Source organism: Streptomyces sp. NPDC052701 (assembly GCF_040678355.1).
Taxonomy (GTDB): domain Bacteria; phylum Actinomycetota; class Actinomycetes; order Streptomycetales; family Streptomycetaceae; genus Streptomyces.
In genome coordinates this window covers 1-57671 of sequence record NZ_JBFATO010000019.1, presented here as the reverse complement: position 1 = coordinate 57671, position 57671 = coordinate 1, and the positions used below count along the sequence as shown (strand labels likewise).

Genomic DNA, 57671 nt, shown 5'->3' with positions numbered 1-57671 from the left:
CGGCATCGCTGTCCGGGCCACGACGCCCGGTACCGGCGCCGATCCCGTGAGGCCCGCTCCCGCCGTTCACGCCCCGGTCCGGCCCGGCACCGTCCGTGACGTGTTCCTGATCGAACTTATCCACAGGGCAAAGCGGAATTTTGTGATCCGCGAGATCGTCTCCGCATGACGAATCACAGCGAAACGACCGGATCCGCCGAGAACAGCGACATCGCCGGAGGCGACAGGCACGAAGACCACGACGGACACCCCGTCGACGGCGGACCCACAGGACGCGGCGGGCCCGGCGGGCGGGCCGAGCGGGAGGCGAACGGCGGGCACGAGAAGCGCGACCCGAGGCCGGAAGAGCTCGCGTGCACCGCGTACGAGCGTCGCGGTGGCGAGCACCAGGTCACCCTGCGCACCCCTGGCGAACTGGCCGACGCCCTGCCGTACCTGCTCGGATACCGCCCGGAGGACAGCATCGTCCTGGTCGCCCTGCACGACAGGGACGGGCGTGGCAGGTTCGGCGGCCGGGCCCGGCTCGGTATCCCCGCGAACCCGGACGACTGGCCGTCCGCCTCCCGGCAGCTGGCCCATGGCCTGGTGACGAGCAGCGAGCGCCGAGGAGCCAAACCCGAACAGATGGTCGCCTTCCTCTGTCAGGAACCCAGGACCGGCGAGTCCGGCAGGCAGGTCATGGAGCGGCTGCGTCCGCTGGCGCAGAAGCTGCGCCTCGAGTGCGGTGCCCTGGACGTCCCGGTGGTCGAGGCCCTGTGCATCTCGGACGGCCGCTTCTGGTCGTACTGCTGCGGGAACGAGGTGTGCTGTCCCGCGGAGGGAACCCCGATGGGCCTGCCCGGTACCTCGGTGCTGGCCGCCGCTGCGACCTATGCGGGGATCCAGGTGCGCGGCACGCTGCGCGAGCTGCGGGCCAGGCTGCTGCCCTGGGAAACGTCCGCCACCCTGGAGCAGGAGATCGCCCTGGACTCGGCCGGCATGACCCTGGTCCCCAGGATGCTCGACGACGCGGGCCGTACGGAGGTGGCCGAGCAGACGCTGCGGCTGGCCGGACAGATCATGGGCCGCCTCGCCGAGGCTCCGCCCGCGTCCGGCCCCCTCACGGCGGATCTGCAGGACGACAAACTGGTCGGACACGACGAGGCCGCAGCTTTGATCCTCGGCCTGCAGGACCGCACGACCCGTGACCGCGCGGCCGAGTGGATGGAGGGCGACGAGGCCGGACCCGCTCTCCGTCTCTGGCGGGCACTGGCCCGCCGCTGCGTCGGACCCTACGGCGAGCACGCCGCGGCGCCCCTCACCCTCGTCGGCTGGGTCGCCTGGTCCGCGGGCGACGAACTGGAGGCCCGGGAAGCCCTTGCCATGGCGTTGGGCGCGGACCCCGACTACCTCTTCGCCCGCCTCTTGCACCAGGCCTGCAACGAGGGCCTCGACCCGGAGTCGATCCGCCGCTGCCTGCGCACCGAGCGCGAGGACCGCAAGCGTACGGGAACCGGCGGGCCGGCCGGCCGGGACGACGCCGCGACGCCGGAGGCACTCCGGGCGGCCGGGTCCGCCGCCGACACGTCGCCCGCACGCCACCGGCGCCGCACCCGTCCGGCCGGTGCCGCCCACGGCGTTTCCCGGCGCTTGCGGGCCGGGAGGAGCGAACCGGGCACACGGATCCCGCATCCGCGCACACCGGCGGCCGGGACGCGCCCCGGCAGCTCGGCGACGGGGAGCAAGCGTTCCGGTGGGGCAGCGGGAGGCGGTACGCGCCCCGGCGGCCCTCGGCGGCCCGCGCCGGAGAAGGGAGTCACGCGCCGCCGGGCTGCGGGCAAGGGGAGCGTCGACCCCCGTGCCCGCGGTGCGGAGGGGGAGGAGTGAGCGGTCGTCCCAAGAGCGGTGACCGACGCGCCGGAGAGCGTCGGCGCGACCGGACCCGAGGTGGGCACGAGGCGGGCAACGGGCCTCGGGGCAGCAGCGGATGCCGGGCGGGGGCCGGCGCCGACGACGGTTCGTCCCACCGTCGTGCGAACGTGCCGTCCGGCCGGGTACGCCTGCCCGGCGGGCGGAAGAACCGCTCGCGCCCGTGCCGGTTCCAGGCCGGGCTTGCCGGCCGTCGGCGGCTGCGGTGTGACGCACCGGGCGCCCCGCCCCCGGACACGCCGCTGACGGAGTCATCCGGCCGCGGGCGTGACCCGGAGGAGGTCCGCACCGTTCACCTGAGTGGCGGAACGTCTGGACCGGCCGTGACGCCGCACCGTCCCTGCCCCGCTGAAGCTCGCCACCGCCGGCGCCGAATCCGTCCGAGGCGCACAGAGCGCAGAGGAAGCCCTCCCATGCATCAGCCGACTCCGCCCTCCGCCGCCGACGACGACCGCTCCACCAGGAGCGGGACTCCCACCGCGGCGGACGGGCCCACACCCCCGGCCGGTCCGGACCCCGGCCTGCCCCGGCCGGGAGACCGTGCCGGCCTGTCGCAGCCGGCCGGCCGCGTCGGCCCGCCGCAAACGGCGGACGTGATCGGGCCGACCCGGTCGGCCGACTCCGCCGATCTCCTGCTGCCGGACCGGGAAGGCCCGTCGCGGCCGGCGGTCCGCGACGGGCTGCCACGCCCGGCCGGCCAGGGCGGCCGGCACGGTGCCGGCGCCGGCGAGGCGCACCCCGCCTCCTGGCCGGCGGGGCGCGACTGGTACGCGCCGGCCCGGCCGGACCGGGGCCGCACCTCTTTGCGGCCTACGGACCAGGGCCCGCCCCCCGGCGCGTCGACGGAGCCTGACCGGTTCCTCTCCCCGGGTCTCGGAGAGGAGCGGACCTCTTCGTCCACCGAGCAGAGGCAATCCCCGTCCCCCACCGCGCAGGAGCGGCGCTCCGCCCCCGTCCCTTCTCGCGGCGGCCCGTTTCCGGCGCCCCACCGGTCCGCCGACCTGCCGCCCGTCCACACCGTCATGATCTGCGTCGCCCTTCCCGGCCTCGCCATCTCGACGGAACAGGGGCAGATGACCGGCCGTGGACTGGAAGGGTTCTACCGCGCGGGCCGGCGCGTCCTCTCCCGGTGCCACGTCCGCGTGGCCGGGCGGGAACCGCTCGCTGTGCAGGCCCGGATGACCGCCGCCGGCCGCGCGCGCTTCGTGGCGACGCTTCGCGTGTCCCCGCGACCAGGCCCGGACCCGGAGGTGATCGTCGAGCGGAACCGCTCCGCGGACGGCACGGAGCGCATCACCCTGCACAGCGCCGCCCACCGCCCACTGCGCCTGCCGGTCGAAGTGGCCCTCGGCACGGACCTGGCCGACCTCAAAGCCATCGCGTCCGGCACCGCGGGACCCGAACTGCCCGCCAGCGTCCACGATTCCGGCCTGCGCTGGTCCTGCGCCACGGCGAACGCGTCGGTCACGGCCGAGCCGCCGCCCGCCGACGCGCTGGCCTCGGCCGGACTGCTCCGGTGGGAGCTCGACCTGCCCCCGGGCGGCAGCACGAGCCTGGAACTGCGGGTGCGGCCGGAGGGGGCAGGCCCGCTGCGCGCCGCGGGCCACGCGGCGACCAGCCCTGTCGCCCCCGCACGCGCGGAGGGCGACGACCCCAGGGTCCCCGCGCTGCTGCGAGCCAGCATCGAGGACCTCCAGGCCCTCCTGATGCGCGACCCCGCCAACCCTTCCGACATCCATCTCGCGGCCGGGGCGCCCTGGCGCTGCGGCCTGGCCCCCGCCGACGCGCTCGCCGCGGCCCGGATGGCACTGCCCCTCGGTACCGGCCTGGCCGCGGGCACGCTGCGCATCCTCGCCCGTGGTCAGGTCCCCGGCACCGGAGCACGATCCGGCATGATCCCCGGGCCGAGACGGGACACCGGCCCGCACCTGCCGCCGGGGTGCACGGGTACGGAGGCCACGCTGCTCTTCCCCGCGCTCCTCGCGGAGGCCCGCCGCTGGGGGCTTCCCGAACACGAGACGGAGGAACTGCTGCCGGCTGCCGAGCGGTGCCTGACCTGGCTGCGGACCACCGTCGGCGACGGCATCTACCTGCGCGACGCCGGGCCCGGCGGTCTCGTCCGCTGCGAGACGCAGGCCCACGCCCACCGTGCCGCCCTCCTCGGCGCCGATCTGCTCGACGCCTGCGGCAGGCCGGGCGGTGCCGGGCTGCGGCAGTGGGCGCAGGCACTGCGCACAGCGTTCCGGGAGGACTTCTGGGCCGACGACCCGGGCGGCGGCCGGCCGGCGGCGGCCCGTGCCCCGGACGGCCGGCTCGTTCCGCACCTGGGCGCGGGCGCCGTCCACCTCCTCGACACCGGACTGCTGGGCGGGGGTGCGCAGGCGCCGGGACTGCTCGACAAGGTGCAGACCGAGCATCTGGCCCGGCTGCTCGACGGTCCGGCCATGAACTCGGGCTGGGGTCTGCGAGGGCTGGGCGCGAAGGAACCGGGTTACAACCCCTTCGGCCACCGCGCCGGTGCCGTACGGGTCCACGAGACCGCGCTCGCCGTCGCCGGTCTGGCCGCCGCCGGCTACGAGGAGGAGGCGACCTCCCTGCTGCGGGGCGTGCTGGCGGCGGCCGAGTCGTTCGGCCACCGGTTGCCCGAGATGTACGCGGGGGAGCAGCGTACGGAGGGGAGCGCCCCCCTGCCGCACCCGGCCGCCTGCCGTCCCGCGGCGACGGCGGCGGCCTCCGCGGTCCTGCTGCTGACCACGCTCGCGGGCATCCGCCCGGACGTCCCGGCCGGGACGGTCGTCCTGCGCCCGGTACGCAGCGCGCCCCTGGGCGAGATCGGCCTCACGGGGTTGCGGGTCGCGGGCGCCCCCTTCTCCGTACGGGTCGGCCGGCTCGGCCTGGCCATGGTCGAGGAGGCTGCCGGCGGACTGCAGCTGGGAGGGTGACCTGGGCCGACGTGCCGTCCCGTGACCACCGGGAACAGCCGGTGACGCATACCGGATGGAAGGGGATCAACGATCGAAGCGCCCGATGGAGGGAGTGCTTATCGTCAGGCAGACGACTATGATCGCGGCATGCCCTACGACCCGTCAGCCTTTCCGCCCTTCGCCGTCACCGTGGACCTGGTCGTGCTGACCGTGCGCCGCCACTCCCTGTGCGCGCTGGCGGTACGCAGGGGCGAACCACCGTTCCAGGGGCACTGGGCGCTCCCCGGTGGCTTCGTGCGGGCCGACGAGGATCTGGCGCAGGCCGCGGCGCGCGAGCTGGCCGAGGAGACCGGGCTGAGCGTCCACGACCCGGCCGTCCCCGCCCAGGACAACGGCGCACACCTGGAGCAGCTCGCCACGTACGGCGCCCCCAAGCGTGACCCCCGCATGCGCGTCGTCAGCGTCGCTCACCTCGCCCTCGCCCCCGACCTGCCGGCGCCCCGCGCGGGTGGCGACGCCAGCAACGCGCGCTGGGCGCCGGTCGAGGAGTTGCTGCAGCAGGGCGGTTACGGCCGCGACGGCGAGCCGGTGGCGCCGCTCGCCTTCGATCACGCCCAGATCCTGGCCGACGGGGTGGAACGCGCGCGCTCGAAGATCGAGTACTCGTCGTTGGCCACGGCCTTCTGCCCGCCCGAGTTCACCGTCGGCGAGCTGCGCCGTGTCTACGAGGCGGTGTGGGGCGTGGCACTCGACCCGCGCAACTTCCACCGCAAGGTGACGGGCACCCCCGGCTTCCTGGTGCCCACCGGTGGGACGACCACGCGCCAGGGCGGTCGCCCGGCACAGCTCTTCCGCGCCGGGGGCGCCACGCTGCTCAATCCCCCGATGCTGCGCCCCGAGGTGTGACACCCGGGCCCGGCTCAAAACCGTCGGGCCCCGCTGATCACGGATGGGACGGCTGCCACCGGCCGGGCGGGGAGGCGGCGGCCTTCGCCCCGGGAGCGGCTGGCGAACACGGGCCCGGCGAGCCGGCCGCTCTGCGCGGAGCGATCCCGCGGTGCCCGAAAAAACGGACATAGCACGCTATCTTGCTGCGAGTGATCGAGGCCTTCGGACTGACCAGCAACCCTCGCAAAGAGCTTCCGCCCGCCGTGGACGACGTCTCCTTCGAGGCGCGCGCGGGCCGCGTCACCGCGCTGCTCGGAGCACCGGGCGCGGGCAAGACGACAGCGCTCAGACTCATGCTCCAACTCCAACAGGGGCGCGGGATCACCTACTTCAGAGGGCGCCCCCTGGACCGCATCGCCCATCCCTCGCGCGAAGTCGGGGTACTGCTGGGCGACGTACCGGGGCATCCGGCCCGCACGGTCCGCGGTCACCTGCACATGCTGTGCGCCGCCGTCGGCGTCCCGGTCCGGCGTGCCGACGAAGTCCTCGAAGCGGCCGGTCTCGTGAGTCTGCGCGAGGTACGTCTCGCCACCCTCTCGCGCGGCATGGACCGCCGTCTCGGGCTGGCCTGTGCCCTGCTGGCCGACCCGCACACCCTCGTCCTCGACGACCCCGCCGGCGGGCTCTCGGTCCGTGAGAGCCGCTGGCTGCACGACGCGCTGCGGGCACACGCGGCCCACGGCGGTACGGTCCTGTTCACCACGGCCGACCCGAAGGAGGCCGCACGCACCGCAGACCGCGTCGTCACCCTGGAGAACGGCCGGCTCGTCGCGGACCAGGAGGGCGCGGAGTTCGCACGCACCCGACTGCGTCCTCGCGTCGCAGTCCGCAGTCCGCACGCCGCCCGCCTCGAAGTCCTCCTCGCCAAGGAGGCCCGCACCGGGCGGCGCTCCGTCGAGGTCGTGCGGGAGGGCGGCAACCGCCTCTGCGTCTACGGCAGTACCTGCGCCGAGATCGGTGAGACGGCGTTCCGCCACGGCATCCTCGTACACCAACTCGCCGACGAAGTAGGGGACATGGGTCCCGGTGCGGGAGCGGTGGCCCCCGCAGGAGAGCCGGCCGTCGTCTTCGGCGGGCACCCCACCGAGGACGGGCGCGGGGCGGCCGTGCGGCAACCGGCCGACGCGGCAAGGGTCCCCGGCGGAGCGTCGGTGCGGGTGGCCGACGTGTGGCCCGGCGGCCCGGCGGCTTCCGGGAGCGATCCGGGGTCCTCCGTGGGGGACCCAGGGTCCGTCGCCGGTGCGCAGAGGCTGACGACCGGCGAGCAAGCAATCACAATCGATCAGCAGGCAATCACAACCGGTGGGCAAAGGTGTGCAGTCGGCGGTCCAGGGCCCTCCGCGGCGAAGCCGGAAGCTTCGGTCGAGGAACCGCAGCCGCCCCTCGCCGGCGGAGCACGCCCCTCCGGTGGTCAACCGCGATCCCGGACCAAGACGCCCGCGCGCGGTGACGCTCCCGCTCCTGGCGACGCCACGGCTCCCGCCGCACGACCCGATGAGAAACCGGCACCCTCCCCACGACAGCCGGGCCGCCCACCCCAGTCTGCCGATGCCGAAGCCGGAACCGATGCCGAAGCCGGGACTCCGCACGCACTCTCCGCCGCTCTCCCACCCCCCATCTCCGTGCGCCCCGCCCCCTGTCCCCTCAGCCCGCTCCGCTACGAGGTCCGCCGTGCTTTCGGAGTCGGGACGGGGTTCGTCACGGGGGCCGTCGTGCTCGTCGTGTCCGCCCTCGTCGCCGTCCTGCTGGCCCGTATCGGTCACACTCCGCAGTCGCGCCTGCTCGCCGCGTGGCCGCGGGAGCTGCCCCTGCCGCCCGCGGCGCTCGGCGCGGGACTGCTCGGCGCGCTGGCCTTCGGTGACGAGTTCCGCCACCCTGCTTTGGCGGCGGACCGCGGCACCGTCCCCCGCCGACTGGGACTGCTGGCCGCCAAACTCCTCGTCGCCTCGGTGACCGCCCTGGTGCTGGCCCTGCTCACCGTGGGCTGCGACGCCGGAGTGCTGTATCTCGTCTACGGACGGGAGCTCGTACAGGTTCCCGCCGACTGGTTCTCGCTCGGCGCGAGTTGGACCGGGCTCGTGGCCGGGTGCGCCTGGGCCGGCGTGCTGGCCGCGGGCGTCTTCCGGTCCACCTCGGCGGGGCTCGCCGCGGTGGTCGCCGTGCCCCTCCTCGTCGTGCCCCTCGTACACAAGGTCTGGGGGGGATCGTCCGTACGGTCCGCGGCCGGCGTCCCCACGCGGCTGCGGGAGGTGTTCCTGCCGCGGTGGCCCTTCGGGGGAGAGCGCTATCTGGACGGTGCGCTGCGGATGATCACCCAACCCGTGGGAGGGGCGCTGGCGTTGTCGGTGACCGCGTTGCTCTGCGCGTATCTGCTCACGACCCTGCGGAGCCGGGCCCGCTGACCACCCTCCGCGACCTTCCGGTCCGGCCCTGTGCGCAACTCCTCGGAGCACGCCCATTTCTTTCCGATAAGGCGTCAATTGCGACGGGGTGAGCGATCACCCTTTCGTGTGCTTTTCACCAAAGACCTCAAGGGAGTTGGAGGCAGCGCCGACAAAGGATGCGTGAGTACCCTTGCGCACACCATGATGACCGCCGCCCGCTCCGCAGACTCCGGCCTCGCGAACCAGGGCGAACTCGACCGCCACCCCTACGCCGAGGCGCCCGCCGTCGACCGTGTCGGAGTTCCAGCCTGGGACAACGCGGACCCCGAGCTGGGCCGTGTGGGCCGGCGTGCCACGAGCAGCCGCGGACGCGGCCTGCACGGCCAACTCGTTCAGCAGCTGGGTCAGATGATCGTTTCCGGCGATCTGGGGGCCGACCGCCCCCTGGTGCCCGAGGAGATCGGCCAGCGCTTCGAGGTCTCCCGCACCGTCGTGCGCGAGTCGCTCCGCGTCCTGGAGGCCAAGGGCCTGGTCAGCGCCCGCCCGAACGTCGGCACACGGGTGCGTCCCGTCAGCGACTGGAATCTCCTCGACCCGGACATCATCGAGTGGCGGGCCTTCGGGCCGCAGCGCGACGACCAGCGCCGGGAGCTGAGCGAGCTGCGCTGGACGATCGAGCCGCTCGCCGCGCGCCTCGCCGCCGGCCACGGGCGCGAGGACGTCCAGCAGCGACTGTCCGACATGGTCGAGATCATGGGGCACGCCCTGAGTCAGGGTGACGCCCTCACCTTCTCCCGCGCCGACTCCGAGTTCCACTCGCTGCTGATCCAGATCGCGGGCAACCGCATGCTGGAGCACCTCTCCGGGATCGTGTCCGCGGCCCTCCAGGTGTCGGGCGGCCCGCTCACGGGCTGCGAGCGGCCGAACGACGCGTCGCTGGCCCACCACGGCCGGATCGTCGAGGCCCTCGCCGCCGGTGACGGCGCGGCGTCCGAGGCGGCCATGCGCCAACTGCTCACGGTCCACCCCGAGGTGGAGCGCGTGGTGCCCGCTCCGCGCGAGCACTGACGCGTTCCGCGGGCGGCGCGGCCGGTCCTGCCACCCCCTCCTGTGGCGGCGCCCGGCCGGTGAGCCGCCTCCCGTCGGACCTCGCGGGATCCCAGGGATCCCGCGAGGTCCGACGGCGCGAAGCGGCCCCGCTCCTGCCGAAGGGGTCCGGCCGGAATCGCGGGCGATCTCGTATGCCCGGATCTGGCCGTTTTAAATGCTTACGGGGTGTGACTCGGGCCACGCAGATTGGGCGTAACGCTCGTGGAAAGAACGCGATGACCTAAGAGGTGACAGCCGCGGAGGGAATACGGACGCCGGTCACGGCGCTGTGCATCTTCCCGGCCCCCGCCCGCGCCGTCGGCCCATCCCCAAGCCGGCGGTCGGCTCCTGTCCACTGTGGACGGGGCCGGAAGCCGTTTTCCAACGTTCCGAGAGGTTGTTCGTGTCGGCCAGCACATCCCGTACGCTCCCGCCGGAGATCGCCGAGTCCGTCTCTGTCATGGCGCTCATTGAGCGGGGAAAGGCTGAGGGGCAGATCGCCGGCGATGACGTGCGTCGGGCCTTCGAAGCTGACCAGATTCCGGCCACTCAGTGGAAGAACGTACTGCGCAGCCTCAACCAGATCCTCGAGGAAGAGGGTGTGACGCTGATGGTCAGTGCCGCAGAGCCCAAGCGCACCCGCAAGAGCGTCGCAGCGAAGAGCCCCGCCAAGCGCACCACCACCAAGACGGTCGCGGCGAAGACGGTGACCACCAGGAAGGCCACCGCCACCGCCACCCCGGCGGCGCCCGCCGCCGACCCCGCCGCCGAGGAAGAGGCGCCCGCCAAGAAGGCCGCGGCCAAGAAGACGACCGCCAAGAAGGCCACGGCGAAGAAGACGACCGCCGCAGCCAAGAAGACGGCCGCCAAGAAGACCAGCGCCAAGAAGGACGACGTCGAACTGCTCGACGACGAGGTCCTCGAGGACACCAAGGTCGCCGACGAGCCCGAGGGCGCCGAGAGCGCCGGCTTCGTGCTCTCCGACGAGGACGAGGACGACGCGCCCGCGCAGCAGGTCGCCGCGGCCGGAGCCACCGCCGACCCGGTCAAGGACTACCTCAAGCAGATCGGCAAGGTGCCCCTGCTCAACGCCGAGCAGGAGGTCGAGCTCGCCAAGCGCATCGAGGCGGGTCTGTTCGCCGAGGACAAGCTGGCCAACTCCGACAAGCTGGCGCCGAAGCTCAAGCGCGAGCTGGAGATCATCGCCGAGGACGGCCGCCGCGCCAAGAACCACCTCCTGGAGGCCAACCTCCGTCTGGTGGTCTCCCTGGCCAAGCGCTACACCGGCCGCGGCATGCTCTTCCTGGACCTCATCCAGGAGGGCAACCTCGGCCTGATCCGTGCGGTGGAGAAGTTCGACTACACCAAGGGCTACAAGTTCTCCACGTACGCAACGTGGTGGATCCGCCAGGCGATCACCCGCGCCATGGCCGACCAGGCGCGCACCATCCGTATCCCGGTGCACATGGTCGAGGTCATCAACAAGCTCGCGCGCGTGCAGCGCCAGATGCTCCAGGACCTGGGCCGCGAGCCCACTCCGGAGGAGCTGGCCAAGGAACTCGACATGACCCCGGAGAAGGTCATCGAGGTCCAGAAGTACGGCCGCGAGCCCATCTCGCTGCACACCCCGCTGGGCGAGGACGGCGACAGCGAGTTCGGCGACCTCATCGAGGACTCCGAGGCCGTCGTCCCGGCCGACGCGGTCAGCTTCACGCTGCTGCAGGAGCAGCTGCACTCCGTCCTGGACACCCTGTCCGAGCGCGAGGCGGGCGTCGTCTCCATGCGCTTCGGTCTCACCGACGGCCAGCCGAAGACCCTCGACGAGATCGGCAAGGTGTACGGCGTCACGCGTGAGCGGATCCGCCAGATCGAGTCCAAGACCATGTCGAAGCTGCGCCACCCCTCGCGGTCGCAGGTGCTGCGCGACTACCTCGACTAGGTCTCGGCCGTACGACACGGAAGGCCCGGCCCCCGAGAGGGGCCGGGCCTTCGCGCTGTCTGCGGGTGCGAGGGGAGGCGGGCTGGATCACTCTGAGTGTCCCGTGACCATCCGAGAGTGAGGAGTGCGCATGCGTCGTCGCTTTGCCCGGGCCCTGCCCGGGCCGCTGGTCCTGGCGGCCGCAGCGGCCGCGATACCGCTGGCGTCCGCCGTCCCCGCAGCAGCCGACCACGTGGTCGTCGGCGGTTTCCCCATAGATGTGGCGCAGAGTCCGTGGACGGTGGCGCTCTCCAGTCGTGACCGGTTCGGGGGTATCCGGGCGGGGCAGTTCTGCGGGGGAGTGGCGGTCGGCCGCACGACCGTGCTCACCGCGGCCCACTGCCTCGACGAGGAGGTCCTGGGAGCCCCGCCGGACCGGGTGTCCGACCTGCGGGTCATCGCGGGGCGTACGGACCTTCTCTCGGACCGGGGGCAGGAGATCGCCGTGAGCGACACCTGGGTGAACCCGGACTACGACGACGTCAGCAACTCCGGTGACTTCGCGGTGGTCACCCTGGCGGACCCCCTTCCGGCCGACTCGGTGATCGGCATGGCGGCCGCCGGTGACCACGCGTATGAGACGGGCACCGCCGCGACGGTCTACGGGTGGGGCGACACCTCGGGGGCCGGCGACTACGCGAGCAGTCTGCGCGCCGCGTCCGTGCGCGTCCTGCCGGACGTCCTGTGCGAGAAGGCGTATCCGGGGGGCGGGGGCGGCACATACCGGGCCGCGACCATGGTGTGCGCCGGGGAGCCGGAGGGGGGCCGTGACGCCTGCCAGGGGGACAGCGGCGGGCCGCTCGTCGCCCGGGGGCGGCTGATCGGGCTCGTGTCCTGGGGGAGCGGCTGTGGACAGGCGGGCAGCCCGGGGGTCTACACACGTGTGTCCGACGTCATGCGAAGACTCGGGTGGGACACCGAGGCGCCAGGGACGCGGAAGGCGCCCGACGGGGCCTGAGCGGGCTCCTGTGCGGGACGACGACGGGCGGCTGCCTCCGCACACCCGGAGGCAGCCGCCCTATCCACCGGCCTGTGCCGGACTGGCTCGTCGTCGGACGCTAGGGGTCAGCGCTCATCTTCGGAAGCGGTCGCCGGAATGGACGTCAACCGCTCCGTCTCGTCCTGTATCTCAGCGGCGATCTTCTTGAGTTCCGGCTCGAACTTGCGGCCGTGGTGGGCGCAGAAGAGCAGTTCTCCGCCGCTCAGCAGGACGACGCGCAGGTATGCCTGGGCGCCGCAGCGGTCGCAGCGATCAGCGGCCGTCAGCGGGCTTGCGGAAGTCAGAACAGTAGTCACGTCGCCTCTTCTCTAGCTCGACGAGCTGTCGTACCAGGGTCAACATCCAACCAGCCCCAAACGTTCCCGCTCGCGGCTTTTCCTCGAAAAATCTTTCCGAGGCGGCTGGCTGCTGCCGGTTGGCGGCGAATGTGCCGTATTACGTGTCTGCAGTGTCGTACGGGTTCGCGCTGTCGGTCAGGGTCCGTCCTCGCCGGCCGGGTTGCCGGTTTGTTCATGAGGACGTGCCCGGAGCCTAAATGGTTCATGCCTCGAAGGGAACGTGATGTGCACTTCACTCCGTCGAGGGATCGAACACGCATGCGATCGTGGACTAGTCTGAGTTTCCGACGAGGGTGGCGTTACAACGGCTCTACCAGGCCTCGGTACCCTCTCACCGGTGAACGAAGCCGCGCCCTTACCCAGCGGGGCCCCATCTGAAATTCAGCGAGGAGCGAACCGCGTGACCGCCGAGACGTCCGTGCCGTCCACAGCGCTGCTGGCAGGAGCAGACCGGGACGGTTCCAACTACACCGCGCGGCACCTGCTCGTCCTCGAGGGGCTCGAGGCCGTGCGCAAGCGCCCCGGCATGTACATCGGATCGACCGACAGCCGCGGTCTGATGCACTGCCTGTGGGAGATCATCGACAACTCCGTGGACGAGGCCCTCGGTGGTTACTGCGACCACATCGAGGTCATTCTCCACGACGACGGCTCGGTCGAGGTCCGGGACAACGGCCGCGGCATCCCGGTCGACGTCGAGCCCAAGACCGGCCTGTCCGGTGTCGAGGTCGTCATGACCAAGCTGCACGCCGGCGGCAAGTTCGGAGGCGGCTCCTACGCCGCCTCCGGCGGTCTGCACGGCGTCGGCGCCTCCGTCGTGAACGCCCTGTCCGCCCGGCTGGACGTGGAGGTGGACCGCGGTGGGCACACCAACGCCATCAGCTTCCGGCGCGGCGTGCCCGGTGCCTTCGCCGGCAACGGCCCGGACGCGAAGTTCGAGGCCAAGAGCGGGTTGCGCAAGACCAAGAAGATCCCGAAGAGCCGCACCGGCACGCGCGTGCGGTACTGGGCCGACCGCCAGATCTTCCTCAAGGACGCCAAGCTCTCCCTCGAGAACCTGCACCAGCGCGCCCGTCAGACCGCGTTCCTGGTGCCGGGCCTGACCATCGTCGTCCGTGACGAGTACGGCCTGGGCGAGGGCGGCAGCAAGGGCGAGGAGTCCTTCCGCTTCGACGGCGGGATCAGCGAGTTCTGCGAGTTCCTGGCGGGTGACAGGCCCATCTGCGACGTGCTCCGCTTCACCGGGCAGGGCACCTTCAAGGAGACGGTCCCCGTCCTGGACGACCGCGGCCAGATGACGCCCACCGAGGTCACCCGCGAGCTCGGCGTCGACGTCGCGCTGCGCTGGGGGACCGGTTACGACACGACGGTCAAGTCGTTCGTCAACATCATCGCCACCCCCAAGGGCGGCACCCACGTCGCAGGCTTCGAGCAGGCCGTCGCCAAGACGATGAACGAGGTGCTGCGCGCCAAGAAGCTGCTGCGCGTCGCCGAGGACGACATCGTCAAGGACGACGCGCTGGAGGGCCTCACGGCGGTCGTCACCGTCCGCCTCGCCGAGCCGCAGTTCGAGGGCCAGACCAAGGAGGTCCTGGGTACCTCGGCCGCCCGCCGCATCGTGAACAACGTGGTCTCCAAGGAACTCAAGGCGTTCCTGACCTCGACCAAGCGGGACGCCGCCCAGCAGGCCCGCGTCGTCATGGAGAAGGCCGTCGCCGCGGCCCGTACGCGCATCGCCGCCCGCCAGCACAAGGACGCCCAGCGCCGCAAGACGGCCCTGGAGTCCTCCTCGCTGCCCGCCAAGCTGGCCGACTGCCGCAGCGACGACGTCGACCGCAGCGAGCTGTTCATCGTCGAGGGCGACTCCGCGCTCGGTACGGCGAAGCTCGCCCGGAACTCCGAGTTCCAGGCACTGCTGCCGATCCGCGGCAAGATCCTCAACGTCCAGAAGTCGTCCGTGACGGACATGCTGAAGAACGCCGAGTGCGGCGCGATCATCCAGGTCATAGGGGCCGGGTCCGGCCGGACCTTCGACATCGACGCGGCGCGCTACGGCAAGATCATCATGATGACCGACGCCGATGTGGACGGCTCCCACATCCGCACGCTGCTGCTGACGCTGTTCCACCGCTACATGCGGCCCATGGTCGAGGCGGGCCGGGTCTTCGCCGCGGTGCCGCCGCTGCACCGCATCGAGCTGGTCCAGCCGAAGAAGGGCCAGGACAAGTACGTCTACACGTACTCGGACCGCGAGCTGCGCGACAAGCTCATGGAGTTCCAGAGCAAGGGCGTCCGGTACAAGGACTCCATCCAGCGGTACAAGGGTCTCGGCGAGATGGACGCCGACCAGCTGGCCGAGACGACCATGGACCCGCGCCGCCGCACCCTGCGCCGGATCAACCTCACCGACCTGGAGGCCGCCGAGCAGATCTTCGACCTGCTGATGGGCAACGACGTCGCTCCCCGCAAGGAGTTCATCTCCAACTCGGCGGCGACGCTGGACCGGTCGCGGATCGACGCGTAGGCGCCGGACGGGGAGGGCCGGGCGGCGCCTCCGCGGCCGTGCTCTCCCGCCGGCGGCCGCCGGCACGCCTCGAGGCGTCCACCAGCGGGTTGCGTCACCTGATGGGGTGAAGAGCGCCGGGAAGAAGAGTCAGGGATCTTCCCGGTCTGTCCATCCTTGGGCATGCAGTCAAGCAACGGTCGCCCCCGCGTGGACGGGGGCGGCCAGTACGGTTCGGCCGGGCATCCCGGCGGTCATGACGTGGACCTCGCCGAGGTGCCCGGCCACGTGCGGTACGACGACCCCTGGTACGACGCCCTCGCCTCCGGCTGGGGCGAGCCGGCCGGCGCGGCACCAGCGGACCCGGCGGCACCGGAGCCGCGCGAGGGGGACACGGTCGCCGCGGCGGCCGACGTGTACCTCGAGGTGCAGCGCAGCGAGGCCTTCCAGGAGGTGCGCAGCCGGTACCGGAGGTTCGTGGTGCCGGCCGTCGTCGTCTTCTTCGCCTGGTACGTGGCCTACGTCGTGACCGCCACCACCGCGCCCGGGCTGATGGCCCGGCCCGTGGCGGGAGCCGTGAACGTCGCCATGCTCGCCGGACTCGGGCAGTTCCTGACCACCTTCCTGCTGACCTGGGCGTACGCCCGGCACGCGCGGCTGCGCAGGGACCGGGCCGCGCTCGAGCTGCGCTGGGACACCCAGGAGATGGCCCGGGGCGCGCGAGGCGGTGCCTCGTGACCGGGGACCACCAGACGCCGGCACTGCTGCTGTTCAGCGCGTTCGTCGCGGTCACGCTGGCGATCACGACGTGGGTGAGCCGCAGGCGGCAGGGCTCGGCGGAGGAGTTCTACGCGGGCGGTCGCCTCTTCTCGCCCCTGGAGAATGGTTTTGCCATCGCGGGCGACTACATGTCGGCCGCCTCCTTCCTCGGCATCTCCGGCCTGATCGCCCTGTACGGCTACGACGGCATGCTCTACTCGGTGGGCTTCCTCGTGGCCTGGCTCGTGGTGCTGTTCCTCGTCGCCGAACTGGTGCGCAACTGCGGCCGGTTCACGCTCGCCGACGTGGTGGCGGCGCGGATGAGGGAGCGGCCGGTGCGGATCGCGGCGGGAACCTCCTCGGTCACGGTGTCCGTTCTCTACCTGGTGGCGCAGATGGTGGGAGCGGGCAGCCTGGTCGCGCTGCTGCTCGGCGGCACCGGCGAGGTGGCGCGGGCCTGGACCGTCATCGGCGTCGGCGCGCTCATGGTGATCTATGTGTCGTTGGGAGGGATGCGGGCCACCACGTGGATCCAGATCGTCAAGGCGGTCCTGCTGCTCGGCGGCACGGTCGCGCTGACCGCCCTCGTCCTGGTGCGCTTCCACGGCGACTTCGACGGGTTGCTGCTCACGGCGGCCGAGCGCAGCGGCCACGGGCAGGCGTTCCTGGCGCCCGGGCTGAAGTACGGCGGGGACTGGACCGCCCGCTTCGACTTCATCAGCCTGGGACTCGCCCTCGTCCTGGGCACCGCCGGACTGCCGCACATCCTGTCCCGCTTCTACACCGTGCCCACCGCCCGGGCCGCACGGCGCTCGGTCGTCTGGGCCATCGGCCTCATCGGCGGCTTCTACCTGATGACGATCGTCCTCGGCTTCGGCGCGGCCGCCATCGTCGGGCCGGACGCCGTACGCGGATCCAACGCGGCCGGGAACACCGCGGTCCCGCTGCTGGCCCTCGACCTGGGCGGCGGCGCGGACTCCACGGGGGGGACGGTTCTGTTCGCGGTCGTCGCCGCGATCGCCTTCGCCACCATCCTCGCCGTGGTCGCCGGGGTCACGCTCGCCTCCTCGGCGTCCGTGGCCCACGACCTGTACGCCTCCCTGCGGCGCCGGCGCGGCGAGCCGCGCAGCGAGGTGGCCGTGGCCCGTGTCGCAGCGGTCGGCATCGGCGTGGCCGCGATCGCCCTCGGCCTGCTGGCCCGCGACCTGAACGTCGCCTTCCTGGTGGGTCTCGCCTTCGCCGTCGCCGCCTCCGCCAATCTGCCCGTGCTGCTCTACTCGCTGTTCTGGCGGGGCTTCACCACGCGCGGCGCCGTGTGGGCCGTCTACGGCGGCCTGGTCCCGGCCGTGGTGCTGGTGCTGCTGTCCCCGGTGGTCTCGGGCAGCCCCGCCGCCCTGTTCCCGGGCCTCGACTTCCAGTGCTTCCCGCTGCAGAACCCCGGCCTGGTCTCCATCCCGCTCGGCTTCCTCGCGGGCTGGCTCGGCACGGTCACCTCCGCGGAGGTCCCGGACGAGGCCAGGCACGCGGAGACGGAGGTGCGGTCGCTGACCGGGGCGGGGGCGGTGTAGGCACGAGGTACCCGGCCGGGTCCGTCGGCCAGGAGGCCCGTGGGGCGGTTTCCTCCCCCGCCGCCCCACGGGCCTCGCCCTCAGCCGTGGGTCGCCCACACGTAACGGTGTTCCGGGCGACCCGCGTCGCCGTACTTGAGGGTCAGCCTGGCCCGCCCCGTGCGCTCCAGGAGCTTCAGATAGCGCTGGGCGGTCTGGCGGCTCACCCCGGTCCGCTCGGCGATCTCCTGGGCCGACAGCGGGCCGCCGGCGTTCATCAGGGACCGGCGCACAAGCTCCGCGGTGGTGGGGGAGTGCCCCTTGGGCAGGGCCGGTTCCGAGGGCGCCGACAGGGCACCGAAGATGCGGTCCACCTCGGCCTGCTCCGCCTCGCCACCGCCGTCGAGGGTGCGGCGCAGCCGCGCGTACGCCTCCAGCCTGGCGCGCAGCCCCGCGAAGGCGAACGGCTTGACCAGGTACTGCAGGGCGCCGTGCCGCATCGCCGCCTGCACGGTGGACACGTCCCGGGCCGCCGTCACCATGATCACGTCCGTCTGGTGGCCGCGCCGGCGCATCTCCTGGACGACGGCGAGCCCCGTCTCGTCGGGCAGGTAGTGGTCCATGAGGACCAGGTCGACCCGGGGCAGCGTCTCCAGCCGCCGCAGCGCCTGCGCCGCGCTGTGCGCCTCGCCGGCGACGTGGAAGCCGGGGACCTTCTCGACGTAGGCGGCGTTGACCCGTGCGACCCGGACGTCGTCGTCCACGACCAGGACCTCGATCATCGCGTCTCCTCCTCGGCGGTCTGCGGGGTCGAGGGCAGGTTCAGGGCCGGTTCCGGGACGGGCCCGGACAGCGCCTCGGGCAGGACGACGGTGAACTCCGCGCCCCCGCCCCGCGCCTCGCCCACGGTGGCGCTGCCACCCTGCCGTTCGGCGAGCCTGCGCACCAGGCAGAGTCCGATGCCGCGCTCGCGGTGGGCCGGCGGTTCCTTGGTCGACCACCCTTCGGTGAAGACCACCTCGCGCTGCTCCACCGGAATGCCGGGCCCGGTGTCGCGCACCCTGAGGACCGCGGTGCGTCCCTCGGCCCGCAGTTCGACCTCCACGCGCGCGTGCGGGGTGCCCGCGACGGCGTCGAGGGCGTTGTCCACGAGGTTGCCGACGACGGTGACGAGCCCCCGCGGGTCGACCAGCCGGTCCGGCAGCCGCGTCCGGTCCGAGACCCACAGGGTGACACCGCGCTCGGCCGCGACGGCCGCCTTGCCCACCAGCAGGGCGGCCAGCAGCGGGTCCTCGATCCTCTCGGCGACCTGTTCGGAGGTGGCCCGGTGGTCCCCGACCACCTCTCCGACGAACTCCGCCGCGTCGTCGTACATCTCCAGTTCGAGCAGCCCGAGCAGGGTGTGCATCCGGTTGGCGTGTTCGTGGTCCTGGGCGCGCAGGGCGTCGATCAGGCCGCGCGTGGAGTCGAGCTCCCGGCCGAGCTGCTCCAGCTCGGTGCGGTCGCGCAGGGTGGCGACGGCGCCGCCGTCGTCGGTGGGCATCCGGTTGGCGACCAGCACCCGCGGGCCGCGGACGGTGAGCAGGTCCGTGCCGGTGACCCGCCCGGCCAGCACGTCGGCCGTACGGCCCGCGCCGAGCGCCTCGTCGGGGGTGCCGCCCACCGCGCCGCCGTCGATGTCCAGCAGACGCTGCGCCTCGTCGTTGAGAAGGCGGATGCGCCCGGCGCGGTCCAGGGCGACGACGCCCTCCCGGATGCTGTGCAGCATCGCCTCGCGCTCCGCGAGCAGGGCGGCGATGTCCGAGAAGGCCAGGTCCCTGGTCTGCCGCTGGACCCGCCGGGAGACGAGCCAGGCCGCCAGCGCGCCGACCGCCAGGGCACCGCCGGCGTACGCGAGCAGCCCGGGGATCGCGTGGAGCAGCCGGGCCCGGACGCTGTCGTACGCGATGCCGACCGAGACCGCCCCGACGATCCGGCCGTCGCCGTCGCGCAGCGGCACCTTGCCGCGGGCGGAGCGGCCGAGGGTGCCCTCGTCGATCTGCATGACCTCGTGGCCCGCCAGCGCCCGGCCGGGGTCGGTCGAGACGATTCCGCCGATCCGCTCCGGTTCGGTGTGCGACCAGCGCACGCCCCGCCGGTCCATCACCACGACGTACTCGGCGTGCGTCGCCTTCCGGATCCGCTCCGCCTCCCGCTGCACCGGACCCTTCGGTGACGGACGCGTGCGCTGCAGGTCCTCGGCGATCTGCGGCTGCTGCGCGGTGGTCTGCGCGATCGCGAGCGCGCGGCGCATCGCCTGGTCGTCGAGCTGGTCGCCGAGCGGTGCGAGGAACAGTCCGGTCGCGAGCACCGCGACGCCCGCGGCGATCGCCACCTGCATCAGCAGTACCTGCGAGAACACCCGCCGCGGCAGACCCAGTCGCAGGCGGCGTGCGGGGGGAGTGGGACTCATGTCCATGACGGTACGCGGGCGGGTGCGCCGTGCCGTAGGGGTGTGTGGGCGATCTCTCGGCCCGGGCACGGGGAAGGACGCCCCGGCGGCCCCGGGGCCTTCGTGCGGCTGCGCCGGCGGGGCGGCTCCGGGCAAGCCGCCGAAGGGCGGGAGCGCCCTTGCGGGCGTCAGCCGGCGAGCGCTGCCATCGTCAGTTCGCGGACCTCCACCACGTCCATCCGCGCCGGTGATCCCAGCACCGACACACCGCAGCTCTCCGGACGCGGCGGGGCGGACGCGGCCTGTGCGACGACGACCCGCCAGTGGCGCCCGTCGGCGTGCGCCACGGTCACCTCCCAGCGCGGGGCCGCACCGTCGGTCCGCACCACGCTCAGGGCCTCCGCCGCGTACTCGCCCACCGCCGTGCGCACGGCCAGCTCGGCCGCCTGGCCGGGACGCTCCCAGGCGGAGTTCCCGCGGCACCCGTCCACGACGATCCGTCCCTCGCGCGCGCCGTGCAGGACCTCCTTGACGGTGTGCGCCTCGGCCCGGCCGTACGCGTATCCGTAGGGCAGGACGAGCACCGTCGGCGAGAAGCGGTGGCCCCCCAGGTGGGTGACCTCCCAGACGCCCTCCACGCCGGAGGCGGCGAGTTCGGCCGCCAGCGGCCGGCCGAGGAGCGCGCAGCAGCGGTCGCGCTTGCCGTTGGTGCAGACCAGGGCTAGGGGGCCGCCCCGGTGGGGCCGTCCGCCGAGCACCGTGTCGAAGCCGCGGTGCTCGCCCCTGCCGAGCGCGCCGAAATCGAGGTCGAGCAGCTGCCCCGGGTCGGTGGTGGCGGCGCCGCGCAGCCACACCTTCCCGGGCACGGTGTGGGCCGCGTAGACCCGGCGGACGGCGGGCGTGCGGGAGTCCGCGTGCCGTCCCGGGCGGCGGATGAGCGCGATGCGTACGCCCGTGCCCTTCGCCGCCGCCTCCAGCGCGCGGCCCAGCGCGGGGTCCAGGTGGCTCGAGGTGAGCGCCTTGGCACCCCAGGGGCCGGGCTGTTCCAGCAGCAGCCAGGTCCTCGCGGTGGCCGCGGTTGCCGAAACGGGCTCGTCGAGATCCCGGGAGACGGTTGAGCACGTACTCACAGAGGTGAGCCTAACCTGACTTGCGCCGTGACGCCTTTCGCCCCGCTCGTGTCCGGACCGAGCGGAGGGCGGCGTTCCGGACGGCGTTCTACCCGGGGAGCGGCTGAGGCGGTTCGGGCCCTGTGTACCGCCCGCTCGGCCGCATACGCAGGGGGCGTTCGCCGTACTCCTCCAGGACGTGGGCGATCCAGCCCGCCGTACGGGCCACGGCGAAGATCGTCTCGCCCGCCGCGGCGGGCATGCCGCAGGACGCGGTGAGCACGGCGAGCGCCAGGTCCACGTTGGCGTGCAGAGGGGTGTGGCGGGCGGCGGTGGCCACCACGTCGCGGGCCGCGGCGAGGGCGGGCGCCGCCCGCGGGACCTCCTCCAGCAGGGCGAACAGGGCACGCGCGCGCGGATCCTCGCCCGGGTAGAGCCGGTGGCCGAGCCCTGGGATGCGGCGGCCCGCCCGCAGCTCCTCGGCGATCACCGGTGCCGCGTCGCCGTGGCCGAGGACGTCGAGCAGCAGCCGGTGGGCCAGTCCGCCGGCCGCGCCGTGCAGCGGGCCCTCCAGCACGCCGAGCCCCGCGGAGACGGCCGCGTAGGCGTGCGCGCGGGCCGACGCGGCGACGCGCACCGCGAGGGTCGAGGCGGCCAGGTCGTGGTCGACCAGGAGGGCCAGGGCCCGGTCCAGGGCGCGCAGGCAGGCCTCGTCGGGGTCCTGTCCGCTGAGCCGTGCCCAGAGGCGGTGGGCGATCGGTCCCTCGTCCCGGTGGCCGGGCCGCACCGGCGGCAGGGCCGCCACCAGGGTGGGGATGAGCGTGCGCGCGATGCCGAGCACGGTGTCCTCGGACAGGTCGAAGCGCAGCGGGTCCGCGCTCGCGGCGGCGATCGTCGCCACCCGCAACCGGTCGGCGGGGGCGCAGTGCCCGGGCAGCGCGTCGACGGCGCGGCGGGCGACGGCGACGGAGGCCTCGGGCGCGGTGAAGACGGTGCCGGGCCGGATCCGGCCGGTCCACAGCCACTCGGCGACCTCCTCGTAGGTGTGCCGTGCCGTCAGTTCGACCGCGTCGACGCCCCGGAAGTAGTACCGGTCCCGGTCGATGAGCGTGAGGCGGGTCCGTACGGACAGCTCGCCGCCGGAGGCCGCACCCGCCCCGCTCTCCCTCCTGTTGCGCCGGGCGAGCGCCTCGACCTCCGCGGCGTCGAAGGTGCTGCCCCGGCCGCCCGGCACGCGCCGGCTGCCGAGCTGGCCGCGGCTGACGTAGGCGTACACGGTCTCGGGCTTCACCCCGAGGAGCTCGGCGGCCTCCTTGGTGCTCAGGCGCCGTTCCGCGCCGGCCGGGGCGGGTTCTTGATCGCGCATGGGGGTCACCGTATCCACCTTCGCCGCGCATTGATCTCATGTTGATTCAATCAATATTGACAGAGGATTAGTCAATCATCGACAGTCGAATCAAGTCCAGGGAGGAATCATGTCCGTCAACAGGTCCGCAGCCGCACTCGTCGACGTACCGCGGGGACTCGCCGGTGTCGTCGTCGCGGACACCCGCGTCGGTGACGTCCGCGGCGGGGAGGGCTTCTACCACTACCGCCAGTACTCGGCCGTCGAACTCGCGCGCAGCCGCGGCTTCGAGGACGTCTGGCACCTGCTCGTCCTCGGCGAACTGCCGGACGCCGGGCGCAGCGCCGCCTTCGCCGCCGAGACCGCCGCGCTGCGACGGCTCCCCGCGCGGGTGCGGGCCGCCCTGCCCGCGATCGCGGCCGCCGGCGAAGGCTCCGGCCCGCTGGCCGGGATGCGTACGGCGCTGTCCCTGCTGGGCGCGGCGAAGGGGTTCCGCCCGGTGTACGACACGGACGCCGGCCGGCGCCGCCGGGACACCCTGGAGGCGGCCGCGGCCGTGCCGACGCTCCTCACGGCGCTGTACCGGCTGGGGCGCGGACTCGACCCGGTGGAGCCGCGCGAGGACCTGCCGTACGCGGCGAACTACCTCTACATGCTGACGGGCGAGGAGCCGGACGAGCGGCACGCGCGGGCGATCGAGCAGTACTTGATCTCAACCATTGATCACGGATTCAACGCGTCGACCTTCACCGCCCGGGTCATCGCCTCGACGGGCGCGGACGTGGCGGCGTGCCTCGCCGGGGCGGTGTCGGCGCTGTCCGGACCGCTGCACGGGGGCGCGCCGAGCCGCGCGCTGGACACGCTGGACGCGATCGGCACCCCTGACCGCATCGACTCCTGGGTCCGCGAACGGGTGCTCGCCGGGGAGCGCATCATGGGCTTCGGCCACGCCGTCTACCGTACGGAGGACCCCCGCTCCCGGATGCTGCGCGAGATCGCCCGGCGGTTCGGCGGTCCGCGGGTGGACTTCGCCGTCCAGGTCGAGCGCCGCGTGGAGGCGATCCTCGCGGAACTGAAGCCCGGACGCGAACTGCACACCAACGTCGAGTTCTACGCGGGCGTGGTCATGGAACTGTGCGGCCTGCCGCGCGAGATGTTCACGCCGACGTTCGCGGCGGCGCGGGTGGTGGGGTGGAGCGCCAACATCCTGGAGCAGGCGGAGGACACGAAGATCATCAGGCCGGCGGCGCGGTACGTGGGGCCCGAGGCGCCGGTGGCGGTGCCCGGGGCGGCGTGACGCAGGTGCGTACCGGCACCGCCCGGGCGCGGTGCCGGGGTGCCGGGGCGCCTGCTCCGGCCGTTCCGCGGCTCGTCGGGCGCCCGACGCCGGGCGGCCGGGGCGGCCGTCACGCAAGCGGCCCTCCCGAGGCGGGCCGCGGCGGCGCGACCCGGCTCCCGTGTCCCGGGCGTCCGTGTGACCACGCCGGCCCTCGCGTCAGGCGCCCGGACCGCCGGCCGGCGCCGACGGGGGCGGAGGGGACCGGCGGTGGTGGGCGGCGCCTGCCGGCTCCCGCCGACGCCCGGCGTGCCGAGCGGCGCTGACACGGCGGGAGGTGGAGGCGCAGAGGCAAGGCGCACCGAGGGAAGCGAGGGGCGCACCCTCCGGCGCCCTGCCCGGCCTCCGCCCCGCACATGCCGCCCACGGTCGTCCACCGCGTGGTCGTTCCCGCCGCTCGTATCCTGGACCGGCACGCAGTCCTCGTGCGCGCGCCGGCGCCGTGAGCCGGTGCGCGCACCGGTGTGAGAGAGGTCGCACGGTGAGCGAGTCGAGCCCGGTTCCGCACACACACCCCGAGCCGGAGCGGAGCCCGATCCCCCTCCCGCGTCAGATTCCGGTCGTCGTCCTGGCCGGCTTCCTGGGTTCCGGGAAGACCACCTTGCTCAACCACCTCCTCCACCGCAGCGGCGGCAGCCGCATCGGCGCCATCGTCAACGACTTCGGCGCCATCGAGATCGACGCGATGGCGGTGGCGGGCGCGCTCGGCGACTCGACCGTCTCGCTGGGCAACGGGTGCCTGTGCTGCGCCGTCGACGCCGGCGAGCTGGATCTCTACCTCGAGCGGCTCGCACGGCCCTCCCTCGGCATCGACGTCGTCGTCATCGAGGCCAGCGGCCTCGCCGAGCCCCGGGAGCTGGTGCGCATGGTGCTCGCCAGCGAGCACCCCGGGATCGTCTACGGCGGGCTCGTCGAGGTGGTCGACGCCGCCGAGTTCGACGACACCCGCGCCAGGCATCCCGAGATCGACCGGCACCTCGGCCTCGCCGACCTCGTCGTGGTGAACAAGATCGACCGGGCCCCCGACGGGGACCGGGTGCTGCGGCTCGTCCGCTCCCTCGTCGACCGTGCCGCGGTCGTCCCGGCCTCCTACGGGCGCATCGACCCGGAGCTCCTCTTCGACTGCAGGCCCGGCGACGAGCGCATCGGGCAGCTGTCCTTCGACGACCTGCACGACCACAGCGCGGACGATCACGCCGGGCACCTGCACACCGGCTACGACAGCCTGTCCTTCGTCTCCGAGGTCCCCCTGGACCCGCGCCGGTTGATGGAGTTCCTCGACAGCCGGCCCGAGGGGCTGTACCGGATCAAGGGGTACGTCGACTTCGGTCCGTACGACACCCGCAACCGCTACGCCGTCCACGCCGTCGGGCGGTTCCTCCGTTTCTACCCCGAGCCCTGGGGGGCCGACGGCGAGCGCCTCACCCAGCTCGTCCTCATCGGCTCCGGCATCGACGCGCCCGCCCTCGGCAAGGAGCTCGAGGCGTGCAGGAGCGACGCCCCGCACGCCGACGAGCACGGCATGTGGGGCGTCCTGCGCTACGTCCAGGATCCCGAGGCCCGGAACAGCGCGGCGTGGGATCCCTACGACGACGACCCCGAAGCCTTCGACGACCCGGAGGCCTTCGACGACCCGGAGGCCTCCGGGGACACCGAGGCCTCCGGGGATCCCTCGGCCTAGACCGGCCCCGCCACCACCGACACCGTCTTCGGCAGCGACACCCCCGAGCCGTCGCGGCGCGGGTCGATGTCCGGCAGCTCGGCCGGAGAGCCGTTCTTCTGCGCGGCGCGGGCCGGAGCCGGGCCCGCCCAGGCCAGGGACAGGCAGTCCTCGCCCTTTAGGAACCGCTGGCAGCGCACACCGCCGGTGGCCCGGCCCTTGCGCGGGAACTGGTCGAACGGGGTCAGCTTGCCCGTCGTCTGCACGGAGTCGTCCAGCGTGCCGCGCGAGCCCGCGACCGTGAAGACGACCGCGTCCGCCGCCGGGTCGACGGCCGTGAAGGAGATGACCTTCGCGCCCTCGGAGAGCTTGATGCCCGCCACACCGCCCGCCGGCCGGCCCTGCGGGCGGACCTGGGACGCCTGGAAGCGCAGCAGCTGGGCGTCGTCGGTGATGAAGACCAGGTCCTCTTCACCGGTGCGCAGCTCGACCGCGCCGACGATCCGGTCGCCCTCCTTGAGGGTGATCACTTCCAGCTCGTCCTTGTTGGCCGGGTAGTCGGGCACCACCCGCTTGACGACGCCCTGCTGCGTGCCGAGCGCCAGGCCGGGCGAGGACTCGTCGAGCGTGGTCAGGCAGACCACGTCCTCGTCGTCCTCCAGGGAGACGAACTCCGCCAGCGGCGCGCCCCCCGACAGGTTCGGCGCCGGCATCGCCTCCGGGAGCTGCGGCAGGTCGATGACGTTCAGGCGGAGCAGGCGGCCCGCCGAGGTGACCACGCCCACCTCGCCCCGGGCGGTGGCCGGCACCGCCGAGACGATCACGTCGTGCTTGACGCGCTTGGCGGCGCCGTCCTCCGGGAAGGGGGCGTCGTCGGCCGTGCGGGCCAGCAGGCCCGTGGAGGACAGCAGCACCCGGCACGGGTCGTCCGCCACCTGCAGCGGGACGGTGGCGACGGAGGTCGCGGCCGACTCCAGCAGGACCGTACGGCGGTCGGTGCCGAACTTCTTGGCCACCGCGGCCAGTTCGTTGGAGACCAGCTTGCGCAGCTCGGCGTCCGACTCCAGGATCCGGGTCAGTTCCTCGATCTCCGTGTTCAGCCGGTCCCTCTCCGCCTCCAGTTCGATGCGGTCGAACTTGGTCAGGCGGCGCAGGGGGGTGTCCAGGATGTACTGCGTCTGGACCTCGCTGAGCGAGAAGTGCCCCATCAGGCGCTCCTTGGCCTGCGCGGAGTTCTCGCTGGAGCGGATGAGGCGGATGACCTCGTCGATGTCCAGCAGCGCCGTGAGCAGGCCCTCCACCAGGTGCAGGCGGTCGCGCTTCTTGCCGCGGCGGAACTCCGAGCGGCGCCGCACGACGTCGAAGCGGTGGTCGAGGTAGACCTCCAGGAGCTCCTTCAGGCCCAGCGTGAGCGGCTGGCCGTCCACCAGGGCCACGTTGTTGATGCCGAAGGACTCCTCCATCGGCGTCAGCTTGTACAGCTGCTCCAGGACCGCCTCCGGCACGAAGCCGTTCTTGATCTCGATGACCAGGCGCAGGCCGTGCTGCCGGTCGGTGAGGTCCTTGACGTCGGCGATGCCCTGGAGCTTCTTGGAGCCGACCAGGTCCTTGATCTTGGCCACGACCTTCTCGGGGCCGACCGTGAAGGGCAGCTCCGTGACGACGAGGCCCTTGCGACGGGCCGTGACGTCCTCCACGGTGACCGTCGCGCGGATCTTGAACGTGCCGCGACCCGTCTCGTACGCGTCCCGGATGCCGGACAGGCCGACGATGCGGCCGCCGGTGGGCAGGTCGGGGCCCGGGACGTGCTTCATCAGCGCGTCGAGGTCGGCGTTCGGGTACCGGATCAGGTGGCGGGCGGCCGCGATCACCTCGCGCAGGTTGTGCGGCGGCATGTTCGTGGCCATGCCGACCGCGATGCCCGAGGCGCCGTTGACCAGGAGGTTCGGGAAGGCGGCGGGCAGCGCCACCGGCTCGCGCTCCTGCCCGTCGTAGTTGGGCTGGAAGTCGACGGTGTCCTCGTCGATGGACTCCGTCATCAGGCCCGTGGCCTCGGCCATCCGGCACTCGGTGTACCGCATGGCGGCCGGCGGGTCGTCGTTGCCCAGCGAGCCGAAGTTGCCGTGGCCGTCGACCAGGGGCACGCGCATGGAGAAGGGCTGGGCCATGCGCACCAGGGCGTCGTAGATCGACGCGTCGCCGTGCGGGTGCAGCTTGCCCATGACCTCGCCGACGACCCGGGCGCACTTCACGTAACCGCGGTCGGGACGCAGGCCCATCTCGTTCATCTGGTAGACGATGCGGCGGTGCACCGGCTTGAGGCCGTCGCGCGCGTCCGGCAGCGCGCGGGAGTAGATGACCGAGTACGCGTACTCGAGGAAGGAGCCCTGCATCTCGTCGACGACGTCGATGTCGAGGATCTTCTCCTCGTACGAGTCGTCGGGCGGCGGGGTCTTCGTGCTGCGGCGGGCCATCGCTGCCGGCTCCTTGCTGAGGCGTGGACGGTTCTGACGCGGACCATTGTGGACCGCGGCACTGACAGCGCGGACCAGGACCCGGCATCGGCGGCCCCGCACTGGCAGTGCCCGCAGGCTACGCGGTCGCCCGGGACCGTGCCGATCTCGCTGTGGGCGTACGCCGCCCGGGAACTCCACCAGCGCCCCGCGCGCTTGCATACAGTGGCAGGACCGGCAGGAAAACGGCGGTTTCGACGACCGCTCCGCGATCGAAGGGACGTACATGCCCATGGGTCACACGGCCACAACCCAGGCAGGCTCCGGGGGCCTGACAGCGACCGAGCACCGCCTGGCCAACGGCCTGCGCGTGGTGCTCTCCGAGGACCACCTGACCCCGGTCGCGGCGGTGTGCCTCTGGTACGACGTCGGCTCGCGCCACGAAGTCGAGGGGCGCACCGGCCTGGCTCACCTTTTCGAGCACCTGATGTTCCAGGGCTCCGCCCAGGTCAAGGGCAACGGCCACTTCGAGCTGGTGCAGGGCGCGGGCGGCTCGCTGAACGGCACCACCAGCTTCGAGCGGACCAACTACTTCGAGACCATGCCCGCCCACCAGCTGGAGCTCGCCCTCTGGCTGGAGGCCGACCGCATGGGCTCCCTGCTGGCCGCCCTGGACGACGAGTCCATGGAGAACCAGCGCGACGTCGTCAAGAACGAGCGCCGCCAGCGCTACGACAACGTCCCCTACGGCACGGCGTTCGAGAGGCTGACCGCCCTCGCCTACCCGGAGGGCCACCCCTACCACCACACGCCGATCGGCTCCATGGCCGACCTGGACGCGGCGACCCTGGAGGACGCGCGCGCGTTCTTCCGCACGTACTACGCGCCGAACAACGCGGTGCTGTCGGTCGTCGGCGACATCGACCCGGAGCAGACCCTCGCCTGGATCGAGAAGTACTTCGGCTCCATCCCCGCCCACGACGGCAAGCCCACCCCGCGCGACGGCTCGCTGCCCGACATCATCGGCGAGCAGCTGCGCGAGGTCGTCGAGGAGGAGGTCCCGGCGCGCGCCCTGATGGCGGCCTACCGCCTGCCCCACGACGGCACGCGCGCGTGCGACGCGGCCGACCTGGCCCTCACCGTCCTCGGCGGCGGCGAGTCCTCCCGCCTCTACAACCGGCTGGTGCGGCGCGACCGCACGGCGGTGGCGGCCGGCTTCGGCCTGCTGCGGCTGGCCGGGGCGCCCTCCCTGGGCTGGCTGGACGTGAAGACCTCCGGCGACGTGGAGGTGCCGGTCATCGAGGCCGCCATCGACGAGGAGCTCGCCCGGTTCGCCGAGGAGGGCCCCACGGCCGAGGAGATGGAGCGCGCCCAGGCCCAGTTGGAGCGCGAGTGGCTGGACCGGCTCGGCACGGTCGCGGGCCGCGCCGACGAACTGTGCCGCTACGCCGTCCTGTTCGGCGACCCGCAGCTCGCCCTGACCGCCGTGCAGCGCGTACTGGAGGTGACGCCCGAGGAGGTCCGGGAGATCGCCGAGGCGCGTCTGCGGCCCGACAACCGCGCGGTGCTCGTCTACGAACCCGTCGCCCCCGCCGACCCGGAGCACGCCGAGGAGGCCGGGCGCACCGAGGACCCGGAGTCCGCGGCGACCGTGGAAGCCACCGACGACAACGAGGAGGTGGCGAAGTGACCGAGCTCGCCACGATGGAGTTCCACCCCCAGCCGCAGGCGGGCGAGCCCAGGCCGTGGGCGTTCCCCGCCCCCGAGCGCGGCGCGCTCGACAACGGGCTCACGGTCCTGCGCTGCCACCGCCCCGGCCAGCAGGTCGTCGCCGTGGAGGTGCTGCTGGACGCGCCCCTGGACGCCGAGCCGACCGGTTTCGACGGCGTCGCCACGATCATGGCGCGGGCCTTCTCCGAGGGCACCGACAAGCACTCCGCCGAGGAGTTCGCCGCCGAGCTGGAGCGCTGCGGCGCCACCCTCGACGCGCACGCCGACCACCCGGGCGTCCGGCTGAGCCTGGAGGTTCCGGTCTCCCGCCTCGCCAAGGCGCTCGGCCTGGTCGCCGACGCCCTCAGGGCGCCGGCCTTCGCGGACGGCGAGATCGAACGGCTGGTGCGCAACCGCCTCGACGAGATCCCGCACGAGCTGGCCAACCCCGCCCGCCGCGCCGCCAAGGAGCTCTCCCGGCAGCTGTTCCCGGCCCACTCGCGGATGTCCCGGCCCCGCCAGGGCACCGAGGAGACGGTCGCCGAGATCGACCCGGCGGCCGTGCGCGCCTTCTACGAGAAGCACGTCCGCCCCGCCACCGCGACCGCCGTGGTCGTCGGCGACCTCACGGGCATCGACCTCGACGCGCTGCTCGGCGACACCCTCGGCGCCTGGACCGGCTCCGCGGCCGAGCCGCGGCCCGTGCCGCCGGTGACCGCCGACGACACCGGCCGGGTCGTGATCGTGGACCGCCCCGGCGCCGTCCAGACGCAGCTGCTCATCGGCCGGACCGGCCCGGACCGGCACGACCGGGTGTGGCCCGCGCAGGTGCTCGGCACGTACTGCCTCGGCGGCACCCTCACCTCCCGCCTGGACCGCGTCCTGCGCGAGGAGAAGGGCTACACCTACGGCGTGCGGTCGTTCGCGCAGGTGCTCCGGTCCACGCCGGAGGGCACGGGCGCCGCGATGCTCGCCATCAGCGGCTCCGTCGACACCCCGAACACCGGGCCCGCCCTGCACGACCTGTGGACGGTGCTGCGCACGCTCGCCGCGGAGGGGCTCACCGACGCCGAGCGCGACGTCGCCGTGCAGAACCTGGTGGGCGTGGCACCGCTGAAGTACGAGACCGCCGCGGCCGTCGCGAGCACGCTGGCCGACCAGGTCGAGCAGCACCTGCCCGACGACTACCAGGCCACGCTGTACCGGCAGCTGGCCGCGACCGGCACCGTGGAGGCCACCGCGGCGGTCGTGAACGCCTTCCCGGTGGACCGCCTGGTGACCGTCCTCGTCGGTGACGCGAGCCGGATCGAGGAGCCTGTCCGGGCCCTCGGCATCGGTGAAGTCACCGTGGTTTCCGCCGAGTAGGGGCACACGCGCGGGAGCCCTGGTGACCCATGGGTCACCAGGGCTCCCTTATGCCCGAATTGGGGCGGAGGTTGTCTGTCTGCCCTGTGGGATGCGCTACAAAAGGCGTGTTCCGTTTGAGGATTGAAAGTCGTCCCGTTTAGCTTCGTCCGGGCTGTTCGTCAGGCAGTGCGCCGCGCCCGCGGCAGCGGACAGCCATCGCCGAGTCCCCGTACGGCGCGAGCCAGGGGAGCCGGGGACCCACCGCACCACGTCCCTGGGGTGAATCGGACGCCCGCGCGAGCCGCGAGGGGGTCCGTAGGAGACCTTCCTGCTCCGAACCCGTCAGCTAACCCGGTAGGCGAGAAGGAAGGAAAGGACCAGCACACTTCATGGCGTTCACCCGCGCCACCGGGAAGCACCGTCGTCCCCGCCGGATGCCGCGCGGCACCGCCCGCGCGGCGGGCGTCGCCGCCCTCGCCACCACCGGCGTCGTCGGCACCGTCGCGGCCCCGGCGTTCGCCGCCGCCGAGCCCGTCGTCGAGCCCGCCGTCGAGCAGACCGCCCTCACCCCCGTGGTCACCATCGGCGACTCCGTGGCCGACCAGATCGACGCCCAGGCCGCCGCCCAGAAGCAGGCCGCCGAGGAGGCCGCCGCCGAGCGCAGGGCCGCCGAGGAGGCCGCGCGCAAGAAGGCCGCCGCGGCGGCCGAGAAGGCCCGCGAGGACAGGGAGCGCGCCGCCCGCGAGGCCGAGCGCGAGCGCCTCAACGCCTTCGTGTCGCCCATCGCCGGCTCCTACGTCTCCACCGGCTACAAGGCCGGGGGCGCCGTGTGGTCCTCCGGCAGCCACACCGGCGTCGACTTCCACGCCGCGAGCGGTACGCCCGTCCAGGCGGTCGGCACGGGCACCGTGGTCGAGGCCGGCTGGGGCGGGGCGTACGGCAACCAGGTCGTGATCAGGATGAACGACGGCACCTACACCCAGTACGGGCACCTGTCGTCGGTCGGCGTCTCGGTCGGCCAGAAGGTCACCCCGGGCCAGCGGATCGGCCTGTCCGGCGCGACCGGCAACGTCACCGGGCCGCACCTGCACTTCGAGGCCCGCACGAGCCCCGAGTACGGCTCCGACATCGACCCCGTCGCCTACCTGCGCTCGCACGGCGTGAACATCTGACGCGCCCCGGCGCGCACGGCGTCGCCGCCCGGCGACAGGCGGCCCGGTTCCGCCCGGCCCCGGCCCCCGAGCCGGGGCTTTCGCCGTTCGGGGCGCCGTTTCGGGCGCCCGGCTGTCCAAAAAATATCCATGGTTTCCGGTCCGCCGTCGGAAATTCCGGCTCATTGCAATAGAGTCACGGAACACGCGTCCATCGTCGGCGTTTCACGTGGATAAAGGCGGAGGTCGGTCATGCGTATTCCGGCGCACTCGGTGTGCACCGCGATCCGGGACGACATCGTCGCGGGTATCCACGAACGCGGCAGCCGGCTCACCGAGGAACTGCTCGCACGCCGCTACGGCGTCTCGCGCGTCCCCGTCCGGGAGGCCCTGCGCACCCTGGAGGCCGAGGGCTTCGTGGTGACCCGGCGGCACGCGGGCGCGTGCGTGGCGGAACCCACCGCGCAGGAGGCCGCCGACCTGCTGGAGATGCGCGTGCTCCTGGAGCCGCTGGGCGCCGCCCGCGCCGCCCGGCGGCGCACCGAGGCCCATCTGAAGGTCCTGCGCGGCCTGGTGAGGCTGGGACAGGAGCGCGCCCGCGGCGGCGGCGAGGATCTGCGCTCCCTGGGCGGCTGGTTCCACGAGACCCTCGCCCAGGCCTGCGGCAGCCCCGCGCTGACGTCGATGCTGATCCAGCTGCGCCACAAGATCACCTGGATGTACTCCGTGGAGGCGCCGGCCGACCCCCTGGAGTCCTGGGCGGAACACGGCGCGATCGTGGACGCGGTGGCGCGCGGCGACGGCGAGCGCGCCCGCGCGATCACGGCGCTGCACACCGAGCGCGCGAGCGCCGCGCACCGTCTGCGCCCGGCCCCCGGCGGGGAGCGGCCGGAAGGCGTGAGGGATTCGCAACATCCCGTAAACACGCCGAGCCTGCGGCATTAACACGGGCGCCGTATACAAAGAGGGGATATTCTTCGCCGCTCTTTCCGTTTCCCTTTTCCGCTGTGCTGCGAATTCCGCTGGACGTGTCGTGGCCGCACGGTACGGAAAAGGCCGTGCCGCCCGGAAAGGGCGGCACGGCCCGGCCTGCTGCCGTGCTGCGGCTCAGACGGTCTCGGGAAGCTCCTCGAGGCCCTCGGAGACCAGCTTGGCCAGCCGGTCCAGGGCGGCGTCCGCGCCCTCGGCGTCGGAGGCGAGGACGACCTCCTCGCCCCCCTGTGCGCCCAGGCCGAGGACGGCCAGCATGGAGGCCGCGTTGACGGGGGTGCCGCCTGCCTTGGCGATCGTCACCGGGACGCCTGCGGCCGTGGCGGCCCGGACGAAGATGGAGGCGGGGCGGGCGTGGAGGCCCTCGGCCCAGCCGACGTTGACGCGGCGCTCAGCCATGTGTTGCTGCCCTTCAGGTGTGCAGGGTTGTCTAGACCAGTTTCCCACAACGTGAAGCGTGTCCGGAGGGGCACTCGCCCCGTCCGGCGACGGCGGCCGGGCCGCGGCCTCGGCCCGGCCTTCCGCCCCCCACAGACTGCCCCGCGCCGCTGCCGGACGCGAGCCGTACCCTGGGGCCCATGCAGACCTCGTCGGACCGGCACGAGTACCCCGCCCACTGGGAAGCCGACGTGGTGCTGCGCGACGGCGGCACCGCCCGCGTCCGCCCCATCACCGTCGACGACGCGGACCGGCTGGTCAGCTTCTACGAGCAGGTGTCGGACGAGTCGAAGTACTACCGCTTCTTCGCGCCCTACCCGCGCCTGTCCGCCAAGGACGTCCACCGCTTCACGCACCACGACTTCGTGGACAGGGTGGGACTCGCGGCCACGGTGGGCGGCGAGTTCATCGCCACCGTACGCTACGACCGGATCGGCGCCGACGGAATGCCCGCCTCCGCCCCCGCCGACGAGGCCGAGGTCGCCTTCCTGGTGCAGGACGCCCACCAGGGCCGGGGCGTCGCCTCCGCCCTCCTCGAACACATCGCCGCCGTCGCCCGGGAGCGCGGCATCCGCCGCTTCGCCGCCGAGGTGCTGCCCGCCAACACCAAGATGATCAAGGTGTTCACGGACGCCGGGTACACCCAGAAGCGCAGTTTCGAGGACGGCGTGGTCCGCCTGGAGTTCGACCTCGAACCCACCGACCGCTCGCTGGCCGTGCAGTACGCGCGCGAACAGCGCGCCGAGGCGAGGTCCGTGCAGCGGCTGCTCGCGCCCGGCTCCGTCGCGGTCGTCGGCACCGGCCGAGCGCCCGGCGGGGTGGGCCGCAGTGTGCTGGCCAACATCCGGGCCGCCGGGTTCACCGGCCGCCTGCACGCCGTGAACCGGGCCTTCCCCGAGGAGCAGCGGGAGCTCGACGGGGTGCCCGCGCACCGCTCGGTGCGGGACATCGACGGCCCCGTCGACCTCGCGGTCGTCGCCGTCCCCGCCGAGCAGGTGCCCGAGGTCGTCGCCGAGTGCGGCGAGCACGGTGTCCAGGGGCTCGTCGTGGTCTCCGCCGGATACGCCGAGAGCGGTCCCGAGGGGCGTGAGCGCCAGCGCGCCCTCGTGCGGCACGCGCGCGCGTACGGTATGCGGATCATCGGGCCGAACGCCTTCGGGATCATCAACACGTCCGCCCGGGTGCGGCTGAACGCGTCGCTGGCCCCCGAGATGCCGCGCCCCGGCCGGATCGCCCTGTTCGCGCAGTCCGGGGCGATCGGCATCGCGCTGCTGTCCCGGCTGCACCGGCGCGGCGGGGGCGTCACCGGCTTCACGGGCGTCTCCACCTTCGTCTCCTCCGGCAACCGGGCCGACGTGTCCGGCAACGACGTGCTCCAGTACTGGTACGAGGATCCCGACACCGACGTCGTCCTGATGTACCTGGAGTCCATCGGCAACCCCCGCAAGTTCACCCGCCTCGCGCGCCGCACGGCCGCGGCCAAGCCGCTGGTCGTGGTCCAGGGCGCCCGGCACGGAGCCGCTCCCCAGGGCCATGCCGTACGGGCCACGCGGCTGCCCCACGCGACCGTGTCCGCGCTGCTGCGGCAGGCCGGCGTGATCCGCGTGGACACCATCACCGACCTGGTCGACGCGGGCCTGCTGCTCGCGCGCCAGCCCTTGCCGGCCGGGCCCCGGGTGGCGATCCTGGGGAACTCCGAGTCGCTGGGGCTGCTCAGCTACGACGCGTGCCTGGCCGAGGGACTGCGCCCGCACCGCCCGCTGGACCTGACCACGGCGGCCACACCGGCGGACTTCCACGCCGCGCTGTCGCGGGCCCTGGCGGACGACACCTGCGACGCGGTCGTGGTGACCGCGATCCCGACGGTGGGGGAGGGCTCGGCCGGGGACGCGGCCCTGGCGCAGGCCCTGCGGTCGGCCGCCGCCGCGGTGCCCGCCAAGCCGGTCCTGGTGGTCCACGTCGAACTCGGCGGGCTCGCCCAGGCCCTGTCGGCCGCGGCGAGCACCGCGCCCCAGGCCGCGACGGGCACCCCCGGCGGCGCTCACACGGTCCCCGGGGGGCCTCGGCCGCCCGCCGAGGCCGAGGCCCACGACGGGACCCGCCTCATCCCCGCCTACCCCGCCGCCGAGCGCGCCGTGCGCGCCCTCGCCCAGGCCGTGACGTACGCCCAGTGGCGCCGCGAGGCCGCCGACCCCGGCAAGGTGCCCGAGTACGAGGACATCGACGAGAGGGGCGCCGCCCGGCTGATCGACGGCCTGCTCGCGCGCGGGCAGGGCCTCACGCTCGGCACCGAGGAGACCTGCGGCCTGCTCGGCATGTACGGCATCCACGTCCAGCGCGCCCTGCCCGCCCCCACGCCCGGGGCCGCCGCCGAGGCGGCGCGCGCCCTCGGCTACCCGGTGGCCCTCAAGGCCACCGCCCCGCACCTGCGGCACCGCGCCGACCTGGGCGGCGTCCGCCTGGACCTCGCGGACGAGGAGCAACTGCGGCGGGCGTACACCGAGTTGAGCGAGTTGTTCGGCACGCCGCAGGAGCTGCGCCCGGTGGTGCAGCGGATGGCGCCGCGCGGCGTCGACACCGTGGTGCGGGCCGTCATCGACCCGGCGGCCGGCGCCGTGCTCTCCTTCGGGCTCGCGGGGGCCGCCTCGCAGCTGCTGGGGGACACGGCGCACCGGCTGATCCCGGTCACCGACCGGGAGGCGGCCTCGCTCGTCCGGTCGATCCGGACGGCCCCGCTCCTGTTCGGCTGGCGCGGCTCGGCGCCGGTCGACACCCCCGCCCTGGAGGAGCTGCTGCTGCGCGTGTCCCGGCTGGTCGACGACCACCCGGAGGTCGTCGCGGTCACCCTGGAGCCCGTCGTCGTCGCCCCGCACGGCCTGAGCGTGCTCGGCGCCTCCGTCCGGCTGGCCCCGCCGCCCGCCCGCGACGACCTGGGCCCGCGCACACTGCCCGCGTACTGACCCGCCGGGACCGGGGCCCCGGGCACCGCCCGCGCACTGACCGGGGGCGACCGGTCCCTCGCAGTCAGTGCTCCCCCGTAGGATGGACGTCATGGCCAAGACCAGTACGACGACCCAGGGGCTGCGTGCGGCGATCGAGCGCAGCGGCTACTACCCGGCCCTCGTGGCCGAGGCGGTGGAGGCCGCCGTGGGCGGCGAGCCCATCCGGTCGTACCTGGTCCACCAGGAGACGACGTTCGACCAGAACGAGGTGCGGCGGCACGTGACCGTGCTCGTCCTCACCGACAACCGCTTCATCGTCAGCCACACCGACGAGCAGGCCGCGGACAGCACCTCCCCGACGCCGTACGCCACCACGTCCACGGAGTCCGTGAAGCTCGGCCGGATCTCGTCGATCGTGGTCAGCCGGGTGGTCGCCAACCCCGAGCAGTACAAGCCGGGCACGCTGCCCCGCGAGGTCGTGCTCACCATCGGCTGGGGCGCCGTCTCCCGCATCGACCTGGAGCCCGCCGCCTGCGGCGATCCCAACTGCGAGGCGGACCACGGCTACACGGGCAGCTCGACGGCCGACGACCTCAGCCTGCGCGTCAGCGAGGCCGGGGACGGCCCCGAGACGGTGCGCCAGGCGCTCGTCTTCGCGCAGGCCCTCTCCGAGGCGACCGCGGACCCGACCCGCTGATGACACAGCTCACCTCCTGGGATCCCCATCCGGAACCACTCGCCGTCGGCTCCGCGCCCGTGCCCGCGTACGGCACCGGCTCGATCGCCGACCTGCTGCCCACGCTGGCCGCGGGCATGGGCGTGCCCGGCATGACGGCCGCGATCCCGGAGCTCACCCCCGCCGACCGGAACTGCGTGTTCCTGATCGACGGCCTCGGCTGGGAGCAACTGCGGGCCCACCCCGAGGACGCCCCCTTCATGACGTCCCTGCTCGCCACCTCGCGCGGCGGCACCGGACGCCCCCTCACCGCCGGCTACCCCGCGACCACGGCGACCTCCCTGGCCTCCATCGGCACCGGCCTGCCGCCGGGCGCCCACGGCCTGCCCGGGTACACCGTGCGCAATCCGGACACCGGCGAGCTGATGAACCAGCTGCGCTGGCAGCCGTGGGCCCCGCCGGGCCCCTGGCAGCCGTACCCGACGGTCTTCCGGCTGGCCCACGAGGCCGGGGTGCACGCCGCCCAGGTGTCGTCGCCCGCGTTCGAGAACACCCCGCTGACCAAGGTCGCGCTCAGCGGCGGGACGTTCCACGGGCGGCTGTCCGGCGAGGACCGCGTGGACCTGGCGGCCGAGCAACTGGCCGCCGGCGACCGCTCCCTGGTCTACACGTACTACGCCGAGCTCGACGGCGCCGGGCACCGCTTCGGCGTTGACTCCGACACCTGGCGCGGCCAGCTCATGCACGTCGACCGCCTGGTCCAGCGCCTGGCCGAGCAACTGCCGCCGCGCAGCGCGCTCTACGTCACCGCTGACCACGGCATGATCGACGTGCCCTTCGACGAGCAGCACCGCATCGACTTCGACGAGGACTGGGAGCTGCGCGCCGGTGTCGCCCTGCTCGGCGGCGAGGGGCGCGCCCGGCACGTCTACGCGGTGCCGGGCGCCGGGAACGACGTCCTGACCTGCTGGCGCGAGGTGCTCGGCGAGCAGTTCTGGGTGGCCTCGCGGGACGAGGCGATCGCGGCGGGCTGGTTCGGCCCGCGGGTCGACGAGCGGGTGTACGCCCGTATCGGCGACGTGGTCGCCGCCGCGCGGGACGACGTCCTGCTCATCGCCTCCGAGCGGGAGCCGAAGGAGTCGGCGATGGTCGGCAACCATGGTTCGATGACCCCTGCCGAGCAGTTGGTCCCGCTGCTCGAAGTACGCTCCTGAAACCGCCCCGCCGTCCCGCCGTCCGCTGTTCGGTCCCTGTTGCCTGTTGCCTGTTGCCTGTTGTCGAAAGGTGCTCGACCCTCCATGCCCGAGTTGGTGTTCTTCTCCGGAACGATGGACTGCGGGAAGTCGACGCTGGCTCTGCAGATCGAGCACAACCGCTCGTCGAGGGGCCTGCAGGGGCTGATCTTCGCCCGTGACGACCGCGCGGGCGAGGGGAAGCTCTCGTCGCGCCTGGGCCTGGTGACGGACGCGGTGGAGGCGGAGCCGGACATGGACCTGTACGCCTACGTCGTGCGCCGGCTGTCGCAGGGCGGCAGGGTCGACTACCTGATCGTGGACGAGGCGCAGTTCCTGGCGCCGGAACAGATCGACCAGCTGGCGCGGGTGGTGGACGACCTGGACCTCGACGTCTTCGCCTTCGGCATCACCACCGACTTCCGCACCAAGCTCTTCCCGGGCTCGCAGCGGCTGATCGAGCTGGCCGACCGGATAGAGACGCTCCAGGTGGAGGCGATGTGCTGGTGCGGAGCGCGTGCCACGCACAACGCCCGCACGGTGGACGGCCAGATGGTGGTGGAGGGCGAGCAGGTCGTCGTCGGAGACGTCAACAGCCCCGCCGAGGTCGGCTACGAGGTGCTGTGCCGCCGGCATCACCGCCGCCGCATGACGAGCGCCGCCGCACACTCGGGCGCGCTCTCGCCGGACGTCCTGCCGGTCGCCGACTGACGGCGAGCGGGACGGGCCGCTCGACAGGCGGTGCCACCGGCCATGATAGACAGTGGAGCTATCCAATGAGGGGCAGGGCGGGGGAGCGACCGAGGGGGCCGATCCGATGCGTCTGGCAGAGCTGAGCCGGCACAGTGGCGTGTCCGTGGCCAGCATCAAGTACTACATCCGGGAAGGGCTGCTGGAGCCCGGCCGGCTGGTCGCCGCCACCCAGGCCGAGTACGACGAGCACCACCTGCGCCGGCTGCGCCTGATCCGCGCGCTGATCGGCGTCCGGGGCCTGTCGGTCAGTACGACGCGCGAGCTGCTCGGCGCCCTGTCCGAGCATCCGGAGGACGTCCACCGCGTCCTCGGTCTCGCCCTCGGCGCCATCCGCCTGGCGGACGAGCCGCAGGAGGACACCGCCGAGTGCGCCGACGTCGACGCGCTGGTCGAGGAGATGGGGTGGCAGGTGCACCAGGCGGCCCCGGCCCGGGCGGATCTGGCCGGGACCCTGGGCACGCTGCGCAGACTCGGCGCCCTCGGGGACTGGCGGGCCCTGCTGCCGTACGCGGAGCTCGCCGAGCGGACCGCGGCCCTCGACCTCGACGCGCTCGACGGGGCCGAGGACCCGCTGGAGCTCGCCGAACGGGCCGTGCTGCTCACGGTCCTGCTGGAGCCCGCCCTGCTCGCCCTGCGCCGCCTGGCCCAAGAGCACGAGTCCGCCCGCCGCTACACGGGCGGCTGACCGGCACGCGACCGCGCCGCTCGCTCGGCGCCGGTCCCGCTCGGCGCCGGTCCCGCTCGGCGCCGTCGCCGGACGGCCCTCGCCGGCCACCGGAGGACGTGCCGCCCGCCTCCGGAGCGCCGGGGGGGCGCGGGGAACCGGGCTCAGCCGGGGCCCTGCAGCAGCGCGAACCGTGCTCCCTCCGGATCCGCCACCGCCGCCACGCGGCCGTGGGAGGTGTCGCGTGCCGGGGTGAGGACGTGGCCGCCCAGGCGCAGCACGTGGTCCTGGGCGGCGTCGACGTCGGCCACCCGGAAGTACGTCACCCAGTACGGGCCCCGGTCCCGGGGGAGGGCGGCGCCCACGCCGCGGACGCCGGCGACGGGGCGGCCGTGCAGGCGGAGGGTCACATGGCCGGCGTCGGCGGAGAGGACCGGCTCCAGCTCGTACCCGAACACGCTCCCGTAGAACTTGGCGACGTTCTCCGACTCAAAGGTCATCAGCTCGTTCCAGGCGGGGGTGCCGGGCACGCCCGGGACGGCCGTCCCGAGGTGCGCGGACGCCTGCCAGATGCCGAACACGGCGCCCGAGGGGTCGGAGCAGAACGCCAGGCGGCCGGCGTCGGCGGTGTCCAGCGGACCGACCCCGACCGTGCCGCCGCACAGCCGTACCGATGCGGCCGTCAGGTCCACGTTCCCGGAGGCGAAGTAGGGGGTCCAGGCGACGGGCGGACGGCGGTCGGGCGGCAGGTGGCCGATGCCGGCCACCTCGCGGCCGTCGAGCAGGGCGCGCACACAGGGGCCGGGCTGCCGGGGGCCCGGCCGGAACTCCCAGCCGAACAGGGCCCCGTAGAACTCCTGGGTCGTGGCCGGTCCGTGCACCAGCAGGCTCACCCAGCAGGGCGTGCCGGGCGCGTGCCGGGCGGGTGCTTCGCCGTTCGGGCCGGCGGGCCCCCGTGCGTCGGTCATCGTCACTCTCTTCTCGGCCCTCGCGGTGGCCGTGCTCTTCTCGGCCCTCACGAGTGAGGACCGCGTCGCGTCCGCCCTGCGGACTCCGTGCCGGTCGCTCGCCCCGGCCGCGCTGCCGCGCGCGGACGGGGCACGCCCCGCACGGCGGTCCCTCCGTCCGGAGGATGCCCGGTGCGCGGGTCGCCGTCCGCTTCGGCGCGCTTGCCGGGGCGCGTCGATCAGCCGTACAGCATGTGTCCGGTTCCGTACACACCGTGATCGTGGTCGCCCGGCCGAGCAGAGTAGCCGGACATGGGCGGCGCGGCCAGCCCGTGCGCCAGGATGGTGCCCATGAACGTCATCATCTCCGCGTCCGAACTCGCGGACGCCCTGGCGGGCGAGAACCCGCCGACCCTGCTCGACGTCCGCTGGCAGCTCGGTGCGGCCAGGGCGGCCGGTGAGCCGCCCTTCGACGGCCGGGCCGAGTACGCGGCCGGGCACCTTCCCGGGGCCCTCTTCGTCGACCTGGAGCGGGAGTTGGCCGCCGCGCCGGGCGAGGGCGGGCGGCATCCGCTGCCCGACCTCGCGCAGTTCGGCGCGGCGATGCGACGGGCGGGCGTGTCGTCCGGGCGGCCGGTGGTGGTCTACGACGGCGGGCAGGGCTGGGCGGCGGCCCGGGCGTGGTGGCTGCTGCGCTGGACGGGTCACCCGGACGTGCGGGTCCTCGACGGCGGGTTGCCGGCCTGGCGGGGCCCGTTGACGACGGAGGTCCGCGCGCCCGCGGAGGGCGACTTCGAGCCGCGGCCCGCGGCCTCGGGGCTGCTCGACGCCGACGCCGCGGCGGCGCTGGCGCGGTCCGGGGTGCTGCTGGACGCGCGGGCGGAGGAGCGGTACCGGGGCGAGGTGGAGCCGATCGACCCGGTGGGCGGGCACATTCCGGGAGCGGTCTGCGCGCCGACGACGCAGAACGTCGGGCCGGACGGCCGTTTCCTGCCCGCCGAGCGGTTGCGTGCCCGCTTCGAGGACCTCGGTGTGACCGAGGGTTCGGACGTCGGCGTGTACTGCGGCTCGGGCGTCTCCGGCGCGCACGAGGTGCTGGCCCTGGCGGTCGCGGGGATCCCGGCGGCGCTGTACGTCGGTTCCTGGTCGGAGTGGTCCTCGGACCCGCGGCGGCCGGTCGCCGTCGGGCCGGACCCGCAGTAGGGCGCGCGAAGGCACGGGAAGGAGGGCCGCGGCCGATGACCGCGGCCCTCCTTCCCGTACGGGCGTCTACTCCTGCTTTTTGCGCCGCGTCCCGAACACGATCTCGTCCCAACTCGGCACCGCCGCGCGGCGGCCCGGGCGGACGCCGTCCGCCTCGGCCTGGCGGTCGGTGGCGCCGACCAGGCGGTCGCGGTGGCTGCCGACGGAGCGCGGCATGAGGACGTCCGCGTAGGCGGAACCGGCCGACGCCGCGGGCGCCGGGGGCTCCTCCGCCTCGGGCTCGGTGTCGGGCGGCTCCTCGTCGGACTCCGGCGCGCGCTCGGGCACGACGAGATCGCCGCGGAAGCTCGGCACCGCCTCCAGCAGGCTGGTCAGCGAGTCCCGTTCGCCCGTGCTCTCCTCGGCCGGCCCGGACGCCTGCGCGGGCAGGCCGGGCCGCTCGCGGTCGGCGGAACGGTCCAGCGGACGGTCGCGGGGCAGCCGGGCGATGCGCGGCACGAACGGGAAGCTGGGCTCGGGCGCGGCGAGGTCGTCGGACTCGCCGATCAGCGAGCGCGCCTCGTCGTCGACGGCCTGGACGAGCCGCCGGGGCGGGTCGTACGTCCAGCTCGCCGAGTGCGGTTCACCCGCGACCCGGTAGACCAGCAGGACCTCCCAGGTGCCGTCGTCGCGACGCCAGGAGTCCCACTGGACGGTGTCCTTCTCCGCGCCGCGCAGCAGCAGCCGCTCCTGGACGGCCTCGCCCAGCGGCGGGCCGGAGTTCTCGCCGGGACGGCGGACCGGGGTCTTGCGGGCGCGTTCGGCCATGAAGGCGCGTTCGGCGAGCACGGGGCCCTCGAAGCGGCGCACGCGGTCCACGGGGATGCCGGCCATCTGGGCGACCTCTTCCGCGGTCGCGCCCGCTCGTATGCGCGCCTGGATGTCGCGGGGGCGGAGATGGCTCTCCACCTCGATCTCGATCTGGCCGAGGCGGGGACGGTCGCCGCGCACGGCGGCGCGGAGCCGTTCGTCGATCGGAAGCGTGTACTCCGTGCTGTCCGCAGCCTTCAGCACCAGCCGTGTGCCGTCATTCGAGACGGCCACGACACGCAGTTCGGGCATGGGGACCTCCCGGGTGGTGCCTGCCGACGTCACGTGCGTCGCTGCTTCCGCTAGTCGAGTGTGGCCTGCCCGGGTGCAGCCTGCCACAACCTTGCCGAGTTGCCCGGCGTGTCGGGCGTGGGCCCTGGATCGCCGTTATGGCACGGTTACCTATTCGCAACGCTAAGTGACTAATTCAGTCACCCTGTGCAACTAGCCCCCTCCCGGCGGTCCTCCAAAGTCCGGGCACCCTGACGGGAGACCGGACCCAGGGCTCGCAACAGTACTCCATTCGGACCATGAGCGTGGATGGGCGCGCCGTCCAACTTCTGGCAAGGGGTGCGCCTCGGTCACCCCTTGCCCCGATTCCGTGATCTTGAACGTGGTGAACTTCACGCAATCGCCAGAAACGGAACGAATGGCCTCGGGCCCGCCGGTGCGCCGCCTACGCCCCCAGGACCCGGCGCAGGTAGTCGTTCTGGAACCGGCGGTCCGGGTCGAGGCGGTCCCGCAGCGCCGTGAACTCGCCGAAGCGCGGATACACCCGGGAGAAGTACTCGGCGTCCCGCGTGTGCACCTTGCCCCAGTGCGACCGCCCCTCGTGCGCGGTGAAGATGCGCTCGGCGGCGGTGAAGTACCGCTGGTAGGGCGTCCCCCGGAACATGTGCACGGCGATGTAGGCGCTGTCGCGCCCGGAGGCCGTGGACAGCGTGATGTCGTCGGCGGGGGCGGTGCGCACCTCGACGGGGAAGCTGATCCGCAGGTCCGAGCGGTCGACCATGGCCTTCAGTTCGCGCAGCGTGTCGACCACGGCCTCGCGCGGGACGGCGTACTCCATCTCCACGAAGCGCACCCGGCGCGGGGAGGTGAAGACCCGGTAGGGGATGTCGGTGTAGGACCGCGCGGACAGCGCCCTGCTGGAGATCCGGGCGATCGCGGGGACGGCGGGGGGCGCCGCGCGGCCGATCCAGTTGGCCACCTGGAAGACGCCGTTGGAGAGGAACTCGTCCTCGAACCAGCCCCTGAGCCGCGGCACGGGCCGCTCCGGGCCCGCGCTGCGGTTGTTGCGCTTGGTGGTGGTGCTGCCGGTGTGGGGGAACCAGTAGAACTCGAAGTGCTCGTTCTCGGCCCAGAGTTCGTCGAAGTCGGCGAGGACCTTCTCCAGCGGCATCGGTTCCTCGCGGGCCGTGAGCAGGAAGAGCGGCTCCACGGCGAACGTGATGGCGGTGACGACGCCGAGGGCCCCGAGGCCGGTGCGGGCGGCCGCGAAGACCGCGCGTTCCTCGTCGGTCCCCCTCTCGGAGCAGGTGAGGACCGAGCCGTCGGCGGTGACCAGTTCCAGGGCCCGGATCTGGGCGGCGAGCGAGCCGGAGTCGCGGCCCGTGCCGTGCGTGCCGGTGCTGGTGGCCCCGGCGACCGTCTGCTCCATGATGTCGCCCATGTTCGCCAGCGACAGGCCCTCGCGCGCGAGGGCCACGTTGAGCCTCTTGAGCGGGGTGCCGGCCTCGACCGTGACCGTCATGGCGTCGCGGTCGACGCCGCGGATGCCGGTCAGCAAGTGAGGACGGATCATCACACCGTCGGTGGCGGCTATGGACGTGAAGGAATGGCCGGTTCCGACCGCCTTCACCCGCAGGCCGTCCTCGGCCGCCCGCCGTACCGCCTCGGCCAGTTCGTCGACGGAGGCGGGGGCGACCTCCCGCGCGGGCCGCGCGCGCACGGTCCCGCCCCAGTTACGCCACGTGCCGCTGTTCCCGTTCGCCGTGCTGCCCAACGGAGCCTCCCCGACCCGCGGCCGGCTCTCGGAGCCGGCGGTACCCGAGGAAACCGACCGCGACCGCGACGGCCCCGGCGACCACCGGAACCCCGTACCCGGTACGCGCCCCGGCCGCGTCGATCACCCAGCCGGCCACGGAGGAGCCGAGCGCCACCCCCACGGCGAGCCCGGTGCTCACCCAGGTCATGCCCTCGGTCGACTGCGCGCGTGGTACGTGCTCTTCGATGAGGGACATCGTCGTGATCATCGTGGGAGCGATGGACAGGCCCGCAGCGAACAGCGCCACGGCCAGAAACGGCAAGTTCCCGACCAGTAGGAGGGGGATCATACTCACGGCCATCGCACACACGCCCAGCAGCCACCGCCGTTCCGGCGCCCCCGTGAAGCGCATCAGGCCGAACACCACTCCCGCCACGCAGGAACCCGCCGCGTACAGGGCGAGCACCACGCTCGCGGCCGCCTTGTGCCCCCGCTCGTCGGCGAAGGCCACGGTGACCACGTCGACGGCCCCGAAGATCGCCCCGGTCGCCACGAAGGTGGCCACCAGGACCTGCAGGCCGCGGGAGCGCATCGCGGTGCCGCCGCCGTGGTGCTCGCGCGGGTGCGGCTCCGGTTCGGTGGCCCGCTGCGCGGTCAGCCAGAAGACGCCCACCGCGAGGAAGCAGGCGGCGAGCAGCGGACCGGCCTCCGGGAACCACGCCGTCGACAGGCCGATGGAGATGATCGGCCCGAAGATGAAGCAGACCTCGTCCACCACGGACTCGAAGGAGTACGCGGTGTGCAGCTGCGGGGTGCCGCGGTACAGGGCCGCCCAGCGGGCCCGGACCATCGCGCCGACGCTCGGCACGCACCCGATGCCGACACAGCACGCGTACAGCACCCAGTCCGGCCACCCGCGGTGCGCGGCGAGCAGCAGCCCGGCCGCGGCGGCGAGCGAGAGCAGCGTGGCGGGGCGCAGCACCCGCCGCTGCCCGTACTGGTCCACCAGGCGCGAGACCTGCGGACCGGCCACCGCGGCGGCCAGCGCGATGGTGGCCGACAGGGCGCCCGCCAGGCCGTAGCGCCCGGTCAGCTGCGAGACCATCGTGACCACGCCGATGCCCATCATCGACAGCGGCATCCGGCCGAGGAATCCCGCGGCGGAGAAGCCCTTGGAGCCGGGGGCGGCGAACAGGGCGCGGTAAGGGCTGGGCAACGGGGTCTCCGAAGGGACGCGGAAGGCTCGGTAAGGCACAAGAGCAGTCGATACGACTTACCGGTTAGGCAGCCCTAACGTACTCCCTCCGGCCGGGCCCGACCAACGGCGGTCACCCCACCGTTTCCCGGCCGCCGGTGCCGGGTGGCAGGATCGACCCATGCCAGACGCGCACGACGCCACCCCCCACGACGCCACTCCCTACGACGCCCTGCTCCTGCTCTCGTTCGGCGGCCCGGAGGGTCCCGACGACGTGGTCCCGTTCCTGGAGAACGTGACCCGCGGGCGCGGCATCCCCAGGGAACGTCTGAAAGAGGTCGGCCGGCACTACTTCATGTTCGGCGGGGTCAGCCCGATCAACGACCAGAACCGCGCCCTGCTGGACGCCCTGCGCAAGGACTTCGCCGAGCACGCCCTGGACCTGCCGGTCTACTGGGGCAACCGCAACTGGGCCCCCTACCTGACGGACACCCTGCGCGACATGGTCCGCGACGGCCGCCGCCGCGTCCTGGTCCTCGCCACCAGCGCCTACGCCTCGTACTCGGGCTGCCGCCAGTACCGCGAGAACCTCGCCGACGCGCTGGCCGCCCTCCGGGCCGAGGGTCTGGAGCCGCCGAGGGTCGACAAGCTGCGGCACTACTTCAACCACCCGGGCTTCGTGGAGCCCATGATCGACGGCGTGCTCCGCTCCCTCGCCGACCTCCCCGAGGACGTCCGCGACGGCGCGCACCTCGCCTTCTCGACCCACTCCATCCCGGTCTCCGCCGCGGACACCTCCGGGCCCGTGGAGGGCCACGGCGACGGCGGAGCGTACGTCAGGCAGCACCTGGACGTCGCACGGCTGATCGCCGACGCCGTCCGCGAGCGCACCGGCGTCGACCACCCCTGGCAGCTCGTCTACCAGTCCCGCTCCGGCGCCCCGCACATCCCGTGGCTGGAGCCGGACATCTGCGACCACCTGGAGGAGCGGCACGCCGCCGGCGTCCCCGCCGTCGTGATCGCGCCGATCGGCTTCGTCTCCGACCACATGGAGGTCCTGTACGACCTCGACACGGAGGCCAAGGCCAAGGCCGAGGAGCTGGGCCTGCCGATGCGCCGCTCGGCCACGGTCGGCGCCGACCCGCGGTTCGCCGCCGCGATCCGCGAGCTCGTCCTGGAGCGCGCCGCCGTCGAGCGCGGCCAGGACGTCACCCCCTGCGCCCTGGGCGCCCTCGGGGCCGGCCACCACCTCTGCCCCGTCGGCTGCTGCCCGGCCCGCGCCCCCCGGCCCGCCGCCGCGGGCGCCGACAGCCCCTACGCCTGAGGAGCCCCGTGACCGACCCCCTCCACTCGGACCTGCTCGACCTCGCCCGTCGGGCCGCGCGCCGCGCGGGCGAGCTGCTGCGGGACGGCCGCCCGGCCGACCTCGCGGTCGCCGCGACCAAGTCCAGCCCCATCGACGTCGTCACCGAGATGGACATCGCGGCGGAGAAGCTGATCACCGGCCTGATCGCCGAGCACCGCCCGGACGACGGCTTCCTCGGCGAGGAGGGCGCCGCCACCGAGGGCACCAGCGGCGTGCGCTGGGTGATCGACCCGCTCGACGGCACGGTCAACTACCTGTACGGGCTGCCCACCTGGGCCGTGTCCATCGCCGCCGAGCAGGACGGCGAGACCGTCGTCGGAGTCGTCGCGGCCCCGATGCGCGGGGAGACCTACCACGCGGTGCGCGGCGGCGGGGCCTGGGCCACCGGAGCCTGGGAGGGCGAGCGCCGGCTCACCTGCCGCCCCGCGCCGCCCCTGGAGCAGGCCCTGGTCTCGACCGGCTTCAACTACGTCGCCGAGGTCCGCGCCCACCAGGCCGAGGTCGCCGGGAGGCTGATCCCGCTGCTGCGGGACATCCGGCGGGGCGGCTCGGCCGCGGTCGACCTGTGCGACCTCGCCGCCGGCCGCCTCGACGGCTACTACGAGCGCGGCCTGAACGCCTGGGACTTCGCCGCGGGCGACCTGATCGCCCGGGAGGCGGGCGCGCTGACCGGCGGACGCCCCGGAGAGCGGCCGTCGCGTGGTCTGACGGTCGCGGGCACCCCGGGCGTCTTCGAGCCCCTCCAGCGGCTTCTGGAGGACTTCGGCGCCTGGCACGACTGAGCCGCCCGCCCGATCGCGCACGCCGGGCGGCACGGCCACCGGGACGTGGGACGGATGCGAGATAGGGGCCGGACGGGCCCGGGACAACGGAACGGGCCCCGGCGCCGGATCCGCCGGGGCCCGTCCGTCCGGGCCGATCAGACGCTGTACGCGCCGACTTCCACACCGTGCTCGGCAGCGAGACGGCGCAGGTCGTCGAGCTCGCCCTGCTCCACCTCGACGAGGAACTCGTCGCCCTCGTCGCGAGCCCGGGACAGATCGGACTCGGTCGCCCTTATGCGCTGCAGAAGTCCTGCGGTGAATGCGTCCATGCTGCGCCCCCTCGTCCTGGGTCGTGGGTCGGGTGGCACGGGGGTGTGCCATTCGAAAGGGACGATCACGTCTGCGACGGATGCCCGGCGTCGCTCGGCCGGGCGGCGACGGTGCCGGACACCCACGCCCGCTCTGCGGAAGCGGATGGGTGCCGCACCGCATGGTGGTGCGATACAAGCAGAGCGTGATCGCGGGATGTAAAGCCGTCCTCCCCCTGCTCCCCGCCGCGGAAACCTCAACCGGGCGAGAAAATCTCCTCATCCTCTTCCCGCCCTTCTCCGCCCCTTCCCGCCCTCCTGCGCCCACCTCGCCTTACCGCCGACTTATGGCCGAAAAGGGCAGGATGGAGGTCAACACACCCGTGAAGACCCTTGCCCGCGCACGCCCCGGAGGCGCTGCGCGGGCGGACCTCAGGAAGGACAAGCGACGTGCGCGTACTCGTCGTCGAGGACGAGCAGCTGCTCGCCGATGCGGTGGCCACCGGACTGCGCCGGGAGGCCATGGCCGTCGACGTCGTGTACGACGGTGCGGCCGCCCTGGAGCGCATCGGCGTCAACGACTACGACGTGGTCGTCCTCGACCGCGACCTCCCCCTGGTGCACGGCGACGACGTCTGCCGCAGGATCGTCGAGCTGGGCATGCCCACGCGCGTGCTGATGCTCACGGCCTCCGGCGACGTCAGCGACCGCGTCGAGGGCCTGGAGATCGGCGCCGACGACTATCTGCCCAAGCCCTTCGCGTTCAGCGAGCTCATCGCGCGCGTGCGTGCCCTCGGGCGGCGCACCAGCGTCCCCCTGCCGCCCGTGCTGGAGCGTGCCGGGATCAAGCTCGACCCCAACCGCCGCGAGGTGTTCCGCGACGGCAAGGAGGTCCAGCTCGCGCCCAAGGAGTTCGCCGTGCTGGAGGTGCTCATGCGCAGCGAGGGAGCGGTCGTCTCCGCGGAGCAGCTGCTGGAGAAGGCCTGGGACGAGAACACCGACCCCTTCACCAACGTCGTGCGGGTGACCGTCATGACCCTGCGCCGCAAGCTCGGTGAGCCGCCGGTCATCGTCACCGTCCCCGGCTCCGGCTACCGGATCTGATCCCCGTGGCCGCGACCCCCGCGCCTCCGCAGGCGCCCCCGAAGCCCACCTGGGACCCCAGCAGGCCGGAGCCGCCCTTCCCCTGGCTGCGCCCGACCATCCGGATAAGGCTCACCCTGCTGTACGGCGGCATGTTCCTGATAGCCGGCATCCTGCTGCTGTCGATCATCTACCTGCTGGCCGCACAGGCCCTGAACACGGGCAACGAGCCGCTGTTCAAGATCGTGGACGGTGAGGCCGTCAAGGTCACCAGCGACAACTGCCCGGCTGTCAACGGCACGAGCGACATCCCGCTCCCCGAGTTCAACGCGGCGATCAGCGAGTGCATCGACCGCCAGCGCCAGGACGCCCTGGACAACCTGCTCAGCCGCTCGCTGCTGGCCCTGCTCGGCCTCGCCGTGATCGCCTTCGCCTTCGGCTACGCCATGGCCGGCCGCGTCCTGTCGCCGCTCGGCCGCATCACCCGCACCGCGCGCGCCGTGGCCGGCTCCGACCTCTCCCGCCGGATCGAGCTGGACGGGCCGGACGACGAGCTCAAGGAGCTGGCCGACACCTTCGACGACATGCTGGAGCGCCTGCAGCGGGCCTTCACCGCCCAGCAGCGCTTCGTCGGCAACGCCTCCCACGAGCTGCGCACCCCGCTGGCGATCAACCGCACGCTGCTCGAAGTGCACCTGTCGGACCCGGACGCGCCGGTGGAGCTCCAGCAGCTCGGCAAGACGCTGCTGGCCACCAACGAGCGCAGCGAGCAGCTCGTGGAGGGGCTGCTGCTGCTCGCCCGCAGCGACAACCAGATCGTCGAGCGCAAGCCGGTGGACCTCGCCGAGGTCGCCGGACAGGCCATCGACCAGGTGCGGTCCGAGGCGGACGCCAAGGGCGTGGAGATCCGCGGCGAGCGGAAACCCGCGATCGTCCAGGGCAACGGCGTCCTGCTGGAGCGGATCGCGCTGAACCTGGTGCAGAACGCCGTGCGCTACAACATCGCCGGGAACGGCTGGGTCGAGGTCACCACCGAGATCCAGCACGGCCAGGCGCTCCTGGTCGTGTCCAACACGGGCCCGGTGGTGCCGGCGTACGAGATCGACAACCTCTTCGAGCCGTTCCGGCGGCTGCGCACCGAGCGCACGGGCAGCGACAAGGGCGTCGGCCTCGGCCTGTCCATCGTCCGGTCCGTGGCGAGGGCCCACGGCGGACACATCTACGCCCAGCCGCGCGAGGGGGGAGGGCTCGTGATGCGCGTCACGCTGCCCATCTGAGATCATGCGGTCGATCGTCACGACGACACACGGGCATGTTCGCTTTGCGCTGAATTTTCGCGGCGCGGATCCGACGGCTCCGTGTGTGATCGATCACAGGGGAGTTTTTCCGGCCATCTACTCTCCGTGATCATGCGTGCTGCCGGAAAGCCGGGATAATCCTGGTTTTCAGGGGTCCTGATCACGGGAAGTACACGGTGAGACGCCTTTGAAGTGCGGCATTCGGACCGTGTACGGTCCCCATCGCCATCCAAGCCGATCACTCATGAGGAGTCCGGTTGGGTGTCGATTGAGTAACAGACCTTGATGTGAGGCAAAATCTCCGCCTCGGGTCGGGCACAAGTCCGGCCTCTCACGCGTTACGTGCGCTGGAGACACCACAGACACCCAGAGGGGGAGAGCGACATGGCAACCGATTACGACACTCCACGCAAGACCGACGACGACGTCGACTCGGACAGCCTCGAAGAGCTGAAGGCTCGACGCAACGACAAGTCGGCCTCCGCCGTGGACGTCGACGAGTTCGAGGCCGCGGAGGGCCTCGAACTGCCCGGCGCGGACCTCTCGAACGAGGAGCTGGCCGTCCGGGTCCTGCCGAAGCAGCAGGACGAGTTCACCTGCATGAGCTGCTTCCTGGTGCACCACCGCAGCCAGCTGGCCCGGGAGAAGAACGGTCAGCCGATCTGCCGCGACTGCGACTGAGGACGGGTCGGCCGTGTCTGGCTCGACCCCTCCCCGGAAGCGCCGCTTCTCCCTGAGGAGAGCGGACAAGGGGCCGCACGACGGCCCACAGCACGGCGCGCGTGACGACGAGCGGGGCCCCACCGGTACGGGGGCGGCCTCGCTCGAACCGGCGGCCGGCCGGGGTGACCTCCCGGCGCCCGTGGAGGTCTCCTCGTCCGCCGCGCACCGGAGGGCCGCCGCCCTCCGGGAGAAGGCGAGGGAAGGCGCCCGCAAGGGCGGGATCCGGGCGAGGGCGGGGCTGACCTTCCTCGCCGACCGGATCATCGAACTCGCCCCGCGGGTCCCCGTGCGGGACCTGGCGACGCTGCGCAGACAGTTCCCGGGCCTCGGGCCCGAGCAGCTCGCCGACAAGCTCGTGGCCGGTGCCGCGAAGGCGACCGCGACGGTCGGGGCGGGAGTCGGGGCGGCGGCGATGCTGCCCGTGCCGCCCGCGATGCCGACGGAGCTGGCCGCCGAGATCACGGGAGTCGCGGCGATCGAGCTGAAGCTGATCGCCGAGCTCCACGAGGTGTACGGGATGCGGCCGCCCGGCAACCTCAAGGAGCGCAGCACCGCGTACCTGAACGCCTGGACGGAAGAGCGCGGCATCGACGCGACCAAGCCGTCCACGGTGGGTACGGCGCTGAACACCCGTATGAAACGGGACCTGCGCCGGCGGATCGTGAAGCGTACGGTCCGCAACCTGCCCAACCTGGTGCCGTTCCTGGTGGGAGCGGCCGTGGGGGCGGCCATGAACCGCAGCGACACCCGCAAGCTCGCCGCCCGCATCCGGGAGGACCTGCGCAAGGTCCAGGTGCCCTGGGAGGCGCTGGACGCACTGCCGGCCCTGGAGCGACCCGCGGACGCCCTGGACATGGACAGCGTCACCGACGACGCGGCCAAGGAGTACGAGCGCCCCCGGGACACCGGCCCCCGTGAGGACGACGGGCGCTGACACGCGTGCCCCGGCCTCCCGGGGCGCAGGCGCGTGTACTACGCCGCTTCCTTCGCCGCCCGGAGCGCCTGGGCCAGGCGCTCGGGCTCACGGGTGGACAGGTAGACGTACGGTGTCGGGTCCTCCGGGTCCGTGACCTCCACGCGCAGGGCCGTGGGGATGTAGGCGCGCAGCAGGAGGAAGGCGCGGGGGTCGGCCTTGTGGGTGCGCCAGGCCCGGGCCTGGCCGGGGTCCAGGACCTGCGCCTCGCCCAGCGCCGTCACCGGAATCCGCGCCTCGCCCGCGATCAGCGCGCCGCCCACCACACGGATGCGGACCGACCCGTACGAGCTGGCGACGACCGCCGCGGCCGCCGTGCCGCCGGCCAGGCCGCCGAGCATCGGCAGGGTGCCGAGCGGCAGCAGGACGAGGGCCATCGAAACGCCCGCCAGGAAACAGAGCAGCCACCACGAGCGGGGGGCGGTGAGGCGTTCTTCGTAGGGGGTGGCGGAGAGCTGCATGGGGCCAAGCTTGGCACGGTGTCCTGATCCCCCGGACGCGCGGGTAAGGTCTGCGGCTGTGAGTGGTACTTCCGCAGCACTGCAGCCTCCGGCCGACGCCGTGGCACCGGTGCGCCATCCCGAGGCGCCCGCGCCCGGCGAGCTGCTCGGCGCGCACTACGGCCGGTGTTTCGGCTGCGGCGGCGAACAGCCCCACGGGCTGCACCTGGAGGCGCGGGCCGGCGAAGGGGTCTCCCTCACCGCCGAGTTCACCGTGCAGCCCGCCCACCAGGGCGCTCCCGGCCTGGCGCACGGCGGGGTGCTCGCCACCGCGCTGGACGAGACGCTCGGCTCGCTGAACTGGCTGCTGCGCACGATCGCCGTGACCGGGCGGCTGGAGACCGACTTCGTGCGACCGGTGCCCGTGGGCACCACACTCTTCCTCCAGGCCCGGGTCACGGCGGTGGCCGGGCGGAAGATCTACTCGACCGCCACCGGGCGCGTCGGCGGCCCCGACGGCCCCGTCGCGGTGCGCGCCGACGCGCTCTTCGTCGCGGTCGGGGTCGACCACTTCATCGACCACGGCCGTACGGAGGAGATCCAGGCCGCCATGAACGATCCGGACCAGGTCCGGCGCGCCCGCGCCTTCGAGGTGAACCCGTGAGCCCTGCGAGTCCTGCCAGCCCCGTGAGTCCCGTCAGCCCCGAGCCCCGCCGGCCGCTCGAGGTCCTCGTGCGGCGCGTCGACCCGGACGTACCGCTTCCGGCGTACGCGCACCCCGGTGACGCGGGAGCCGATCTGTGCACCACCGAGGCGTGCGAACTCGGCCCCGGTGAGCGGGCCGTGCTGCCCACGGGCGTGTCTGTGGCCCTCCCGGAGGGGTACGCGGCCTTCGTGCACCCGCGATCCGGTCTGGCCGCCCGCTGCGGCGTCGCCCTCGTGAATGCCCCGGGGACGGTTGATGCCGGGTACCGTGGGGAGATCAAGGTGATCGTGGTGAATCTCGACCCGCGCGAGCCCGTGCGGTTCGAGCGCTTCGACCGGATCGCCCAACTGGTCGTCCAGCAGGTCGAGAGGGTCCGCTTCCGGCAGGTGGCGGAGCTTCCCGACACGGCGCGGGCCGAGGGGGGCTTCGGGTCCACCGGCGGCCATGCCGCGGTGGGCGGCGAGGACGGCACAAGTGGTCAGGCCGCCGTGGGCGGCCAGGCGGGTGGGAATCGATACGCTTCGGTCGTATCCGACCGGGAAGGACAGTGACGTGTTCGGACGTCGCAAGAAGAAGGGTGCCGCCGAGGACGCGGCCGGCGAGGCCGAGCAGGTCGTCGACAGCGTCGACACTGAGGCGGACGAAGCGGAGGCCGAGCGGCTGAGGCTGGAGCCGGCGCCGCGGCCCGACGGACCGTGGGACAGCTCCGAGGTCCGCGATCCCGGCGAGGGCCGGGTCGACCTCGGTGGCCTGTTCGTGCCGGGTGTCGACGGCATGGAGCTGCGGGTCGAGGTCGCGGGCGACGCGATCGTCGCGGCGACCGTCGTGCTGCGCGACAGCGCCATCCAGCTGCAGGCCTTCGCCGCGCCCAAGCGCGAGGGCATCTGGGGCGAGGTGCGCGAGGAGATCGCGGCCGGCATCACCCAGCAGGGCGGCATCGTCGACGAGGTCGAGGGGCCGCTGGGCTGGGAGCTGCGGGCGCAGGTGCCCGTGCAGCTGCCGGACGGCACCGGCGGCTTCCAGGTCGTGCGGTTCGTCGGCGTGGACGGTCCGCGCTGGTTCCTGCGCGGGGTGATCTCGGGCCAGGGCGCGGTGCAGCCGCAGGCCGCCGGGCTGCTGGAGCAGATCTTCCGGGACACGGTGGTGGTCCGGGGCGAGGGCCCGATGGCGCCGCGCGACCCGATCGTCCTGAAGCTGCCGAACGACGCGCAGATGGTGCCCGAGAGCGTCCAGCAGGAGGAGCAGGGCTCCCGCTTCGCCGGCGGCATGGGCCAGCTGCAGCGGGGCCCGGAGATCACCGAGGTCCGTTAGGCGTTCACAGGGAAGGGCCGCACCCCACCGAGGGGTGCGGCCCTTCCGCGTCGCCGCCCCCGCCGCGTGCGCCCACCGCGGAGTCACCGCTTCCAGGGCTCGACTGCGCGTCGGGGCGAGCACGGCCCGGGCGTCCGGCCCGGGAGAGCGCCCCGGACCGGATGACGGCGAGCAGACGCGCCGGCCCGGACCGCACGCCCGGGCGCACGGCCGTCGAGTGCGGCCCGTACTCCCGCACCGGCCACGGCTGCACCGGCGAACGCGAGGACGCGGCCGCCGCCCGCCCGCACACCCTCGCCCGGTACGTCACCCGTGACGAGCGGCACGCCCGGAGGGCCGTCGACCCGGGGGACGCCTGATCCGCCGTGACCGGGGCCCCACCGGCGGCAACGCGCTCCCGGGGACCGGCTGGGCCGGCTCCTCCCGGCCGAAGGCCGCCGGGATCGTCGCGCACCCCACCCCGCCATCAGGGCCGACTCCGGCCGCTTCGCCACCGCGCTCCGCGACGTCCACCTCCCCGAGGTGATCGGCGGCCCCCGCGCCGACGGCAACCGGGAGCCGTCGAGGACGTGACCGCCCGGCGGGCACCGACCGCCTCCTCGTCGCCGGGGAGACGCTCACCCACGGGGACGATCCCGCCTGACGCCGCCGGCCGGGACGGGCACTGCGGACGAGGCCCGGGGCCGTATCTTGGGAGCCCTCCGGCGCTGCGGCGACGCCCCGCGCGGCGGACTCCCCCGGGGCCGCGCCCCCGCGGACCAGGGACGCGGCCGGACCCCGTCTCCCCGCAGAACCGGAAAGGCAGGCCTCATGACCCGTGTGCTGGTGGTCGACGACGAGCCGCGGACCGTGCGCGCCCTCGTGGCCGACCTCAGGGCGCGCACGTACGAGGTCGACGCGGCCCACGACGGCGCCACGGCCCTCCGGCTCGCCGCCGCCCGCCGCCCCGACGTGGTGGTCCTCGGCCTGGGCCTGCCCGACATGGACGGCGTCGAGGTGGTCAGGGAGCTGCGCGGCCGGACCCGGGGGCCGATCCTGGTGCTGTCCGCCCGGCGCTCCTGCGACGAGAAGGTCCAGGCGCTGGACGCGGGCGCCGACGACTACGTCACCAAGCCCTTCGGCACGGACGAGCTGCTGGCCCGGCTGCGGGCCGCCGTGCGCCGGGCCGAGCCCGCCGGCGTCGAGGGCGACGCGGTGGTGGAGGGGTTCACCGTCGACCTGGCCGCGAAGAAGGCCGGCCGAGACGGGAGGGACGTACGGCTGACCCCCACGGAGTGGCACCTGCTGGAGGTGCTGGTGCGCAACGCCGGCCGCCTGGTCGGGCAGAAGCAGTTGCTGCGGGAGGTGTGGGGACCGTCGTACGGGACGGAGACGAACTACCTGCGCGTGTACATGGCGCAGCTGCGGCGGAAGCTGGAGGCGGATCCCTCGCGTCCGAGGCACCTCATCACGGAACCCGGGACGGGCTACCGCTTCGAGAAGTGAGGCCCACGGGCCCGCACGGGCAGGTCCGGAGGGTGCCCGGCGGGCGGCCGGAAGCGGCCGGTTCGGGCCGGGACGACGGGGGTACCGTACCTGTCGGTGCGCCCCGGTACGCTTCAGATATGAGTGCTGTTCCTCGTTCCGAGAAGCCGGCGGGCCGGTTCCGGCGCATGCTCGACCGGCTCTCCTCGTCGCAGGAGGACCTGGAGTCGGAGGAGCTGCGGGAGGACGCCGAGACCGCCGGCTGCACACGGATCGGAGACTGCCGGGACCGCCAGATAGTGACGGTTACTGGTACCTTGCGCACGGTCACCCTGCGCCCGCGCGCCGGAGTCCCGGCCCTGGAGGCCGAGCTGTTCGACGGCTCCGCCGCGCTGGACGTGGTGTGGCTGGGCCGGCGCTCCATCGTGGGGATAGAGCCGGGGCGCAAGCTGATCGCATCGGGCCGGATCTCCATGAGCCGGGGCCGCCGGGTGCTGTTCAATCCCAAGTACGAACTGAGACCCCTCGGACGGGAGTAGCCGGTGACGTCGCTCGACAAGCCGACCGAAGACACATCTGCCGACGACGCCCGCGCGGTGACGGAGGCCGCGCTGTTCGAGGCGTTCGGCGGGGTTCGGGGCATGATCGAGACGGTGCTGCCCGGCCTGCTGTTCGTCACCATCTACACGGTCAACAAGGACCTGCACATGTCGGCGATCGCGGCGCTCGCCGTGTCGCTGGTGCTCGTGGTGGTCCGGCTGGTGATGAAGGACACCGTCAAGCACGCCTTCAGCGGGGTGTTCGGCGTCGCCTTCGGTGTCGTCTTCGCGATGACGACCGGCAAGGCGAAGGACTTCTACCTGCCCGGCATGCTCTACACGCTGGGCCTGGGACTCGCGTACATCATCACCACCCTGTGCGGTGTCCCGCTGATCGGCCTGATCCTCGGCCCGGTCTTCAAGGAGAACCTCTCCTGGCGCAAACGGAACCCGGGCCGCAAGAAGGCGTACGCCAAGGCCAGTTGGGCCTGGGGCCTGATCCTGCTCGCCAAGTGCGCGATCCTCTTCCCGCTGTACTGGTGGGCCGACACCACCCAGCTGGGCTGGGTACTGGTCGCGCTGAAGATCCCCCCGTTCCTGCTCGCGGTCTGGCTGACCTGGGTGTTCCTGGCGAAGGCACCCGCGCCGATCGACGTGTTCGCGGAGATGGAGGCGGAGGAGCGCGCGGAGAAGGAGCGCGGGGCGGCGCAGGCCGCCGAGCGGGACGAGGCGACGAGCGGCCGGCACCGAAAGCAGACGTAGTCCGCCGCCCGTACGACGGTGGGGCGGCCCCGGGGGGCGGGGGGGCCCCCCCGGGGGGGGGCGGCCGCCCCGCCGGCGGGGGCGGGGCGCGCCGCGCGGTGAGGCGCGCGCCCCGGGCCCGGGGCCGAGCGGGGCTGC

48 protein-coding genes and 1 riboswitch are annotated in these 57671 nt (G+C 73.3%); of the genes, 35 read left to right on the top strand and 13 right to left on the bottom strand.

The window, feature by feature from the left end; genetic code table 11:
* Positions 1-165: 165 nt before the first annotated feature.
* The 7 genes from AB0L29_RS21900 to AB0L29_RS21870 all read left to right on the top strand — a co-directional run bounded on the left by AB0L29_RS21900 (position 166) and on the right by AB0L29_RS21870 (position 12189).
* Positions 166-1866 carry a DUF4192 domain-containing protein gene (locus AB0L29_RS21900; RefSeq protein ID WP_365829384.1) on the top strand — a complete coding sequence of 567 codons (1701 nt, stop codon included), beginning with the start codon at positions 166-168 and terminating at the stop codon, positions 1864-1866.
* A gap of 1064 nt (positions 1867-2930) precedes the next feature.
* Positions 2931-4850 (top strand): glycogen debranching N-terminal domain-containing protein, encoded by a 1920-nt coding sequence (locus tag AB0L29_RS21895; RefSeq protein WP_365829383.1) that lies wholly within the window; start codon positions 2931-2933, stop codon positions 4848-4850.
* A gap of 129 nt (positions 4851-4979) precedes the next feature.
* Positions 4980-5738 carry an NUDIX hydrolase gene (locus AB0L29_RS21890; protein WP_365829382.1) on the top strand — a complete coding sequence of 253 codons (759 nt, stop codon included), beginning with the start codon at positions 4980-4982 and terminating at the stop codon, positions 5736-5738.
* A gap of 191 nt (positions 5739-5929) precedes the next feature.
* The gene (locus AB0L29_RS21885) at positions 5930-8182 is read left to right on the top strand and encodes an ATP-binding cassette domain-containing protein (RefSeq protein ID WP_365829446.1); all 2253 of its coding nucleotides are present in this window, start codon (positions 5930-5932) and stop codon (positions 8180-8182) included.
* Positions 8183-8344: 162 nt separating this feature from the next.
* Complete coding sequence (locus tag AB0L29_RS21880) at positions 8345-9232, top strand: FadR/GntR family transcriptional regulator (RefSeq protein ID WP_365829381.1); 888 nt, start codon at positions 8345-8347, stop codon at positions 9230-9232.
* Positions 9233-9656: 424 nt separating this feature from the next.
* Entirely contained in the window at positions 9657-11192 is a 1536-nt protein-coding gene (locus AB0L29_RS21875; RefSeq protein WP_365829380.1) for an RNA polymerase sigma factor, read from the top strand.
* 130 nt (positions 11193-11322) lie between these two features.
* Positions 11323-12189, top strand: coding sequence for a serine protease (locus tag AB0L29_RS21870; RefSeq protein WP_365829379.1), 867 nt, complete (start codon positions 11323-11325; stop codon positions 12187-12189).
* Between the two features lie 107 nt (positions 12190-12296).
* Here the strand turns inward: AB0L29_RS21870 and AB0L29_RS21865 are convergent, their stop codons facing one another.
* Positions 12297-12527: a hypothetical protein gene (locus tag AB0L29_RS21865; RefSeq protein ID WP_365829378.1), complete on the bottom strand. Its 231-nt coding sequence runs from the start codon at positions 12525-12527 to the stop codon at positions 12297-12299.
* Positions 12528-12969: 442 nt separating this feature from the next.
* On the opposite strand from AB0L29_RS21865, the gene AB0L29_RS21860 reads away from it, so the two are divergent.
* The 3 genes from AB0L29_RS21860 (at position 12970) to AB0L29_RS21850 (ending at position 17399) form a co-directional block, all read left to right on the top strand.
* Positions 12970-15093, top strand: coding sequence for a DNA topoisomerase IV subunit B (locus tag AB0L29_RS21860; RefSeq protein ID WP_365829377.1), 2124 nt, complete (start codon positions 12970-12972; stop codon positions 15091-15093).
* A gap of 162 nt (positions 15094-15255) precedes the next feature.
* Complete coding sequence (locus AB0L29_RS21855) at positions 15256-15810, top strand: DUF485 domain-containing protein (protein ID WP_365829376.1); 555 nt, start codon at positions 15256-15258, stop codon at positions 15808-15810.
* Complete coding sequence (locus tag AB0L29_RS21850; protein WP_365829375.1) at positions 15807-17399, top strand: cation acetate symporter; 1593 nt, start codon at positions 15807-15809, stop codon at positions 17397-17399. Before AB0L29_RS21855 ends, AB0L29_RS21850 begins: the two co-directional genes overlap by 4 nt.
* An 80-nt stretch (positions 17400-17479) precedes the next feature.
* On the opposite strand, the gene AB0L29_RS21845 is transcribed toward AB0L29_RS21850, so the two are convergent.
* The 4 genes from AB0L29_RS21845 to AB0L29_RS21830 form a co-directional block, all read right to left on the bottom strand.
* Entirely contained in the window at positions 17480-18160 is a 681-nt protein-coding gene (locus AB0L29_RS21845; protein ID WP_365829374.1) for a response regulator, read from the bottom strand.
* Positions 18157-19830 carry a sensor histidine kinase gene (locus AB0L29_RS21840; protein ID WP_365829373.1) on the bottom strand — a complete coding sequence of 558 codons (1674 nt, stop codon included), beginning with the start codon at positions 19828-19830 and terminating at the stop codon, positions 18157-18159. The genes AB0L29_RS21845 and AB0L29_RS21840 overlap by 4 nt, the downstream gene beginning before the upstream one ends.
* Before the next feature lie 167 nt (positions 19831-19997).
* Entirely contained in the window at positions 19998-20939 is a 942-nt protein-coding gene (locus tag AB0L29_RS21835) for a sucrase ferredoxin (protein WP_365829372.1), read from the bottom strand.
* 88 nt (positions 20940-21027) lie between these two features.
* Entirely contained in the window at positions 21028-22284 is a 1257-nt protein-coding gene (locus tag AB0L29_RS21830) for a citrate synthase (protein WP_365829371.1), read from the bottom strand.
* A gap of 109 nt (positions 22285-22393) precedes the next feature.
* On the opposite strand from AB0L29_RS21830, the gene AB0L29_RS21825 reads away from it, so the two are divergent.
* Together AB0L29_RS21825 and AB0L29_RS21820 are read left to right on the top strand one after the other, a co-directional pair.
* Positions 22394-23560, top strand: coding sequence for a citrate synthase/methylcitrate synthase (locus AB0L29_RS21825; RefSeq protein ID WP_365829370.1), 1167 nt, complete (start codon positions 22394-22396; stop codon positions 23558-23560).
* Positions 23561-24134: 574 nt separating this feature from the next.
* Positions 24135-25280: a GTP-binding protein gene (locus AB0L29_RS21820; protein ID WP_365829445.1), complete on the top strand. Its 1146-nt coding sequence runs from the start codon at positions 24135-24137 to the stop codon at positions 25278-25280.
* Here AB0L29_RS21820 and AB0L29_RS21815 read toward each other — a convergent pair.
* Positions 25277-27733 carry a DNA topoisomerase IV subunit A gene (locus AB0L29_RS21815; RefSeq protein ID WP_365829369.1) on the bottom strand — a complete coding sequence of 819 codons (2457 nt, stop codon included), beginning with the start codon at positions 27731-27733 and terminating at the stop codon, positions 25277-25279. The two genes, AB0L29_RS21820 and AB0L29_RS21815, sit on opposite strands and share 4 nt — an antisense overlap.
* 265 nt (positions 27734-27998) lie before the next feature.
* Here AB0L29_RS21815 and AB0L29_RS21810 point away from each other — a divergent pair, with 265 nt between their 5' ends.
* The 4 genes from AB0L29_RS21810 (at position 27999) to AB0L29_RS21795 (ending at position 32865) form a co-directional block, all read left to right on the top strand.
* Positions 27999-29402: a pitrilysin family protein gene (locus tag AB0L29_RS21810; RefSeq protein WP_365829368.1), complete on the top strand. Its 1404-nt coding sequence runs from the start codon at positions 27999-28001 to the stop codon at positions 29400-29402.
* A complete protein-coding gene (locus AB0L29_RS21805) occupies positions 29399-30787 on the top strand; it encodes a pitrilysin family protein (protein ID WP_365829367.1) in 1389 nt (462 codons plus the stop codon). Before AB0L29_RS21810 ends, AB0L29_RS21805 begins: the two co-directional genes overlap by 4 nt.
* Positions 30788-30976: 189 nt before the next feature.
* Positions 30977-31144, top strand: a riboswitch (cyclic di-AMP (ydaO/yuaA leader).
* A 14-nt stretch (positions 31145-31158) separates the two neighbouring features.
* On the top strand, positions 31159-31941 hold the full coding sequence (locus tag AB0L29_RS21800; protein ID WP_365829366.1) for a M23 family metallopeptidase: 783 nt from the start codon (positions 31159-31161) through the stop codon (positions 31939-31941).
* 231 nt (positions 31942-32172) lie between these two features.
* Entirely contained in the window at positions 32173-32865 is a 693-nt protein-coding gene (locus AB0L29_RS21795) for a GntR family transcriptional regulator (RefSeq protein ID WP_365829365.1), read from the top strand.
* Positions 32866-33027: 162 nt separating this feature from the next.
* Here AB0L29_RS21795 and AB0L29_RS21790 read toward each other — a convergent pair whose 3' ends face one another.
* On the bottom strand, positions 33028-33309 hold the full coding sequence (locus AB0L29_RS21790) for an HPr family phosphocarrier protein (RefSeq protein WP_365829364.1): 282 nt from the start codon (positions 33307-33309) through the stop codon (positions 33028-33030).
* A gap of 179 nt (positions 33310-33488) precedes the next feature.
* On the opposite strand from AB0L29_RS21790, the gene AB0L29_RS21785 reads away from it, so the two are divergent.
* The 5 genes from AB0L29_RS21785 to AB0L29_RS21765 all read left to right on the top strand — a co-directional run bounded on the left by AB0L29_RS21785 (position 33489) and on the right by AB0L29_RS21765 (position 39636).
* Entirely contained in the window at positions 33489-36308 is a 2820-nt protein-coding gene (locus tag AB0L29_RS21785; RefSeq protein ID WP_365829363.1) for a GNAT family N-acetyltransferase, read from the top strand.
* A gap of 82 nt (positions 36309-36390) precedes the next feature.
* Positions 36391-36987: a DUF5998 family protein gene (locus AB0L29_RS21780; RefSeq protein ID WP_365829362.1), complete on the top strand. Its 597-nt coding sequence runs from the start codon at positions 36391-36393 to the stop codon at positions 36985-36987.
* Entirely contained in the window at positions 36987-38180 is a 1194-nt protein-coding gene (locus AB0L29_RS21775; RefSeq protein WP_365829361.1) for a nucleotide pyrophosphatase/phosphodiesterase family protein, read from the top strand. The genes AB0L29_RS21780 and AB0L29_RS21775 overlap by 1 nt, the downstream gene beginning before the upstream one ends.
* 84 nt (positions 38181-38264) lie before the next feature.
* On the top strand, positions 38265-38909 hold the full coding sequence (locus tag AB0L29_RS21770) for a thymidine kinase (RefSeq protein WP_365829360.1): 645 nt from the start codon (positions 38265-38267) through the stop codon (positions 38907-38909).
* 106 nt (positions 38910-39015) lie between these two features.
* Positions 39016-39636 carry a MerR family transcriptional regulator gene (locus AB0L29_RS21765; RefSeq protein WP_365829359.1) on the top strand — a complete coding sequence of 207 codons (621 nt, stop codon included), beginning with the start codon at positions 39016-39018 and terminating at the stop codon, positions 39634-39636.
* A 143-nt stretch (positions 39637-39779) separates the two neighbouring features.
* On the opposite strand, the gene AB0L29_RS21760 is transcribed toward AB0L29_RS21765, so the two are convergent.
* On the bottom strand, positions 39780-40583 hold the full coding sequence (locus tag AB0L29_RS21760) for a VOC family protein (RefSeq protein ID WP_365829358.1): 804 nt from the start codon (positions 40581-40583) through the stop codon (positions 39780-39782).
* 330 nt (positions 40584-40913) lie between these two features.
* Here AB0L29_RS21760 and AB0L29_RS21755 point away from each other — a divergent pair, with 330 nt between their 5' ends.
* Positions 40914-41765 (top strand): sulfurtransferase, encoded by an 852-nt coding sequence (locus AB0L29_RS21755; protein ID WP_365829357.1) that lies wholly within the window; start codon positions 40914-40916, stop codon positions 41763-41765.
* A 66-nt stretch (positions 41766-41831) separates the two neighbouring features.
* On the opposite strand, the gene sepH is transcribed toward AB0L29_RS21755, so the two are convergent.
* The 3 genes from sepH to AB0L29_RS21740 form a co-directional block, all read right to left on the bottom strand.
* The gene (gene sepH, locus AB0L29_RS21750) at positions 41832-42866 is read right to left on the bottom strand and encodes a septation protein SepH (RefSeq protein WP_365829356.1); all 1035 of its coding nucleotides are present in this window, start codon (positions 42864-42866) and stop codon (positions 41832-41834) included.
* A 424-nt stretch (positions 42867-43290) separates the two neighbouring features.
* A complete protein-coding gene (locus AB0L29_RS21745; protein ID WP_365829355.1) occupies positions 43291-44619 on the bottom strand; it encodes a D-arabinono-1,4-lactone oxidase in 1329 nt (442 codons plus the stop codon).
* A complete protein-coding gene (locus tag AB0L29_RS21740) occupies positions 44579-45817 on the bottom strand; it encodes an MFS transporter (protein WP_365829354.1) in 1239 nt (412 codons plus the stop codon). Before AB0L29_RS21740 ends, AB0L29_RS21745 begins: the two co-directional genes overlap by 41 nt.
* A 160-nt stretch (positions 45818-45977) precedes the next feature.
* On the opposite strand from AB0L29_RS21740, the gene AB0L29_RS21735 reads away from it, so the two are divergent.
* Positions 45978-47120: a ferrochelatase gene (locus tag AB0L29_RS21735; RefSeq protein WP_365829353.1), complete on the top strand. Its 1143-nt coding sequence runs from the start codon at positions 45978-45980 to the stop codon at positions 47118-47120.
* Between the two features lie 8 nt (positions 47121-47128).
* Entirely contained in the window at positions 47129-47944 is an 816-nt protein-coding gene (locus tag AB0L29_RS21730) for an inositol monophosphatase family protein (protein WP_365829352.1), read from the top strand.
* Between the two features lie 137 nt (positions 47945-48081).
* Here the strand turns inward: AB0L29_RS21730 and AB0L29_RS21725 are convergent, their stop codons facing one another.
* Complete coding sequence (locus AB0L29_RS21725; protein ID WP_365829351.1) at positions 48082-48255, bottom strand: hypothetical protein; 174 nt, start codon at positions 48253-48255, stop codon at positions 48082-48084.
* Positions 48256-48684: 429 nt separating this feature from the next.
* Between AB0L29_RS21725 and AB0L29_RS21720 the strand changes: the two genes are divergently transcribed.
* The 4 genes from AB0L29_RS21720 to AB0L29_RS21705 all read left to right on the top strand — a co-directional run bounded on the left by AB0L29_RS21720 (position 48685) and on the right by AB0L29_RS21705 (position 52272).
* Complete coding sequence (locus AB0L29_RS21720) at positions 48685-49338, top strand: response regulator transcription factor (RefSeq protein ID WP_007387794.1); 654 nt, start codon at positions 48685-48687, stop codon at positions 49336-49338.
* Between the two features lie 5 nt (positions 49339-49343).
* Positions 49344-50594, top strand: a complete 1251-nt coding sequence (locus AB0L29_RS21715; protein WP_365829350.1) for a HAMP domain-containing sensor histidine kinase — start codon at positions 49344-49346, stop codon at positions 50592-50594.
* A gap of 405 nt (positions 50595-50999) precedes the next feature.
* Positions 51000-51296, top strand: a complete 297-nt coding sequence (locus AB0L29_RS21710; protein ID WP_003993510.1) for a DUF4193 domain-containing protein — start codon at positions 51000-51002, stop codon at positions 51294-51296.
* A 13-nt stretch (positions 51297-51309) separates the two neighbouring features.
* Positions 51310-52272, top strand: a complete 963-nt coding sequence (locus AB0L29_RS21705) for a hypothetical protein (RefSeq protein WP_365829349.1) — start codon at positions 51310-51312, stop codon at positions 52270-52272.
* Positions 52273-52310: 38 nt separating this feature from the next.
* Here the strand turns inward: AB0L29_RS21705 and AB0L29_RS21700 are convergent, their stop codons facing one another.
* On the bottom strand, positions 52311-52772 hold the full coding sequence (locus tag AB0L29_RS21700; protein ID WP_365829348.1) for a DUF3093 domain-containing protein: 462 nt from the start codon (positions 52770-52772) through the stop codon (positions 52311-52313).
* Between the two features lie 58 nt (positions 52773-52830).
* Between AB0L29_RS21700 and AB0L29_RS21695 the strand changes: the two genes are divergently transcribed.
* The 7 genes from AB0L29_RS21695 to AB0L29_RS21665 all read left to right on the top strand — a co-directional run bounded on the left by AB0L29_RS21695 (position 52831) and on the right by AB0L29_RS21665 (position 57533).
* Positions 52831-53415 carry a PaaI family thioesterase gene (locus AB0L29_RS21695; protein WP_365829347.1) on the top strand — a complete coding sequence of 195 codons (585 nt, stop codon included), beginning with the start codon at positions 52831-52833 and terminating at the stop codon, positions 53413-53415.
* 23 nt (positions 53416-53438) lie between these two features.
* Positions 53439-54008: a dUTP diphosphatase gene (dut, locus tag AB0L29_RS21690; protein WP_365829346.1), complete on the top strand. Its 570-nt coding sequence runs from the start codon at positions 53439-53441 to the stop codon at positions 54006-54008.
* Between the two features lies 1 nt (position 54009).
* Positions 54010-54768: a DUF3710 domain-containing protein gene (locus AB0L29_RS21685; RefSeq protein WP_365829345.1), complete on the top strand. Its 759-nt coding sequence runs from the start codon at positions 54010-54012 to the stop codon at positions 54766-54768.
* 161 nt (positions 54769-54929) lie between these two features.
* Positions 54930-55127 (top strand): hypothetical protein, encoded by a 198-nt coding sequence (locus tag AB0L29_RS21680; protein WP_365829344.1) that lies wholly within the window; start codon positions 54930-54932, stop codon positions 55125-55127.
* A gap of 451 nt (positions 55128-55578) precedes the next feature.
* The gene (locus AB0L29_RS21675) at positions 55579-56253 is read left to right on the top strand and encodes a response regulator (RefSeq protein WP_365829343.1); all 675 of its coding nucleotides are present in this window, start codon (positions 55579-55581) and stop codon (positions 56251-56253) included.
* 119 nt (positions 56254-56372) lie between these two features.
* Positions 56373-56771 carry an OB-fold nucleic acid binding domain-containing protein gene (locus AB0L29_RS21670; RefSeq protein WP_073930701.1) on the top strand — a complete coding sequence of 133 codons (399 nt, stop codon included), beginning with the start codon at positions 56373-56375 and terminating at the stop codon, positions 56769-56771.
* Between the two features lie 3 nt (positions 56772-56774).
* On the top strand, positions 56775-57533 hold the full coding sequence (locus AB0L29_RS21665; RefSeq protein ID WP_365829342.1) for a DUF3159 domain-containing protein: 759 nt from the start codon (positions 56775-56777) through the stop codon (positions 57531-57533).
* The last annotated feature ends 138 nt before the right edge of the window (positions 57534-57671 follow it).

What these genes read in the sequence shown, in the direction of transcription:
- AB0L29_RS21845 (WP_365829374.1), bottom strand. Translation starts at nt 18,160, where the DNA reads ATGATCGAGGTCCTGGTCGTGGACGACGACGTCCGGGTCGCACGGGTC.
- AB0L29_RS21780 (WP_365829362.1), top strand. Translation starts at nt 36,391, where the DNA reads ATGGACGTCATGGCCAAGACCAGTACGACGACCCAGGGGCTGCGTGCG.
- AB0L29_RS21755 (WP_365829357.1), top strand. Translation starts at nt 40,914, where the DNA reads ATGAACGTCATCATCTCCGCGTCCGAACTCGCGGACGCCCTGGCGGGC.
- AB0L29_RS21840 (WP_365829373.1), bottom strand. Translation starts at nt 19,830, where the DNA reads ATGAGTCCCACTCCCCCCGCACGCCGCCTGCGACTGGGTCTGCCGCGG.
- AB0L29_RS21855 (WP_365829376.1), top strand. Translation starts at nt 15,256, where the DNA reads ATGCAGTCAAGCAACGGTCGCCCCCGCGTGGACGGGGGCGGCCAGTAC.
- AB0L29_RS21890 (WP_365829382.1), top strand. Translation starts at nt 4,980, where the DNA reads ATGCCCTACGACCCGTCAGCCTTTCCGCCCTTCGCCGTCACCGTGGAC.
- AB0L29_RS21675 (WP_365829343.1), top strand. Translation starts at nt 55,579, where the DNA reads ATGACCCGTGTGCTGGTGGTCGACGACGAGCCGCGGACCGTGCGCGCC.
- AB0L29_RS21770 (WP_365829360.1), top strand. Translation starts at nt 38,265, where the DNA reads ATGCCCGAGTTGGTGTTCTTCTCCGGAACGATGGACTGCGGGAAGTCG.
- AB0L29_RS21670 (WP_073930701.1), top strand. Translation starts at nt 56,373, where the DNA reads ATGAGTGCTGTTCCTCGTTCCGAGAAGCCGGCGGGCCGGTTCCGGCGC.
- AB0L29_RS21895 (WP_365829383.1), top strand. Translation starts at nt 2,931, where the DNA reads ATGATCTGCGTCGCCCTTCCCGGCCTCGCCATCTCGACGGAACAGGGG.
- AB0L29_RS21870 (WP_365829379.1), top strand. Translation starts at nt 11,323, where the DNA reads ATGCGTCGTCGCTTTGCCCGGGCCCTGCCCGGGCCGCTGGTCCTGGCG.
- AB0L29_RS21900 (WP_365829384.1), top strand. Translation starts at nt 166, where the DNA reads ATGACGAATCACAGCGAAACGACCGGATCCGCCGAGAACAGCGACATC.
- AB0L29_RS21680 (WP_365829344.1), top strand. Translation starts at nt 54,930, where the DNA reads ATGACGGCGAGCAGACGCGCCGGCCCGGACCGCACGCCCGGGCGCACG.
- AB0L29_RS21790 (WP_365829364.1), bottom strand. Translation starts at nt 33,309, where the DNA reads ATGGCTGAGCGCCGCGTCAACGTCGGCTGGGCCGAGGGCCTCCACGCC.
- AB0L29_RS21785 (WP_365829363.1), top strand. Translation starts at nt 33,489, where the DNA reads ATGCAGACCTCGTCGGACCGGCACGAGTACCCCGCCCACTGGGAAGCC.
- sepH (WP_365829356.1), bottom strand. Translation starts at nt 42,866, where the DNA reads ATGCCCGAACTGCGTGTCGTGGCCGTCTCGAATGACGGCACACGGCTG.
- AB0L29_RS21700 (WP_365829348.1), bottom strand. Translation starts at nt 52,772, where the DNA reads ATGCAGCTCTCCGCCACCCCCTACGAAGAACGCCTCACCGCCCCCCGC.
- AB0L29_RS21815 (WP_365829369.1), bottom strand. Translation starts at nt 27,733, where the DNA reads ATGGCCCGCCGCAGCACGAAGACCCCGCCGCCCGACGACTCGTACGAG.
- AB0L29_RS21775 (WP_365829361.1), top strand. Translation starts at nt 36,987, where the DNA reads ATGACACAGCTCACCTCCTGGGATCCCCATCCGGAACCACTCGCCGTC.
- AB0L29_RS21710 (WP_003993510.1), top strand. Translation starts at nt 51,000, where the DNA reads ATGGCAACCGATTACGACACTCCACGCAAGACCGACGACGACGTCGAC.
- AB0L29_RS21825 (WP_365829370.1), top strand. Translation starts at nt 22,394, where the DNA reads ATGTCCGTCAACAGGTCCGCAGCCGCACTCGTCGACGTACCGCGGGGA.
- AB0L29_RS21760 (WP_365829358.1), bottom strand. Translation starts at nt 40,583, where the DNA reads ATGACCGACGCACGGGGGCCCGCCGGCCCGAACGGCGAAGCACCCGCC.
- AB0L29_RS21725 (WP_365829351.1), bottom strand. Translation starts at nt 48,255, where the DNA reads ATGGACGCATTCACCGCAGGACTTCTGCAGCGCATAAGGGCGACCGAG.
- AB0L29_RS21765 (WP_365829359.1), top strand. Translation starts at nt 39,016, where the DNA reads ATGCGTCTGGCAGAGCTGAGCCGGCACAGTGGCGTGTCCGTGGCCAGC.
- AB0L29_RS21735 (WP_365829353.1), top strand. Translation starts at nt 45,978, where the DNA reads ATGCCAGACGCGCACGACGCCACCCCCCACGACGCCACTCCCTACGAC.
- AB0L29_RS21830 (WP_365829371.1), bottom strand. Translation starts at nt 22,284, where the DNA reads ATGCGCGATCAAGAACCCGCCCCGGCCGGCGCGGAACGGCGCCTGAGC.
- AB0L29_RS21810 (WP_365829368.1), top strand. Translation starts at nt 27,999, where the DNA reads ATGCCCATGGGTCACACGGCCACAACCCAGGCAGGCTCCGGGGGCCTG.
- AB0L29_RS21795 (WP_365829365.1), top strand. Translation starts at nt 32,173, where the DNA reads ATGCGTATTCCGGCGCACTCGGTGTGCACCGCGATCCGGGACGACATC.
- AB0L29_RS21800 (WP_365829366.1), top strand. Translation starts at nt 31,159, where the DNA reads ATGGCGTTCACCCGCGCCACCGGGAAGCACCGTCGTCCCCGCCGGATG.